Source organism: Amycolatopsis mediterranei (assembly GCF_026017845.1).
Taxonomy (GTDB): Bacteria; Actinomycetota; Actinomycetes; order Mycobacteriales; family Pseudonocardiaceae; genus Amycolatopsis; species Amycolatopsis mediterranei.
In genome coordinates this window covers 10,200,081-10,256,297 of the sequence record NZ_CP100416.1, presented here as the reverse complement: position 1 = coordinate 10,256,297, position 56,217 = coordinate 10,200,081, and the positions used below count along the sequence as shown (strand labels likewise).

Annotated in this window: 57 protein-coding genes and 1 pseudogene (1 of these 58 cut by a window edge); 26 read left to right on the top strand and 32 right to left on the bottom strand. The window is 70.9% G+C overall.

Annotation, left to right across the window (positions count from 1 at the left end; genetic code table 11):
* Window positions 1-294, top strand: partial view of an NADPH-dependent FMN reductase gene (locus tag ISP_RS46400; protein ID WP_013230767.1) — the 3' portion only. Its footprint begins 171 nt before the window's first position; 294 of the gene's 465 nt are visible here — the last part of the coding sequence; the start codon falls outside the window, past its left edge; its stop codon occupies window positions 292-294.
* Between the two features lie 86 nt (window positions 295-380).
* Complete coding sequence (locus ISP_RS46395) at window positions 381-1,064, top strand: DUF2334 domain-containing protein (RefSeq protein ID WP_013230766.1); 684 nt, start codon at window positions 381-383, stop codon at window positions 1,062-1,064.
* Here ISP_RS46395 and ISP_RS46390 read toward each other — a convergent pair.
* From ISP_RS46390 to ISP_RS46380, 3 genes are read right to left on the bottom strand one after another with little or no spacing between them, the layout of a single operon-like run.
* The gene (locus ISP_RS46390) at window positions 1,061-1,696 is read right to left on the bottom strand and encodes an MBL fold metallo-hydrolase (RefSeq protein WP_013230765.1); all 636 of its coding nucleotides are present in this window, start codon (window positions 1,694-1,696) and stop codon (window positions 1,061-1,063) included. The two genes, ISP_RS46395 and ISP_RS46390, sit on opposite strands and share 4 nt — an antisense overlap.
* A gap of 34 nt (window positions 1,697-1,730) precedes the next feature.
* Entirely contained in the window at window positions 1,731-2,501 is a 771-nt protein-coding gene (locus ISP_RS46385) for a tyrosine-protein phosphatase (protein ID WP_230468652.1), read from the bottom strand.
* Between the two features lie 3 nt (window positions 2,502-2,504).
* The gene (locus ISP_RS46380; protein WP_034284397.1) at window positions 2,505-3,437 is read right to left on the bottom strand and encodes a DUF5937 family protein; all 933 of its coding nucleotides are present in this window, start codon (window positions 3,435-3,437) and stop codon (window positions 2,505-2,507) included.
* Window positions 3,438-3,498: 61 nt separating this feature from the next.
* Between ISP_RS46380 and ISP_RS46375 the strand changes: the two genes are divergently transcribed.
* Both ISP_RS46375 and ISP_RS46370 read left to right on the top strand, forming a co-directional pair.
* Entirely contained in the window at window positions 3,499-4,638 is a 1,140-nt protein-coding gene (locus tag ISP_RS46375) for an MFS transporter (protein WP_013230762.1), read from the top strand.
* Between the two features lie 34 nt (window positions 4,639-4,672).
* The gene (locus ISP_RS46370) at window positions 4,673-6,169 is read left to right on the top strand and encodes an aldehyde dehydrogenase family protein (RefSeq protein WP_013230761.1); all 1,497 of its coding nucleotides are present in this window, start codon (window positions 4,673-4,675) and stop codon (window positions 6,167-6,169) included.
* Between the two features lie 250 nt (window positions 6,170-6,419).
* On the opposite strand, the gene ISP_RS46365 is transcribed toward ISP_RS46370, so the two are convergent.
* A complete protein-coding gene (locus ISP_RS46365) occupies window positions 6,420-7,994 on the bottom strand; it encodes a GMC family oxidoreductase (protein ID WP_013230760.1) in 1,575 nt (524 codons plus the stop codon).
* Between the two features lie 155 nt (window positions 7,995-8,149).
* On the opposite strand from ISP_RS46365, the gene purS reads away from it, so the two are divergent.
* Both purS and purQ read left to right on the top strand, forming a co-directional pair.
* A complete protein-coding gene (gene purS / locus ISP_RS46360) occupies window positions 8,150-8,389 on the top strand; it encodes a phosphoribosylformylglycinamidine synthase subunit PurS (protein WP_013230759.1) in 240 nt (79 codons plus the stop codon).
* Window positions 8,386-9,063: a phosphoribosylformylglycinamidine synthase subunit PurQ gene (gene purQ, locus ISP_RS46355; RefSeq protein ID WP_013230758.1), complete on the top strand. Its 678-nt coding sequence runs from the start codon at window positions 8,386-8,388 to the stop codon at window positions 9,061-9,063. The genes purS and purQ overlap by 4 nt, the downstream gene beginning before the upstream one ends.
* A gap of 214 nt (window positions 9,064-9,277) precedes the next feature.
* Here purQ and ISP_RS46350 read toward each other — a convergent pair whose 3' ends face one another.
* Complete coding sequence (locus ISP_RS46350; RefSeq protein WP_013230757.1) at window positions 9,278-11,023, bottom strand: ABC transporter ATP-binding protein; 1,746 nt, start codon at window positions 11,021-11,023, stop codon at window positions 9,278-9,280.
* Window positions 11,020-12,654, bottom strand: a complete 1,635-nt coding sequence (locus ISP_RS46345) for an ABC transporter ATP-binding protein (protein ID WP_013230756.1) — start codon at window positions 12,652-12,654, stop codon at window positions 11,020-11,022. The genes ISP_RS46350 and ISP_RS46345 overlap by 4 nt, the downstream gene beginning before the upstream one ends.
* Before the next feature lie 413 nt (window positions 12,655-13,067).
* Between ISP_RS46345 and purL the strand changes: the two genes are divergently transcribed.
* The gene (gene purL / locus ISP_RS46340; protein ID WP_014467856.1) at window positions 13,068-15,374 is read left to right on the top strand and encodes a phosphoribosylformylglycinamidine synthase subunit PurL; all 2,307 of its coding nucleotides are present in this window, start codon (window positions 13,068-13,070) and stop codon (window positions 15,372-15,374) included.
* 129 nt (window positions 15,375-15,503) lie between these two features.
* Here purL and ISP_RS46335 read toward each other — a convergent pair.
* The 6 genes and pseudogenes from ISP_RS46335 to ISP_RS46310 all read right to left on the bottom strand — a co-directional run bounded on the left by ISP_RS46335 (window position 15,504) and on the right by ISP_RS46310 (window position 21,524).
* Window positions 15,504-16,517: pseudogene (locus tag ISP_RS46335) on the bottom strand (IS30 family transposase).
* 106 nt (window positions 16,518-16,623) lie between these two features.
* Window positions 16,624-17,730 carry a pentapeptide repeat-containing protein gene (locus ISP_RS46330; protein WP_013230753.1) on the bottom strand — a complete coding sequence of 369 codons (1,107 nt, stop codon included), beginning with the start codon at window positions 17,728-17,730 and terminating at the stop codon, window positions 16,624-16,626.
* Between the two features lie 4 nt (window positions 17,731-17,734).
* Window positions 17,735-18,634 carry a hypothetical protein gene (locus tag ISP_RS46325; RefSeq protein WP_013230752.1) on the bottom strand — a complete coding sequence of 300 codons (900 nt, stop codon included), beginning with the start codon at window positions 18,632-18,634 and terminating at the stop codon, window positions 17,735-17,737.
* A gap of 218 nt (window positions 18,635-18,852) precedes the next feature.
* On the bottom strand, window positions 18,853-19,722 hold the full coding sequence (locus ISP_RS46320) for a lysozyme (RefSeq protein ID WP_013230751.1): 870 nt from the start codon (window positions 19,720-19,722) through the stop codon (window positions 18,853-18,855).
* A 192-nt stretch (window positions 19,723-19,914) separates the two neighbouring features.
* Entirely contained in the window at window positions 19,915-20,715 is an 801-nt protein-coding gene (locus tag ISP_RS46315) for a lysozyme (RefSeq protein ID WP_013230750.1), read from the bottom strand.
* Between the two features lie 104 nt (window positions 20,716-20,819).
* Entirely contained in the window at window positions 20,820-21,524 is a 705-nt protein-coding gene (locus ISP_RS46310) for a type VII secretion system-associated protein (RefSeq protein WP_265049932.1), read from the bottom strand.
* A 56-nt stretch (window positions 21,525-21,580) separates the two neighbouring features.
* Here ISP_RS46310 and ISP_RS46305 point away from each other — a divergent pair, with 56 nt between their 5' ends.
* Entirely contained in the window at window positions 21,581-21,961 is a 381-nt protein-coding gene (locus ISP_RS46305; protein WP_034284386.1) for a sterol carrier family protein, read from the top strand.
* A 13-nt stretch (window positions 21,962-21,974) separates the two neighbouring features.
* Here ISP_RS46305 and ISP_RS46300 read toward each other — a convergent pair whose 3' ends face one another.
* Window positions 21,975-22,772, bottom strand: coding sequence for an SAM-dependent methyltransferase (locus tag ISP_RS46300; RefSeq protein ID WP_014467855.1), 798 nt, complete (start codon window positions 22,770-22,772; stop codon window positions 21,975-21,977).
* Between the two features lie 200 nt (window positions 22,773-22,972).
* Between ISP_RS46300 and ISP_RS46295 the strand changes: the two genes are divergently transcribed.
* The 6 genes from ISP_RS46295 (at window position 22,973) to arfB (ending at window position 27,848) form a co-directional block, all read left to right on the top strand.
* Entirely contained in the window at window positions 22,973-23,851 is an 879-nt protein-coding gene (locus ISP_RS46295) for a helix-turn-helix domain-containing protein (protein ID WP_013230746.1), read from the top strand.
* A gap of 254 nt (window positions 23,852-24,105) precedes the next feature.
* Entirely contained in the window at window positions 24,106-24,345 is a 240-nt protein-coding gene (locus ISP_RS46290) for a DUF397 domain-containing protein (RefSeq protein ID WP_013230745.1), read from the top strand.
* Window positions 24,332-24,637, top strand: coding sequence for a hypothetical protein (locus ISP_RS46285; protein WP_013230744.1), 306 nt, complete (start codon window positions 24,332-24,334; stop codon window positions 24,635-24,637). The genes ISP_RS46290 and ISP_RS46285 overlap by 14 nt, the downstream gene beginning before the upstream one ends.
* 118 nt (window positions 24,638-24,755) lie before the next feature.
* The gene (purF, locus tag ISP_RS46280; RefSeq protein ID WP_013230743.1) at window positions 24,756-26,282 is read left to right on the top strand and encodes an amidophosphoribosyltransferase; all 1,527 of its coding nucleotides are present in this window, start codon (window positions 24,756-24,758) and stop codon (window positions 26,280-26,282) included.
* A 30-nt stretch (window positions 26,283-26,312) separates the two neighbouring features.
* The gene (purM, locus tag ISP_RS46275; RefSeq protein WP_013230742.1) at window positions 26,313-27,383 is read left to right on the top strand and encodes a phosphoribosylformylglycinamidine cyclo-ligase; all 1,071 of its coding nucleotides are present in this window, start codon (window positions 26,313-26,315) and stop codon (window positions 27,381-27,383) included.
* Window positions 27,384-27,431: 48 nt separating this feature from the next.
* Window positions 27,432-27,848 carry an alternative ribosome rescue aminoacyl-tRNA hydrolase ArfB gene (arfB, locus tag ISP_RS46270; RefSeq protein WP_013230741.1) on the top strand — a complete coding sequence of 139 codons (417 nt, stop codon included), beginning with the start codon at window positions 27,432-27,434 and terminating at the stop codon, window positions 27,846-27,848.
* Here arfB and ISP_RS46265 read toward each other — a convergent pair.
* The 3 genes from ISP_RS46265 to ISP_RS46255 all read right to left on the bottom strand — a co-directional run bounded on the left by ISP_RS46265 (window position 27,845) and on the right by ISP_RS46255 (window position 30,606).
* On the bottom strand, window positions 27,845-28,597 hold the full coding sequence (locus ISP_RS46265; protein ID WP_013230740.1) for a GNAT family N-acetyltransferase: 753 nt from the start codon (window positions 28,595-28,597) through the stop codon (window positions 27,845-27,847). The two genes, arfB and ISP_RS46265, sit on opposite strands and share 4 nt — an antisense overlap.
* 177 nt (window positions 28,598-28,774) lie before the next feature.
* On the bottom strand, window positions 28,775-29,431 hold the full coding sequence (locus ISP_RS46260) for a VanZ family protein (protein ID WP_013230739.1): 657 nt from the start codon (window positions 29,429-29,431) through the stop codon (window positions 28,775-28,777).
* Window positions 29,432-29,697: 266 nt separating this feature from the next.
* Window positions 29,698-30,606: a Gfo/Idh/MocA family protein gene (locus ISP_RS46255; RefSeq protein WP_013230738.1), complete on the bottom strand. Its 909-nt coding sequence runs from the start codon at window positions 30,604-30,606 to the stop codon at window positions 29,698-29,700.
* Between the two features lie 77 nt (window positions 30,607-30,683).
* On the opposite strand from ISP_RS46255, the gene ISP_RS46250 reads away from it, so the two are divergent.
* The 4 genes from ISP_RS46250 to ISP_RS46235 all read left to right on the top strand — a co-directional run bounded on the left by ISP_RS46250 (window position 30,684) and on the right by ISP_RS46235 (window position 35,246).
* Complete coding sequence (locus tag ISP_RS46250) at window positions 30,684-31,316, top strand: hypothetical protein (protein WP_013230737.1); 633 nt, start codon at window positions 30,684-30,686, stop codon at window positions 31,314-31,316.
* Window positions 31,306-32,373 (top strand): CbiQ family ECF transporter T component, encoded by a 1,068-nt coding sequence (locus ISP_RS46245; RefSeq protein WP_161790914.1) that lies wholly within the window; start codon window positions 31,306-31,308, stop codon window positions 32,371-32,373. Before ISP_RS46250 ends, ISP_RS46245 begins: the two co-directional genes overlap by 11 nt.
* Window positions 32,370-33,968, top strand: coding sequence for an ABC transporter ATP-binding protein (locus tag ISP_RS46240; RefSeq protein ID WP_013230735.1), 1,599 nt, complete (start codon window positions 32,370-32,372; stop codon window positions 33,966-33,968). Before ISP_RS46245 ends, ISP_RS46240 begins: the two co-directional genes overlap by 4 nt.
* Before the next feature lie 456 nt (window positions 33,969-34,424).
* Entirely contained in the window at window positions 34,425-35,246 is an 822-nt protein-coding gene (locus ISP_RS46235) for an ECF transporter S component family protein (protein ID WP_013230734.1), read from the top strand.
* On the opposite strand, the gene ISP_RS46230 is transcribed toward ISP_RS46235, so the two are convergent.
* A complete protein-coding gene (locus ISP_RS46230) occupies window positions 35,237-36,091 on the bottom strand; it encodes a 3-hydroxybutyryl-CoA dehydrogenase (protein WP_194295265.1) in 855 nt (284 codons plus the stop codon). The two genes, ISP_RS46235 and ISP_RS46230, sit on opposite strands and share 10 nt — an antisense overlap.
* A 150-nt stretch (window positions 36,092-36,241) precedes the next feature.
* Window positions 36,242-36,430, bottom strand: coding sequence for a DUF3073 domain-containing protein (locus tag ISP_RS46225; RefSeq protein ID WP_013230732.1), 189 nt, complete (start codon window positions 36,428-36,430; stop codon window positions 36,242-36,244).
* 207 nt (window positions 36,431-36,637) lie between these two features.
* Between ISP_RS46225 and ISP_RS46220 the strand changes: the two genes are divergently transcribed.
* Entirely contained in the window at window positions 36,638-37,534 is an 897-nt protein-coding gene (locus ISP_RS46220) for a hypothetical protein (protein ID WP_014467854.1), read from the top strand.
* Window positions 37,535-37,633: 99 nt separating this feature from the next.
* Here ISP_RS46220 and ISP_RS46215 read toward each other — a convergent pair whose 3' ends face one another.
* From ISP_RS46215 to ygfZ, 3 genes are read right to left on the bottom strand one after another with little or no spacing between them, the layout of a single operon-like run.
* On the bottom strand, window positions 37,634-38,566 hold the full coding sequence (locus ISP_RS46215) for an asparaginase (protein ID WP_013230730.1): 933 nt from the start codon (window positions 38,564-38,566) through the stop codon (window positions 37,634-37,636).
* Window positions 38,563-39,126: an RsiG family protein gene (locus ISP_RS46210; RefSeq protein WP_013230729.1), complete on the bottom strand. Its 564-nt coding sequence runs from the start codon at window positions 39,124-39,126 to the stop codon at window positions 38,563-38,565. Before ISP_RS46210 ends, ISP_RS46215 begins: the two co-directional genes overlap by 4 nt.
* A gap of 49 nt (window positions 39,127-39,175) precedes the next feature.
* A complete protein-coding gene (gene ygfZ, locus ISP_RS46205; protein WP_013230728.1) occupies window positions 39,176-40,306 on the bottom strand; it encodes a CAF17-like 4Fe-4S cluster assembly/insertion protein YgfZ in 1,131 nt (376 codons plus the stop codon).
* Window positions 40,307-40,440: 134 nt separating this feature from the next.
* Here ygfZ and ISP_RS46200 point away from each other — a divergent pair, with 134 nt between their 5' ends.
* Entirely contained in the window at window positions 40,441-41,289 is an 849-nt protein-coding gene (locus ISP_RS46200) for an aminodeoxychorismate lyase (protein WP_013230727.1), read from the top strand.
* Here ISP_RS46200 and ISP_RS46195 read toward each other — a convergent pair.
* The 9 genes from ISP_RS46195 to ISP_RS46155 all read right to left on the bottom strand — a co-directional run bounded on the left by ISP_RS46195 (window position 41,268) and on the right by ISP_RS46155 (window position 47,297).
* On the bottom strand, window positions 41,268-41,693 hold the full coding sequence (locus tag ISP_RS46195; RefSeq protein ID WP_176742205.1) for a hypothetical protein: 426 nt from the start codon (window positions 41,691-41,693) through the stop codon (window positions 41,268-41,270). The two genes, ISP_RS46200 and ISP_RS46195, sit on opposite strands and share 22 nt — an antisense overlap.
* A 98-nt stretch (window positions 41,694-41,791) precedes the next feature.
* The gene (locus ISP_RS46190; RefSeq protein ID WP_378251000.1) at window positions 41,792-42,637 is read right to left on the bottom strand and encodes a 5-oxoprolinase subunit C family protein; all 846 of its coding nucleotides are present in this window, start codon (window positions 42,635-42,637) and stop codon (window positions 41,792-41,794) included.
* Window positions 42,634-43,230, bottom strand: a complete 597-nt coding sequence (locus ISP_RS46185) for a 5-oxoprolinase subunit B family protein (RefSeq protein WP_013230724.1) — start codon at window positions 43,228-43,230, stop codon at window positions 42,634-42,636. The genes ISP_RS46190 and ISP_RS46185 overlap by 4 nt, the downstream gene beginning before the upstream one ends.
* 4 nt (window positions 43,231-43,234) lie before the next feature.
* Entirely contained in the window at window positions 43,235-43,849 is a 615-nt protein-coding gene (locus ISP_RS46180; protein WP_014467853.1) for a heme-binding beta-barrel domain-containing protein, read from the bottom strand.
* Window positions 43,850-44,083: 234 nt separating this feature from the next.
* Window positions 44,084-44,395: a DUF1416 domain-containing protein gene (locus ISP_RS46175; RefSeq protein ID WP_014467851.1), complete on the bottom strand. Its 312-nt coding sequence runs from the start codon at window positions 44,393-44,395 to the stop codon at window positions 44,084-44,086.
* Window positions 44,395-45,231 (bottom strand): sulfurtransferase, encoded by an 837-nt coding sequence (locus tag ISP_RS46170; protein ID WP_013230721.1) that lies wholly within the window; start codon window positions 45,229-45,231, stop codon window positions 44,395-44,397. The genes ISP_RS46175 and ISP_RS46170 overlap by 1 nt, the downstream gene beginning before the upstream one ends.
* 29 nt (window positions 45,232-45,260) lie before the next feature.
* On the bottom strand, window positions 45,261-45,695 hold the full coding sequence (locus tag ISP_RS46165; protein WP_013230720.1) for a DUF4395 domain-containing protein: 435 nt from the start codon (window positions 45,693-45,695) through the stop codon (window positions 45,261-45,263).
* Window positions 45,696-45,960: 265 nt separating this feature from the next.
* Window positions 45,961-46,386 carry a TlpA family protein disulfide reductase gene (locus ISP_RS46160; RefSeq protein ID WP_013230719.1) on the bottom strand — a complete coding sequence of 142 codons (426 nt, stop codon included), beginning with the start codon at window positions 46,384-46,386 and terminating at the stop codon, window positions 45,961-45,963.
* Window positions 46,387-46,397: 11 nt separating this feature from the next.
* Window positions 46,398-47,297: an LmeA family phospholipid-binding protein gene (locus tag ISP_RS46155; protein WP_013230718.1), complete on the bottom strand. Its 900-nt coding sequence runs from the start codon at window positions 47,295-47,297 to the stop codon at window positions 46,398-46,400.
* Between the two features lie 152 nt (window positions 47,298-47,449).
* Here ISP_RS46155 and ISP_RS46150 point away from each other — a divergent pair, with 152 nt between their 5' ends.
* The 6 genes from ISP_RS46150 (at window position 47,450) to pstB (ending at window position 53,417) form a co-directional block, all read left to right on the top strand.
* A complete protein-coding gene (locus tag ISP_RS46150; RefSeq protein ID WP_034284398.1) occupies window positions 47,450-48,229 on the top strand; it encodes a winged helix-turn-helix transcriptional regulator in 780 nt (259 codons plus the stop codon).
* 100 nt (window positions 48,230-48,329) lie between these two features.
* Window positions 48,330-49,235: a mycothiol synthase gene (gene mshD / locus ISP_RS46145; RefSeq protein ID WP_013230716.1), complete on the top strand. Its 906-nt coding sequence runs from the start codon at window positions 48,330-48,332 to the stop codon at window positions 49,233-49,235.
* Between the two features lie 225 nt (window positions 49,236-49,460).
* On the top strand, window positions 49,461-50,591 hold the full coding sequence (gene pstS, locus ISP_RS46140) for a phosphate ABC transporter substrate-binding protein PstS (protein WP_013230715.1): 1,131 nt from the start codon (window positions 49,461-49,463) through the stop codon (window positions 50,589-50,591).
* Between the two features lie 198 nt (window positions 50,592-50,789).
* Window positions 50,790-51,710, top strand: coding sequence for a phosphate ABC transporter permease subunit PstC (gene pstC / locus ISP_RS46135; RefSeq protein ID WP_013230714.1), 921 nt, complete (start codon window positions 50,790-50,792; stop codon window positions 51,708-51,710).
* Between the two features lie 2 nt (window positions 51,711-51,712).
* Complete coding sequence (gene pstA, locus ISP_RS46130) at window positions 51,713-52,630, top strand: phosphate ABC transporter permease PstA (RefSeq protein ID WP_013230713.1); 918 nt, start codon at window positions 51,713-51,715, stop codon at window positions 52,628-52,630.
* 10 nt (window positions 52,631-52,640) lie between these two features.
* Complete coding sequence (pstB, locus tag ISP_RS46125; RefSeq protein WP_013230712.1) at window positions 52,641-53,417, top strand: phosphate ABC transporter ATP-binding protein PstB; 777 nt, start codon at window positions 52,641-52,643, stop codon at window positions 53,415-53,417.
* A gap of 127 nt (window positions 53,418-53,544) precedes the next feature.
* Here the strand turns inward: pstB and phoU are convergent, their stop codons facing one another.
* Together phoU and ISP_RS46115 are read right to left on the bottom strand one after the other, a co-directional pair.
* Window positions 53,545-54,210, bottom strand: a complete 666-nt coding sequence (phoU, locus tag ISP_RS46120; protein ID WP_013230711.1) for a phosphate signaling complex protein PhoU — start codon at window positions 54,208-54,210, stop codon at window positions 53,545-53,547.
* An 83-nt stretch (window positions 54,211-54,293) separates the two neighbouring features.
* Window positions 54,294-55,721, bottom strand: coding sequence for an LCP family protein (locus ISP_RS46115; protein WP_013230710.1), 1,428 nt, complete (start codon window positions 55,719-55,721; stop codon window positions 54,294-54,296).
* Window positions 55,722-56,217: the final 496 nt, after the last annotated feature.

The window sequence follows — 56,217 nt, the reverse complement described above, 5'->3', positions numbered from 1 at the left end:
GGCGGGCTGCCGGGCTCGTTCAAGAACCTCCTCGACTGGACGGTCGGCGGCGGCGAGATGTACGGCAAGCCGGTGGCCTGGATCAACGCGTCCTCGATCGCGGCCCCGACCGGCGGCCGGGACGCGCACGACTCGCTGCGGAAGGTCTTCACGTACGCGGGCGCGAAGATCGTCGAAGAGGCCTGCGCGCGGATCCCGGTCGCGCGCGTGGACGTCGCCGACGGCCAGGTCGCCGACCCCGATCTGCGGGGCCGCATCGCGGTGGCGGTGCAGCGCCTGCGTGAAGGGGTCTGAGCCTTCCGGCAACGGTCGCCCGCCCGTTCTGCGCAGTTCACGGGAGTTTCAGACGCGTGCGTCCCAATGGGGACGTGGACGCTCGCTTGCTGGTTTCGCTGTCGGGAATCACCCCGCGCACGCTGCACCGGTGCGCCGACCTCGCGGCCGAGCTCGACCGCCGCAAGGTGCCGCTCTCGGTACTGTACGCCGCCCGCACCGGCGAAGGCCCGGTGACGGAGTGGGTGCGCACCCGCGCCCGCGGCGGTGATTCCGTGCTGCTGCACGGCTACGACCACGCCATCACGCCCACGCACCGCACGGTGTACCTGGGCAAGCGGGCGGAGTTCGCGACGCTTCCGGCACACGAGGCGCGCCTGCGGCTGATCGCCGCGAAGGCCGCGCTGGACAACGCCGGCTTGTCGGTCGACGGCTTCGCCCCGCCCCGCTGGATCGCCTCCCCGGGCACGCTGCAGGCGCTGGCCGAGCACGGTTTCCGGCTGTGCGCGGACCTCGGCGCGGTCCGCGACCTCGTCACCGGCGAGGTGCGCCGCGCGCGGGTGAGTGAGTTCACGAGCCAGTCGCACCGCACGGAGACGGTGCGCTGCTTCACCCTGGTGCTGGCGGCGGCCCGCTCGGCCCGCCGGGGCGGGCTGGTCCGGCTGGGGGTCGATGCCACGGACCTGACCCGCCCCGGCCTCCGCCAGGCGCTGCTCGACGCGGTGGACGTCGCCCTGGAGAACCGGGCGTTCGGCGCGACCTACGGCTCGCTGCGCGTGGTGGCGGCCTAGACCTTCGCGGGTTCGCCCCGGTCGAGCACCTTGACCTCGGTGCCTTCGGGCGCGAGGTTCCCGAAGAGGCCGTAGTGCATGGCGGGGTTGGCGAGCACGGCTTCGTGGATGGGCACGGCCACCCGCGGCGCGACGGCCCGCAGGTAGTCGACGGCCTCCCCGGCCTTGAGCCACGGTGCCCCGGTGGGCAGCCCCAGGACGTCGATCTGCTGTCCGGGCACGAAGAACGAGTCGCCGGGGTGGAAGAAAGCACCGTCGTCGAAGACGTACCCGATGTTCGGGATGACGGGGATGTCCGAGTGGATGACGGCGTGCTCCCCGCCGACGGCCTTGATGGCGGTGTCCCCGACGGCGAAGGCGTCCCCGACGTTCGCCACGTCGAACTCCAGGCCGAGTTTCTCGACCTCGGGAGCGGACCCGGGATCGACGATCAGCTTGGCACCGGGGTTGGCTTCGAGGACCCGGGGCAGCCGTTCGACGTCGAGGTGGTCGAAGTGCTGGTGCGTGACCAGCACGGCGGACAGCTCCCGCTCACCTTCGAAGCCGGTGGAGAAGACGCCGGGATCGATCAGGATCCGCTCGGAGCCGGTCTCCAGCAACAGGCAGGCGTGTCCGAAATGGACGATACGCATCGATGGTTCTCCTTCACGGGTGGTCGATCCCAGCCTAGTCCCGCCGCGTCAGCCGGTGCCGGATCTCGTCGAGGTCGCCGGCGGCAACATTGGCGTCGAGGAGGTACCGCTCGACGTCGAACCCGGCGAGCGTGTCCCGGACGGCTGCCGCGGTCGTGGTGCCCCGCTCCGCGAGGATCGTCGCGATGACCGGCCCCTGGTCATCGGTGCCCATCGCGGCGTACAGCGGTCTCACGGCTTCGGTGGACAGGGCGTAGTCCGCGGCGATGGCGTCGGGGCCGACGCCGGCCAGCGCCAGGAGCAGGAGCGCGACGAGACCGGTCCGGTCGCGCCCGGAACCGCAGTGGAACAGGACACCGCCGGGCGCGGACCGGGCGATCGCTTCGACGACGGCGGCGCAGCGCTCGGCCTTCCGGTCGAGGAAGGGGCGGTAGTAGAGCGGGCTGCCGTTCAGCCGCTCGCGGTTGACGTACCGCCAGAACTCGAGGTCGTCGATGTCGTCGAGGGGAACCTCGACGCGGTCGAGGTCCGCCGGAACGGCCGGACCGGTCGCGGCGGCGAACTGCGCGGAACCCGCCAGCGCCGTCGTGGCGTCCGCCGTCGGCCGGATCTCGTCGGGGTTGCGCAGGTCGATGACGGTCCGGACGCCGGCCTCCCGGGCTTGGTCCCACCCGGCGCCGGTCACGAACCTCAGGTCGGCCGCCCTGAAGAACGCGCCGCGGCGGGTCGTCTCGCCCGAGCGCGTCGGCAGGCCACCGAGATCCCTGGTGTTGTAGAAGCCTTCCCAGTCCACGGCTCTGTTCATCTGTCACAGTTTGCCCGTGAGCAGCGCGTCGCCGAGTTCCGTGCGCCGGTACAGCACGCGATGACCCCGGCGTTCCGCCGCCAGCAAGCCCGCTGCGCGCAACGCCGTCAGGTGGGCCGAAACCGTCGCCGGTGCCAGGTCGTGGCGCCGGGCCAGCTCGGTCGTCGCCGCCGGGCGGTCGAGCGTGGTCAGCAGCAGGGCCCGCGTCCGGCCGAGCACCTCCGCCAGCGGTGCCGGCGGCTCGGCGGCGGAAGTCCACAGCGAAGCCACGCCCCGGGCGGGGTACAGCAGCGAAATCTGCCACGGCGGCACCGTCACCACCCCGACGTTCGGCCACGCGAACACCGCCGGGATCAGCAGCAGCCCCCGCGCGTCGATCGGCAGGCGCTCCCGGGACCGGACGTCGACCAGCACCGACGTCCCCGACAGCCGGACGCGCGGGTGGAGCTCCGCCAGCATCGCCGCGAGCCCGCCCGACCCCAGCTGCCGCGTCCGGTGGGCGATGTCCGCCGCGAGCAGCTCGCGCAGGCGGGGCCACTCCGGGGCCAGCAGCGCGTCCCACACCGTCTCGAGCTGATCGGCCAGCAGGTCGCGCGCGGCCGTCGGGTCGGCCGGCAGCCCGGACAGGTCCGCGTCGACCATGCCGAGCTCCAGCGCCACCTGCGCGGGCGGCGTCGCACGCACCACCGCCAGCTGCGCTTCGGCGGTCGTCTCGGGACCGTCGGGCGGCGGGCTCAGGAACTCGGTGAGGTAGTGCCGCGCGCTCAGCACCGCCGTCAGCTCGGGCACGTCGGGCACCTCGGAGAGCCACGGCGGAGCCGCGGGGTGCCGCCGGATGCCGAGCAGCGTCTGGACCGCGCCCAGCACCTCCTCCAACGGCGAGATCGCGAACCGGACGCGTTGGCTCCCGGCCGCGGTCAGGACCAGCTCGATCACGACTGATTCGCTCTCACCCGAATCAGTGTGCCGCACGCGGATGAGCCGCAAGCGTACGAGCATGTCGTTGTTCATCCATCGCGCCTATTGGCGCTGGTCGGCGGGTGTCCAGTTCGCCCGGCTGCCGTCGACCATGGCGCCGCTCGCGTTCACCCTGCTGACCACCGCGACGACCGGCTCCTACCGGCTCGGCGGCGTGCTGATGTCGGTCTACGTCGCCGCCGAGATGGTGTGCGCGGTGCCGGTCGGGCGGTTGCTCGACCGCATCGGCCCTTCGCGGGGCCTGCCCGTGCTGCTTCTGCTGACCGCCGCCGGGTATGGCGTGCTGGCGCTGGCCGCCGGCGCTCCCGCACCCGTCTTGATCGCGCTCGTCCTGCTGCCCGGCATCGCGGGCGGCGCGTTGTCGGGCGGCTTCCGGACGCTGCTCGCGGACACCGTCGACGACGAGTTGCTGCCGCGGGCGATCTCCGTCGACGCGATGCTCCTCGAAGGGGTGCTCATCGGCGGTCCGGCGCTGGTCGCGCTGCTCGACCTGGCCGGCACGTTCGTCCCGCTCGCCGCGATGGCGGTCGTGTGCCTGGCGGCGGCGCTGCTCGTCCCGCGTGGCGTGGGTTCGCGCGATCGGGTGGAATCCGAAGCCGACGTCCCACCCGCGCGGCTCGCGACCTACCTGCCGTGGCTGGGGTGCGCGTTCACCGTCGGGCTGCTGCTGTCGACGATCGAGGTGGCGCCGCTCCCGCTGGTCCAGCGGCTCGGCGCGCCGGAAACCGCCGCGCCGGTCGTGATCGCCGTGCTGAGCGGGGCGAGCATCGCGGGGAGCGCGCTCTACGCGTGGCGCGGGAAGACCGGCGACCCGCGGCTGTTCCTCGCCGGGTTCGTCGCCGGCGGGCTCACCCTCGCGGGCGGCCTCGGCTGGGCCGGGCTCCTCGGTTCGGTCGCCTTGATCGGCGCCTGCACCGGTCCGCTGGTGGCCGCCACCTCGGTCAACCTCCAGCGCCTGCTGCCGAAGAATCGCAGGTCAGCGGGGTTCTCCTTGAGTTTCACGGTGCAGGCGGCCGGTTTCGGCCTCGGCTCGCTGGCGGTCGGCGTGCTGCCGTTGTGGCTCCCGCCGTTGTTCGGTGTCTTTGCCGCGGCGATCGCCGGTGCAATGCTGGTGCGGAAGCCCGCACGAGCTATTGGCACGATGTCAGTAACGTCGTAACCTGGGCTGACCCGCGACCTCCAGGGAGACGCCGATGACTGCCGTCCAGCCGAAGCCGACGACGGTCGGCGAGACCTTCGACTCGCTCAGCCCGGCGACCGACGAGGTGGTCGGAACCTACCCGATCCACACCGCGGAGGACGTCAAGGCGGCCGTCGAACGGGCGCGCGTCGCGGCGGAGTGGTGGGCGGGCCTCGGTTTCGCCGGGCGCGCCGAGCGGCTCAAGAGCTGGAAGGGCGTGCTGACCCGGCGGCTGCCGCAGCTGTGCCAGGTGGTCCGCGACGAGACCGGCAAGCCGATCGCCGACGCGCAGCTGGAGAGCGTCCTGGCCATCGAGCACATCGCGTGGGCGGGCAAGCACGCGAAGAAGATCCTCGGCAAGCAGAAGCGCTCGGCCGGCCTGCTGATGTCGAACCAGGCGGCGACCGTCGAGTACCAGCCGCTGGGCGTGGTCGGCGTGATCGGCCCGTGGAACTATCCGGTGTTCACCCCGCTCGGCTCGGTCGCGTACGCGCTCGCGGCGGGCAACGCCGTGGTGTTCAAGCCGAGTGAGTACACGCCGGGCGTGGGCAAGTGGCTGGTCGACGCGTTCGCCGAGATCGTCCCGGAGCAGCCGGTGCTGCAGCTGATCACGGGCTTCGGCGAAACGGGCGCGGCGCTGGTGACCGCGGGGGTCGACAAGATCGCGTTCACCGGCTCGACGGCGACGGGCAAGCGCATCATGGCCGCGGCCGCCGAGACCCTCACCCCGGTGGTGATCGAAGCGGGCGGCAAGGACCCGGTGCTCGTCGACGCGGACGCCGATCTGGATGCGGCGGCCGACGCAACGGTGTGGGGCGCGTTTTCCAACTCCGGCCAGACCTGCATCGGCGTCGAGCGGGTGTACGTCCACGAGAAGGTCCACGACGCGTTCGTGGCCAAGGTGGTCGAGAGGTCGAAGGACGTCCGCGCGGGCTCGGACGAGGCGGCCCAGTACGGCCCGGTGACGATGCCTTCCCAGCTGGGCGTGATCAAGCGCCACATCCACGACGCCCTGTCCCGCGGCGGCAAGGCGGTGCTGGGCGGAGAGGACGCGGTGGGCGACCGCTACGCCCAGCCGACGGTCCTGATCGACGTCCCCGAGGACTCCGAGGCGGTGACGGAGGAGACGTTCGGCCCGACGGTGACGATCGCGAAGGTCCGCGACATGGACGAAGCGATCGAGAAGGCGAACAACACGAAGTACGGTCTGGGTTCGACGGTGTTCTCGAAGTCCCGCGGCGTGGAGCTGGCGGAGAAGCTGCGCACAGGCATGACGGCGATCAACGCACCGCTTTCGTTCGCCGGCATCGCTTCCCTGCCCTTCGGCGGCGTGGGCGACTCGGGCTTCGGCCGCATTCACGGACCGGAGGGCTTGCGCGAGTTCGCCCGCACCAAGGCGATCGCCCGCCAGCGGTTCACGGCCCCGTTGACGCTGACCTCGTTCACCCGCAAGGAATCAACGGACGCCTTGGTGGCCAAGCTGGTGACGATCCTCCACGGCAAGCGCTGAGCCGGTCCGGGGTTGTGGACAATTCGGGTCCGCAACCCCGGAACAGCGCCGAAACTGTCGGTGCACGCCGGTAAACTGGATACCGGGGGCCGAGGGCCGCCCTTCGCCGCTCGCGCGAACCGAACGCGCGGCCGAGCCTCGCTGCGCAACCCGACCTTGCGGCCCGCAGCGAACTGCGCGAGCCCACCCAGCAGGAAAGCCGCCGCGCGCCGTCGGCGCCACAGCAAATCCCCAGAACAGCAAACCGCGGCTAAGCCGACCGTCCCCGGATCAAATCCGCCGCCTTCTCCGCCACCATGATCGTCGGCGCGTTGGTGTTCCCCCGCGGCACCACCGGCATCACGGAAGCATCGACCACCCGCAACCCCTCCACCCCCTGAACCCGCAACTCCGGGTCGACCACCGACCCGATCGCGCAAGTCCCCACCGGGTGATAGAGCGTCTGCGTGTTCTCCCGGATGTGTTCGGCCAGCTCGGAATCACTCAAGTCGTGCCGCACCGGCAGGAACGGCTTGTCCAAGAACCGCCGCAACGGCCCCACCTGCCCGATTTCGATCAGCGCCCGCAACCCGGCGATCATCGTCTCCATGTCCCGCGGCTCCGCGTAGTAAGCCGGGTCGATTTCCGGCTTCCACAGCGGATTCGCCGACTTCAGCCGCAGCCGTCCGCGGCTCGCGACGTCCACCAGCGTCGCCGCCGACGTGAACCCGGGAACCGTCGGTTCGCGCAACCCGTTGTCGTAGAACAACGTCGGCGCGACGTGGATCTGCATGTCCGGCGCCGGCAGGCCGTTCGTGGTCGGGTAGAACGCCCCCGCTTCGCCGATGTTCGACGCCAGCGGCCCGCGCTTCGTCAGCTGGTAGCGGATCAAGCCACGAGGAGTGGCCGCGTCCACCAGGTCGGTCGTGTCCTTTGTGGACCAGATGATCCCGCACGCCGGGTGGTCGTGCAGGTTTTCGCCGACGCCGGGCAGCGCGGTGACGACGTCGATGCCGTGCTCGCGCAGGTGTTCGGCCGGGCCGACACCCGAAACCATCAGCAGCTGCGGCGAGTTGACCGCGCCGCCCGAGAGAATGACCTCCGCCGAAGCGTGCACCGCGCGCTCCACGCCGTTGTCCAAATAGGACACGCCGACCGCACGCGTGCCCTCGAAGACGACGCGGGTGGCGGCCGCGAGGGTCTTCACCGTCAGGTTCGGCCGCGAAAGCGCCGGGCGCAGGTAGGCGTCCGCGGTGGACCACCGCCGCCCCTTCTTGCACGTCACCTGGTAGACGCCGGCGCCTTCCTGGCTCTCGCCGTTGAAGTCGTCGGTGCGCTTGAGGCCCCACGCGACGGCCGAGTCGACCCAGGCGTGCGACAGCTCGTGGGTGAACCGGCGGTCTTCGACGTGCAGCGGGCCGTCCGTTCCGTGCAGCGGCCCGCCGAGCCGCTGGTTGCCCTCGGCGCGCTTGAAGTACGGCAGGACGTCGTCCCAGCCCCAGCCCACGGCGCCGTGGGAATCGCGCCAGCCGTCGTAGTCGGCGCGGTTGCCGCGGATGTAGATCATCGCGTTGATCGACGAGCAGCCGCCAAGCATCTTGCCGCGCGGCCAGTACGACGTCTTGCCCGTGTGCTTCTGCTCGACGGTCTCGTAGTTCCAGTCCCACTTGGTCTTGAACAGCGAGGGGAACGCGGCGGGGATGTGGATTTCGTCCGCGGTGTCCTCCGCGCCCGCTTCGAGGAGCAGGACCTGGGCCGAAGGATCCTCGGTGAGGCGGTTGGCGAGGACGCACCCCGCGCTGCCGGCGCCGACGATGACGTAGTCGTAGGACTCCTGGACGGCCACGGTGCCTCCTGTTGGCGAGAAGTCAACGACTCATCATGGCGCAGCCCCGCGCCGTCGGCCAGTCTAGGCTTCCCGGTGGGCCCCGCCAGGTCGTCGAGCGGGTGAACTATGCTCGCGGGGTACCCACGACCTGCGTGAATAAGGAGCAGCCTGCCGTGGCCCGAGTCGTCGTCGACGTCATGCCGAAGCCCGAAATCCTCGACCCGCAGGGACAGGCCGCGCTCGGCGCCGCCGGCCGTCTCGGCTTCACCGGGATCACCGAGATCCGCCAGGGCAAGCACTTCGAGATCGAGGTCGACGACACGGTCGACGACGCGACGCTGGAGAAGATCGCCGAAGGCTTCCTCGCGAACCCGGTCATCGAGCAGTGGACCATCACGCGGGTGGACGCGTGAGCGCGCGCATCGGCGTCATCACCTTCCCGGGCACCCTGGACGACGGTGACGCGGCGCGCGCGGTCCGCTACGCCGGCGGCGAGGCCGTGTCGCTGTGGCACGCCGACGAGGACTTGCGCGACGTCGACGCCGTGGTCGTCCCGGGCGGTTTCTCCTACGGCGACTACCTGCGTGCGGGCGTGATCGCCCGGTTCGCGCCGGTCATGACGCCGGTGATCGAGGCGGCCCGCGCGGGCATGCCGGTGCTCGGCATCTGCAACGGGTTCCAGATCCTGTGCGAAGCCGGCCTGCTGCCGGGCGCGATGATCCGCAACCAGGGCTTGCACTTCATCTGCCGCGACCAGTGGCTGCGGGTGGAGAACACCGACACGGCGTGGACCACCCGGTACGAGACCGGAGCCGAGATCCTCATCCCGATGAAGAACATCGACGGCTGCTACATGGCCGAGCAGTCCACTTTGGACGAGCTGGAGGGCGAGGGCCGTGTGGTGTTCCGGTACGTCGGCGGGAACCCGAACGGCTCGCGCAACGACATCGCCGGCATCCGCAGCGAGAACGGCCGGGTCGTCGGGCTGATGCCGCACCCGGAGCACGCGATCGACGCGCTGACCGGGCCGTCGGACGACGGGCTCGGCATGTTCTTCAGCGCGGTGGACGCGCTCGTGAAGGCGTGAGGGCGGGCCGCGCCCCCCGGTAACCATTCTACCGGGGCACACCGACAGTTCCGGGGCTGTGGACGGCGGTGGACGTCAGTTATCCACAGCCCCGGACCCGGTCGGCTCTTGCTCCGGTCGTTCGACCGCCCGCTTTCCGCGGCGGTCATCACGGACGACGACACGTCACTCCCCAGGGTGATGGTCATCCACCCTGGGGAGCAACGTCTCCGGACTAACTGGCCGCCGCGACCAGGCGAGCGTATGAGCCGCCCGCGGAAAGCAGCTGGTCGTGCGGGCCCAGCTCGGTGATCCGGCCGCCCTCGACCACCGCCACCCGGTCGGCCGCCGCCGCCGTGTGCAGGCGGTGGGCGATCGCAATCACCGTCCGGCCCGCCAGCACGCTGTTCAGCGACCGCTCCAGGTCGCGGGCCGAGCCCGTGTCCAGCAGCGACGTCGCTTCGTCGAGCACCAGCGTGTGCGGGTCGGCCAGCACCACCCGGGCGAGCGCCAGCTGCTGCGCGATCGCCGCCGGCACCGGGTGCTCGCCCGGCCCCAGCTTCGTGTCCAGCCCGGACGGCAGCGTCGCCACCCAGTCCGTCGCCCCCGCCGACGCCAGGGCCGCCGTCAGCTCCTCGTCCGTCCAGTCGCCGCCCGCGCGGCGGGCCGGCAGGGCCAGGTTCTGCCGCAGCGTCCCGGAGAACACGTGGTGCTCCTGGGTCAGCAGCAGCACCTCGCCGCGCAGCACGTCGTCGGTCAGCGCCGAGACGTCCTGGCCGCCGATCCGCACCGAACCCGACGACGGCGCCGCGATGCCGGCCAGCAGCCTGCCGAGCGTCGACTTGCCCGCCCCCGACGGCCCGACGATCGCCAGCCGCTCGCCGCGCGGGACCCGCAGGTCGATTCCGTGCAGCACCTCGCGGTCGGTGGTGTAGCTGAACCGCACGCCGTGGACGTCGATGTCACGCCCGCGCGGCACCTCGTCCACCTTGTCCACGTCCTCGACCACGACCGTCCGGACGCCCAGGATCCGCCGGGCCGCGGCCGCCGCGACCTGCAGGTCTTCCAGCCAGAACAGCGCCTCGTTGAGCGGCGCCGCCATCGCCTGCATGTACAGCAGCATCGTGGTGATCTCGCCGAGCCCGGCCCAGCCGCGCGTGTACGCGAGCAGCCCGAGCGGCAGCATGACCGCCAGCGGCAGCACGTAGCTGATCTCCAGCGACGGCAGCCACCGCAGCTGCAGCGCCCGCATCCGGCGCTCGCCGAGGATGCTCTGGTCCAGCGCGTGGTACGCCGCGTCGACCCGCCGCTCGGTCAGCCCGAGCGCCTCGACCGTGCGCGCACCCTCCGCCGTTTCGTGGACGCTGGTGGTCAGATCCGCCCACCGGTCCAACATCCACTGCATCACCGACGGGATCCGCCGCTGGTACCAGACGTTCACCGGGACCAGCAGCGGCAGCGCGACCAGCAGGCCGAGCGCCAGCAGCGGGGACGTCAGCACCATCGCGACGACCGTGAACACCACGGTCACCACCGCGACCAGGATCTCCGGCGCCGCGAACCGCGCCGCGTGGTCGATCCGGCCGAGGTCGGTGGTGGCCCGGCTGAGCAGGTCGCCCGTCCCGGCCGCTTCGACCGTGCCGAGCGGCAGCTGCAGCGCCGTCCCGACGAACTCCTCGCGCGTCTCGGCCAGCACCAGCTCGCCGAACAGCGCGCCGCGCATCCGCGCGACCTTCCGCGCCAGCGCCTGCAGCACGAGGATGCCGACGAACACCCCCGCCAGCACGTCGACGTGGCCGGTCGTGGTGCCGGCCGCGACGTCGTCGACGAGCGCGCCGAGCAGCTGCGGCCCGGCGAGCCCGATCAGCGTGGCCACGGCCAGCGAGCCCAGCAGCAGGCCGAACTCGCGTTTGTGGCTCGCCGCCGTCTTCAGCGCCCAGCGCCGGACGTCCCGCCGGGACGCCGTGGGGAGCCGCTTCACACCGTCACCCCCTTCGCCGTGAAAACCTCGTCTGCCACATGTGTCCACAAGGGACTCTGGCTGAACACCACCGTCGTCTTGCCGTGTCGCAGCGCGGCGACGCGTTCGGTGATGCGTGCCTCCGTGTGCGCGTCGACCGCCGACGTCGGCTCGTCGAGCACCAGGACGTCGGCATCGGTCGCCAGCGCGCGGGCCAGGTTCAGCCGTTGCCGCTGGCCACCGGACACCTCGCGGCCGCGCTCGCCGATCACCTCGTCGACGCCGTTGGGCAGCGCCTCGACGATGTCGTCGGCATCGGCCGCGTACAGCGCTTCGGTGATGCTGACGCCGCCCGGCCGCGCCGGCGCCAGCTGCTCGCGCAGCACGCCGGAAAACCAGATGTCCTGGTTGTGCGCGTAGACGATCCGCTGCCGCAGTTCCGCGAGGGCGACGTGGTCCGCCCGGACCCCGCCGGCCAGCACCTCTTCGCCCTCGGCCGGATCCGCGAACCGGGCCAGCCGGTCGGCCACCGCTTCGCCGTCGGCGCCCAGGTCGACGACCGTCAGCCGGCCGGCCGGGACGCGGATCCCGGATTCGGTGTCCACCAGCTCCAACGGCCCTTCCGGCAACGGCACCGGCGTCTCCGGATCCGCCAGCTTCGGGCGGATCGCCAGCAGCGCGACGACCTTCCGCGCGGCGACCAGACCGGACGTGATCGAGCCGACCGCCTCCGTCGCCGCGGTGACCGGCCAGATCAGGAACGCCGAAACGCCGTAGAACGCCACCAGCTGCCCGAGGCCGATCTCGCCGGCCACCGCCAGCCGCGCGCCCAGCCAGGTGATCACCACGGTGACCAGGCCGGGCAGCGCGATCTCCGCGGCGGCCAGCCAGGCCTCGGCCCGGCCGACCTCGATGCCGGCCCGCCGCACCCGCTGGCTCGTCTCCCGGAAGCGGGCGAAGAACCGCCGCTCGCCGCCGATGCCGCGCAGGATCCGCAGGCCCGACACGATGTCCGCGCCGAGTGCGTTGACGTCTCCGCGCTGCTCGCGCTGCTGGGCCTTGCGCTTCTGCAGCGGCGCGAGCAGCGGCCCGATGCCGAGCACCGCGAGCGGCACGCCGACCAGCGCGACCACCCCGAGCAGCGGCGACGTCGAGATCAGCCACACCGCGACCACGACGAACGCCAGCAGCGAGCCGAACGTCCGCCCGGTCATCTCGACGGTGTTGCCGATGTGGTTGATGTCCGTCGTGCTGATCGCGACGAGGTTCCCGGTGGTCGTGTGCTCCCGCAGGGCGGCGCCGACGCGCGTGGTATGCGCCGACACGGTGCGTTGGGTGGAGCCCGCGCCGTGCAGCCACTGGCCGTAGTTCAGGAAGTGCAGCCAGGTCCCGGACAGCGTCTGCGCGACACCGAGCGCCGCCGCGACCAGCGCCCAGCGCCCCACGGCGGCGCCGTCGTGCGCACCGACGGCGCTGATGCCCTGGCCGATCACCAGCGGCATGAGCGCACCGGGCAGCGCCCAGACGACACCGATCGCGGCCGCGCTCAGCACCGTGCCGAGCCGGGCCCGGAACACGGCGAGCAGGAAGCGGCTCGCGGTCGGCCGCACGGGCAGCCGCAGCGGCGGAAAGGGGTACGTGGCGGAAAGCACGATTTCCGACGGTAAGCCGACACCCCGGGGAAGGCGACTGATTTTCCGGCTCCCCGGCCGCTCTCCGCGCTCCGGCAACTCTCCGGTCGTTCTCCGCGCCCGGTCGTTCTCCACTCTCCGACGGCTCGGAATCCCGGTCTCAACACCCCGGCCCGCTCGGGGGACCCCCGGTTTCAACGTTACTCGCGGGGACCGACAATTCCGGTCCGCGCACCCGAGCCGCACCCCGAGTTGTCCACAAGGCGCGCGCACCGCCCGAGTCTCAAGCGCCCGAAGGCGGCCTCGGGTGCGTCCAACGCACCGAAGGCGCTCCCGCCTCGCCGGATGTTGCCTCGGTCACACCGGCCGCAGGGTGCTCGGGTTCGGTGGCCCACCGTCCGGGGTGGCCGGGCCCGGCACGTATCCTGGCGGCCGTGGCGAACCCTGACACGGACACCGTGACCAGCACCGTTGACACCACCGAGCGTGCCGGGGCGACCCCGGACCACACCCAGCCCTACCGCGAGCTCGGGCTCGCCGACGACGAGTACGCCCGCATCCGGGAGATCCTCGGCCGCCGGCCCACCGACGCGGAGCTGGCGATGTACTCGGTCATGTGGAGCGAGCACTGCTCGTACAAGTCGTCGAAGAAGCACCTGCGGTACTTCGGGGACACCGCCACCGACGAGATGAAGGCCAAGATGCTGGCCGGCATCGGCGAGAACGCGGGGGTCGTCGACATCGGCGAGGGCTGGGCCGTCACCTTCAAGGTGGAGAGCCACAACCACCCGTCCTATGTGGAGCCTTACCAGGGCGCGGCGACCGGCGTCGGCGGCATCGTCCGCGACATCATGGCGATGGGCGCGCGGCCCCTCGCGGTCGCCGACGCGCTGCGCTTCGGGCCGGCCGACGCCCCCGACACCAAGCGCGTGCTGCCCGGCGTGGTCGCCGGCGTCGGCGGCTACGGCAACTGCCTCGGCCTGCCGAACATCGGCGGCGAGCTGGTCTTCGACCCGTCCTACTCGGGCAACCCGCTGGTGAACGCGCTGTGCGTCGGCGCGATGCGCGTCGAGGACCTGCACCTGGCGTTCGCCTCCGGCACCGGCAACAAGATCATCCTGTTCGGCGCGCGCACCGGTCTCGACGGCATCGGCGGCGTTTCCGTCCTGGCGAGTGACACCTTTTCGGGTGACGAGTCCTCGGGTGGCCGCAAGAAGCTGCCGAGCGTCCAGGTCGGCGACCCGTTCACCGAAAAGGTGCTCATCGAGTGCTGCCTCGAGCTGTTCGCGCAGAAGCTCGTCGTCGGCATCCAGGACCTCGGCGGCGCCGGGCTGTCCTGCGCGACGTCGGAGCTGGCCGCGGCCGGCGACGGCGGCATGCACATCTACCTCGACCGGGTTCCGTTGCGCGCCACCGGGATGACGCCGGCGGAGGTGCTCTCCAGCGAGTCGCAGGAGCGCATGTGCGCGGTCGTCTCGCCGGAGAACGTCGAGGCGTTCATGGCCGTCTGCCGCAAGTGGGACGTCATCGCGACCGACATCGGCGAGGTCACCGACGGCGAGCACCTGGTCATCACCTGGCACGAGGAGGTCGTCGTCGACGTTCCCGCGCACACGGTGGCCCACCAGGGCCCGGTGTACGACCGGCCGATCGAGCGTCCGTCCTTTCAGGACGCTTTGATCGCGGACACGTCGGCCTCGCTCCCGCGTCCGTCCACTCCGGACGAACTGCGCGCGGACGTGCTCCGGTTGATTTCGTCGCCGAACCAGGCGTCCAAGGAATGGGTGACGTCGCAGTACGACCGGTACGTGCGCGGCAATTCCGTGCTGGCGCAGCCGTCGGACTCGGGCATGATCCGGATCGACGAGTCGACCGGCCGCGGTGTTTCGGTGGCGACGGACTGCAACAGCAAGTTCGTCTACCTCGACCCGTACCGCGGCGCGCAGCTGGCGCTGGCCGAGGCGTACCGCAACGTGGCCACGGGCGGCGCGACGCCGGTCGCGGTGTCGGACTGCCTGAACTTCGGCGCCCCGACCGACCCGGGCGTGATGTGGCAGTTCGAGCAGGCGGTGCACGGCCTGGCGGACGGCTGCGTCGAGCTGGGCATCCCGGTGACGGGCGGCAACGTGAGCTTCTTCAACCAGACGGGCTCGACGGCAATCCTCCCGACGCCGGTGATCGGCGTCCTCGGCGTGATCGACGACGTGACCCGCCGCATCCCGACGGGCATCGGCGCGGAGGCGGGCGAAACGCTCCTGCTGCTGGGCGAGACGCACGACGAGCTGGACGGCTCGGCGTGGGCCCGCGAGCTGCACGGCCACCTCGGCGGCGTGCCCCCGCGTGTGGACCTGGCCCGCGAGAAGCTGCTGGGCGAGATCCTGGTGGCGGGTTCCCGCGACGGCATGATCTCGGCCGCCCACGACCTGTCGGACGGCGGCCTGATCCAGACGCTGGTCGAGACCGTCCTCATCGGACAGTGCGGCGTCCGCGTGTTCCTCGACGCGGACCAGGACCCGTTCGTGCAGCTGTTCTCGGAGTCGGCGGGCCGAGTGCTGGTGGCGGTCCCGCGAACGGAAGAACTCCGCTTCACGGAGATGTGCACGGCGCGCGGCCTCCCGTGGCGCAAGACCGGCGTGGTCGACCCGGAGTCGGGAACGCTGGAGCTGCAGGACATCACGGAGTTCACGCTCGACGAGCTGCGCGAGGCCTGGGAGCGCACGCTCCCGGCCCTGTTCGACTGACCGGACCCCGACCTGTCCACAACCCGCCCGGGTTGTGGACAGGTCGGGGGTTCGCGAGCGGTTCCGGGCTTTTCGTCGCACCCCGCCGATAGACTGGACTTGGGGACGCCCCCCTAGGGAGGGCGGTTTCTAGGAGTCGTTGCAACACTGCTGCTGGTGGTGGGTGGTGTTGAGTAACTGTGTCATGCGTTCGGCTGGGGTGTCCCAGTCGAGGGTCATGCGGGGCGGGTCGTTGAGTTCGATGGCGACGGTGTCGAGGTGTTCGGCGGTGTGGACCGCGAGGTCGGTGCCTTTGGGGAAGTACTGGCGGAGCAGGCCGTTGGTGTTCTCGTTGGAGCCGCCGACCGGTTGTGGGTGCCCATGATCAGGTCGCCTTCCAGCGCCCGGGTACCGCCCGGTCCGCGACCTCTGCTGGGCGGTCGCTGATCATCACCATCGGGGTGGCCATCCGCGGCCGCCGCTGATCCGGCCGCACGTGGGTCGGCGCTGGACGCGGCCACTGCGCAGCCACCCGGCGACCTCGCGGCGCAGGCCGCCTCGGGCCTGGACGTAGAGGGCTTGGTAGAGGGTTTCGCAGCTCACATGCCACTCCGGGTGGTCGGGATGGTCGCGGCGGAGCCGGCAGGTGATCTGCTGCGGGCTCCACCGCGCGTCCAGCCCATCCTGGATGATCGCCCGCAACGCCGGATCCGCGACCAGCTTGCTCACCTTGGGCCGGGCCCGCCGCGCGGCGGCCAGCCCGTGTGCGGCGTGGGGCTGGTAGGTACCGTCGGGTTGCTGGTTGCGGTCCAGCTCCCGGCTGATGGTCGAGACCGGCCGGCCCAGCTCGGCCGCGATCATCCGCAGCGAGGTCCCGGGCTGGCGGATCCGGTCGGCGATCCGGATCCGCTCGGCCAGGCTCAAGAACCGCGAGGACACCTCCGCCGGCGCCGCCAGAGGTGCCTCTGCGACCTGGGCCGCCTCGGCCCGCCGGCGTTTCGCGGTCCGGTAATTGACCCCGACCCGCCGGGCCGCCTCCCGAGCTCCTACACCTGCTTCCACCAGGCCAAAGTAGGCCGCACGCTCAGCGGTCAACGGCTTGCCACGCAGACCAGGACCGCCGGAGCGGCAGTGCGGGGCACGGTCACGATCCCTGCTGGACATGAGGCAACTCCTGAACACTCAGGTGTTGCCACCACCCCTAGAAACCGCCGAGGGCGGGGGGCCGCGGTGAGGTCGTGCCCGTGCCGCCCGGAGAAAGCCCAGCGGCTCAGCCCACCTTGGCGACCACCCGCACATCCCCATCACGCAGCTCCTCGAAGTCCCACTCCGCAGGCAGCTGCACGTCCTTCTCACCCCGAACCAGCGTGTTGTACAACGAAACCGACTCCGGCAGCGAAGCGAACCGCAGGTCGGTCTGGCCGGCGAACCTGGTCCGCCGCAAGTCCAGTGACTCCGTCGCGTGCGCCCCGGTGAACTCGACGTCGCCGCCGAACTCCGCGTCCTTGAACGTTGTGGGACCGGCGAACTTGGCGTTGCGGAAGTCGGCGCTCTCGCTGAAGCGGGTTCCGCTGAACCAAGCCACGCTCGCGAAAACCGCGTCACGGCAACGGAAGTAGCCCACCAGGCGGCCTTTTCCCGTGCCCGCACCGGTGAAGTACGCCTTGCCGACCACGAGGCAGCGGCTGAAGTGCGTGCTGCTGTGCAGGGATGCGTAACGCAGGAGGAGGTTGCCGATCTTGCGGTCGGTCAGGTCGAGGTACTCCAGCACCGCGCCGGTCAGATCCAGGTCGTAGGCCGGCGCCTCCGCGTCGGTCGCGGCCGGGAGCAGCTCCTTCACCAGCCGCTGCGCGGTGAGGCGGACCGTGAGCTCCTGCTCCTGCTCCTGCTCGCCGCGCACTGTCTCCCGCTTCTTCCGGTCCAGACCCTCGGCGTACCGCGGGTGCTCGAACGGCCGCCGCAGGTACGAACACAGCACGTCCAGCACCGTCTGCGTGTAGGCCGGCCGGCTCCGCGCCAGCCCCGCCAGCGCGTGCAACGCCCCGACGCGCACCTGGTCGGCCGCGTGCCCGAGCAGCTCGACCGCCTTCGCGAACCGCTCGTCGGCGACCCGCTCGCGGTCCTGTTCCGCGCGCTGCGCCTCGAGTTCGTGCCGCCGCCGCTCGATTTCCTGACGGCGCTCCTCGACCCGGCGCCGCCGGTCGTTGAGCCACAGCGCGTACAGCGCCACGATCGCGCCGCCGGCCAGGCCGCCCGTCTTCAGCGCGTCACTGCGGCTGGTGGCGGGGTCGGTCAGCAGCCAGCCGCCGACCCCGAGCAGCAGCAGCACCGAGGCGAGGAACGTCCACGCCAGCGGCGATCGCCAGAGCAGCTTCACCGGCTCAGGACACCAGCATCGTGCTGACGCAGAAGCCCTTTTTGTCGAAGTTCGTGGCGCTCAGCGTGCCCTTGACCGCCTTGCCGGCCGACGTCCCGGTGACCTCGCCCTCGACCAGGTACTTGTCGGTGGGCACGGTGCCGAGCTGCAGCTGCAGCGGCGGCTTGAGGAACGTGTCCAGCCACGAGCTGAGCAGCTCCTTCGAGTCGGCGCAGCCCAGGGCGACCGCACCGGCGTTGTCGCCCGCGTTCAGCTTGTCGATGAAGCCCTGCAGCACGACCTTGGCGTCCGAGTTGCCCCCGCCGCCACCATCGGGAGTGGCCGAGACCGTCGGCTTCTTGGCCGTCGGCTTCGACGTGGACGGCTTGGCCGACGTGCTCGACGACGGGGCCGCGGCCGTGTTGGAGTCGTCCTTCGAGAGGAAGAACCCGGGTGCGACGAAGCCCGTGACGCCGACCAGCGCGAGCACGACGACCACGGCGGCGCCGATGGCGATCCACATCCCGGTCTTGCTCTTCTTCGGCGGCGCCGGCGGCCCGCCGAAGCCCTGCGTGTAGCCGCCGGTCGCCGGGTCCCAGCCGGACACCTGGCCGCCCGCGTTCGGGTCCCAGGCCTGCTGGCCGTACTGCTGCGCGTTCGGGTCCGCCCACGCCGACTGCTGCTGCGCGTTGGGGTCCGCCCAGGCCTGCTGCGCGTACGGGTCGCCCCACGGCTGCTGCGGGTTGGCCGGGAAACCGCCCGAGGCAGGCGGGTAGCCCTGCGGGTTCTGCGGGTACTGCTGCGTCGGGTACGGCTGTTGCTGCTGGTTGGGGTCCCACCCACCCTGCTGCTGGAAGCCACCGGACTGCGGCTGGCCGTACGGGTCGGGCTGGCCGGGCTGGCCCGGCTGAGGCGGGTACGTCATCTTTCCATGCCTTCCGGGCGCTGGCTGTTCGTGCGCTTCCGACGTCCGGCGGGCACGTGCGGTTCCCCCCAGGACGTGGCTGCAGCATTCTGCAAGCTCGGACGGTACGGCATGAAACCGGCTCCCGGTCATGACGACGCGAAACTGCGTTCCGGGGGTTCCGGGTGGCGGAGCCCCGGTCGGCACAGCCGTCGTGATCCGGGAGCCGGGGGGGCGGGTCAGCCGTTGGCGAGGGCCTGGAGCCGGTCGTAGGCACCGTTGAAGGTGTCTTGGTCGAGCGGGCTCGAGGTGTACTGCCAAACGGTGTAGTAGCCCCAGTTGTAGGGCAGGGCACCGACCGAAGACGCGTACCGCGCGACCCACAGCGGGGCGGTGCTGGAGAAGTCACCGTTCACGCAGCCGTCCCACCAGCTCTGCGACGTGTAGATCGCCGGGTAGCGGCCGGTCAGGGAGTGGTAGGTGTCGTGGAAGTCGAGGATCCACGACGTCATCCCGGACTTGCTCAGCCCGTAGCAGGTCGCGCCGTACGGGTTGTACTCCATGTCCAGCGCCCCGGGCAGCGTCCGGCCGTCCTTGGACCAGCCGCCGCCGTGGGCGACGAAGTAGCGGGCCTGCGCCGCGCCGCTCGAGGTGTTCGGCGTGGCGAAGTGGTAGGCGCCGCGGATGAAGCCCTGGTTGTAGGAGCCGTTGTACTGCTGGGTGAAGTACGGGTTGGTGTAGTTGGTGCTCTCCGTGGCCTTGGTCCAGACGAACCGCTTGCCTTGGTTCCACCAGTTCGCCCAGTCGACGTTGCCTTGGTAGCTGGCGACGTCCATGCCGGCCACCGTCGCCAGCACCTGGCCGGGGATGGCCTGGCCGGGCTGCGGCTGCTGCGCCGATTTCTGGGTGTCCGGAGTCGACTTGTCGCCTTCGACGCGCCGGATCTGCGACCCCAGCTCGTGGTTGTGCTGCGCGATGTCCGCGTTGATCGCGGCCACGGGGTCGACTTCGGGGGAGAAGGTCGTCGCCTGCGCCGTGCTGCCGAGCAGGAGCAGCGTGGCCGGGACGACCAGGGCAGCGAACAGCCGCCCTCTTCGGGGAGTGGACATCGTTGAATCCCTTCACGGATACCCTCGCGATGAGCGGCTTACTGCAGGTAGCCGCCCGAGCACGATTGTTGAGGACGAAGTGGCGTTTGTCACTCAGTTCCGTGAAATTGGGTATACGTGTGGGTGATTTTCCCGGGAAGAAGATCGTTAATCGGTGACGGGTTAACACCTATTATTGGACGGTTGCGCCGTTCAGCCCAGCGCGAGGGCCAGCAGCCGGTCCGCTGAGCCGTTGAACCAGTTCTGGTCGCCGGGCAGCGTGCCGCGGTCGGCGAACTGCCAGATCGTGTGGATGCTCCAGCCGGACGGCAGTTCGCCGATGAAGCTGTTGTAGCGCGCGATCCAGAGCGGGTTGGCGCCGAAGCCGCCGTTGTTCGCGGTGCACCGCTTCCACCAGCTCGTCGACGTGTAGATCGTCGGGTACCGGCCGGTCGCCGCGCGGTAGGTGTCGGAGAAGGCGCGGATCCAGTCGGTCATGCCCGCGGCATCCTTGCCGTAACACGTTTCGCCGTAGGGGTTGTACTCCGCGTCGAGCGCGCCGGGAAGGGTCTTGCCGTCGGCCGACCAGCCGCCGCCGTGGGCGAGGAAGTACCGCGCCTGGGCCGCGCCGTCGGAGATGTCCGGCCGCGCGAAGTGGTAGGCGCCGCGGATCAGGCCGGCGTTGTAGGAGCCGTTGTACTGCTGCGCGAACTGCGGGTTCACGAACCCGGTGCCCTCGGTCGCCTTGACGTAGACGAACTTGGCGCCCGCCCCCGCCGCGCCGGGCCAGTCGACCGGCCCCTGGTGCCCGCTGACGTCGTGCCCGAGCTGCTGGTCGTCGCCCCCGTACAGCACGTCGGGGCCCTCGCCGACGCCTTCGACCTTGGCGATCTGCGAACCGGCGTAGTGGTCCTCGGCACCGGTGTAGCGGTCGACGGCCTTCGCCGGTGCCTGCCCGGCCACGAGCAGGACCGACGCGAGGACGGCGGCGAAGGGCAGCGAACGTCGTTTCACCCTCTTGCTCCCCACCGATCTCGTGACACTTCTTCAGCCTCACGATGCACCGGCGTCGCCGGATCGGCGAGTCGATGATCACTCGATGGGGTGGCCCCCGCAGGTCAGCGCCGCTCGTCGGCGACGGCCTTCAGCAGGTGCTCCGCCGGCACGACCGCGGTGATGAGGTCGTGCGGGTTGATCGCGACCGGGTGGCCGCCGAGCAGGTCGACGATGTCGCGGCCGAGCACGGCCCGCGCGTGCGGCCACTCGCGCGGCACCAGCGACTTGCGGGTGTAGGCGGGCACCATGACCCGGCCGTCGGTGTTGTGGAAGCCGATGACGGTCCGCTGCACCGGCGACATCGCGTAGACGAACAGCGTCGCGTCGAGGACGACCTTCGGCAGGTCCGACGCCGGGCGGTGTTCGGTCCGGACGAGCTGCAGCAGGTGCTCGAGGTCGTTCGCCGGTTCCGGGAAGCCGAGCGCCTTGGGCGAGGGCCGGTAGCGGTCGTTGGGGTGGAAGTCGGCGACGACGTCGCCGACGCCGTTCACCGGGTACGCGCCGACGACCGCCCACGACGGCACCGGGCCGTTCGGGTCGAAGGCCTCGTCGATGACGTACAGCCAGCTGTCGGGATTGGCGCGGGCGTTCGCGCGCATCTCCGCGGTGATCTCGGGCGTGCCGTGCTTGCCGGTGCGCCGCGCCTGCCGGCCTTCGCGCCGCGAGGCCCGGTTGTGCTTGCCGTGCCTCCCGGGGCGATCGGCTCCGCTTCCGGTGGGCTGCTGCGAAACCATCCGATCCGCCTCGTCCCGCTGCGCCATCGTCATCCCCACGTTCTCGGGTGTGCCTGCCACGTCTTGGTGCGCCACTCTACTGTTTGCCCATGGCCTCTTCGCGTTCGGTCGACCCCGGACAGTTACGTGCGGCGGTGCTGGCGATTTCCCCGTGGCTGCAGGGCGAAGCGCCCGCTCCGGCGCGCCCGGAACTGGCCGCGGCGGTGCGCCTGTCCCTGCGTGCGCTGGCGGCCGACGCGCCGGGCCGGACGGTCGAAGTCCGGGTGCCGCCGTTCGCCGCGGTGCAGTGCGTGGACGGGCCACGGCACACCCGCGGCACCCCGCCGAACGTGATCGAGACCGACCCGCGCACGTGGCTCGAACTGGCCACCGGGCAACTGGACTGGACCACGGCGGTGGCCGACGGCCGGGTGTCCGCGTCGGGCACCCGGGCCGACCTGTCCCACTGGCTCCCGCTGCTCCGCCTTTGAGGGGGTGGGAAGGCTAGGGCTTGCGGCCGATCCCGCCCGCGATGGTCCGCTGGGCCACGTTGAGCTCCTTGAGCCGCGGGCCGTCCGGCCACCAGTCGGCGCACCGGACCACGCCCGGGGGCACCATTTCGAGGCCGGGGAACAGGGCCTCGATCTCCTGCTGCCTCCGGAAAGTGCCCGAGCCCATCGGGCTGTGCAGGAAGAAGTCCTCCATCTTGCGGGCGGTCGCGGAGTCCTCGTCCTCGGGGTCGAAGAAGTGTGAGATCGCCACGAAGGAGCCCGACGGCAGGGCGTCGATGTACTCCTTCATGATCTCCGCCGGCCGTTCCGGGGTGCCGTTGAAGTGGTGCAGCGTGCCCATCTGGAGGAGGGCGACCGGCTCCGTGAAGTCGATGTGCTGCCGGACGACCTCGTTCTCGAGGATCCGCTGCGGCTCGAAGATGTCCTCGGCGACGAAGTGGGTGTTCTCGTTCTCTTCGAGCAGCGCGCGGCCGTGGGCGAGCACGACCGGGTCGTTGTCGACGTAGACGACCTGGATCTCCGGGTTGATCCGCTGGACGACCTGGTGGGTGTTCTCGGCGGTGGGCAGGCCGGAGCCGCAGTCGAGGAACTGGGTGATGCCGGTCTGGCTGGCCAGGAAGCGGCAGGCGCGGATCAGGAAGCCGCGGTTTTCGAACGCGAGGTCCTGCGCTTCCGGGGCGGCCTTCTGCACCTTGTGCAGGACCTCCCGGTCGATCTCGTAGTTGTCCTTCCCGAGCAGGAAGGCGTCGTAGACGCGCGCGATGCTCGCTCGGGTCGGGTCGACCCCCACGGGAACTCGTTCGGTCCGGGTCGCGGCGTCGGGCATCTTGAACCTCGCAAGTTCTGTGTCGAAAGTCTCGTACTCTACGTAGAGTAGGACTCCGCACGCATGCGGTAAACCGGGTCACCTCTTTGCGCAGGACGGCCCAACGTGTACTTTCGGTAGTCGGGCTAGGACCCCCTGGTGACGTGAGCGCGGAAGGGCCGGGAATGAACGCGGTGAACGCGTCCGCAGCTGAACAGAACATCGGCCCCACGGCCCGCCGCATGATCCTGGGCTCGCAGCTGCGCCGGCTCCGTGAAGAGGCCGGCATCACCCGTCAGCAGGCCGGTTACAACATCCGCGGGTCGGAGTCGAAGATCAGCCGGCTGGAGCTGGGCCGGGTCGGCTTCAAGGAACGCGACGTCACCGACCTGCTGACGATGTACGGCGTCGACGACCCGAACGAGCGCCGGGCGTTCCTCGACATGGTCAAGCAGTCGAACGAGCCCGGCTGGTGGCGGCGCTTCGGCGACACCATGCCGAACTGGTTCACCGACCTCGTCGGCCTCGAAGAAGCCGCGGCGCGAATCCAGATCTGGGAGCCGCTCTACGTGTCGGGCCTGCTCCAGATCGAGCCGTACGCGCGGGCGATCTTCAGCCACGGCCGGTCGGAAATGGCCGACGAGCGGGTCGACCAGCTGGTCGCGCTCCGGATGCGCAGGCAGAAGATGTTCAGCAGGCCGGACGCGCCGCGGGTCTGGATGGTGCTCGACGAATCGGTGCTCTACCGCCCGATCGGCGGGATGAAGGTCCTCAAGCAGCAGATCGAATACCTGCTGGAGATGAGCGCGCTGCCGCACGTGTCGATCCAGGTCCTGCCGTACACGCGCAGCGGCCTCTCCGCGGAGCACGCGTTTTCGCTGCTGCGGTTCGGCGAGCCGGAACTGCCGAACATCGCCTACGTCGAATACATGACCGGCGCGCACTACATCGAGAAGCGCGAAGAGATCGAGAAATACAGCCGTGCGCTGGACATGCTGGCGGTCGACGCGGAGACGCCCGAGCGGAGCCGGTCGATGCTCGGCAAGCGCCGCCAGGAGATCTAGCCACCGCTGTCCTCGCTTCGCCGACGGTTTTGGCCCCGGCGATCGGTAACCAACAGTAGCGATTACGCCGTTCGGGAACCTGTCTGCCACCCGATAGGTTAACGGCAGGCCGCCGATTCTTACCGTCGGCGAACTTTGCAAGAAATTCTGCACGTGCATTTAACTTTGCAGTCACACGTGCTAACCTCGAATACGCGGGCAGATGCACATGCATATGCATCGCCCTGGAGCTTTCCGCATCGAGAGGTGGGAACATGGCTGAGCGATTCGAGAACGGCATCCCGGCCGATCGGCTGTCCGGGGCCGAGTGGCGCAAGGCGAGCTACAGCGGTGCATACGGCAACTGCGTCGAGGTCGCGCCGCTGTCCAACGGGGAGATCGCGATGCGCAACTCGCGGTTCCCCACCGGCCCGGCGCTCGTGTACACGCGCGCCGAAATGGCGGCGTTCCTGGCGGGCGCGAAGGACGGTGAATTCGACGATGTCCTCGGCTGAGGCCGTCGCCCCCGTCTTCGACATCGAAACCGGACTGCAGGAGCTGGTGGCCCGCGGCTACCAGTTCGTCCACCCCGCCGACGAACGCGGTGAAGTCCTCGCCGTCGTCGGCGTGCGGGTGCACGACGACGTGGTGGACGTGGTCCGGCTCAACGCCGAGGACGACGTCGTGGCGACCAGGATGCCCGGCTCCGAAGAGAACATCTTCGAGCCGGAGCGGTGGCTGTGGCGCCGCCGCGGAGAGGGCGCGCAGGTGCTGTCGGAGATCCTTTCGCTGCCGGATGCGTGTTGACGGTACAGGCTTGCGGGCCCCGTCCGAAGTGGTCAGAACCACGCCGGGCGGGGCCTGACGCATGTCCGGACCGTCTACACTGAAAACGGCCTGACCACGTCTTCCCAGGAGCTCCTCGGTGGTTTCCGACCCGCAAGTCGTGTCCGACCAGCCCGACCCGGAACCTCGTGAGGAGTGTGGCGTCTTCGGCGTCTGGGCTCCCGGGGAAGAAGTCGCGAAGCTGACCTACTACGGCCTCTACGCCCTGCAGCACCGGGGCCAGGAGGCCGCCGGCATCTCCGTCTCCGACGGCTCGCAGATCGTGGTCTTCAAGGACCTCGGCCTGGTCAGCCAGGTGTTCGACGAGCAGATCCTGCAGTCGCTGCAGGGGCACATCGCCGTCGGGCACTGCCGGTACTCGACCACCGGCGCGACCATCTGGGAGAACGCCCAGCCGATCTTCCGCACCACCGCGACCGGCAGCGGCCTCTCCTTCGCGCACAACGGCAACCTCGTCAACACGGCCGAGCTGCGCGAACGCACCATCGAAGCGGGGCTCAAGCCGCACGCGGGCCTGACCGGCTCGTCCAGCGACTCCGACTTGATCTGCGGCCTGCTCGCCGCGAACGCCGCCGACAAGGGCATCGAGGCCGCGGCCATGGAGCTGCTGCCCACCCTGAAGGGCGCCTTCTGCCTGGTGTTCGCCGACGAGAACACGCTTTACGCGGCGCGTGACCCGCACGGCGTGCACCCGCTGGTGCTCGGCAGGCTCGAGCGCGGCTGGGTCGTCTCGAGCGAGACGGCGGGCCTCGACATCGTCGGCGCGTCCTTCGTCCGCGAGGTCGAGCCCGGTGAACTGATCGCCATCGACGCCGCGGGCCTGCGCTCGTCCCGGTTCGCGAACCCGGACCCCAAGGGCTGCGTCTTCGAGTACGTCTACCTCGCCCGCCCCGACACGACGATCGCCGGCCGCGGCGTGCACGCCACCCGCGTCGAGATCGGCCGCCGCCTCGCCTCCGAGCAGCCGGTCGAGGCCGACCTCGTGATGCCGGTGCCGGAGTCGGGCACCCCGGCCGCGATCGGCTACGCGCAGGGCTCCGGCATCCCCTACGGCACCGGCCTGGTGAAGAACGCCTACGTCGGGCGCACGTTCATCCAGCCGTCGCAGACCATCCGCCAGCTGGGCATCCGGCTCAAGCTGAACCCGCTGCGCGACGTCATCCGCGGCAAGCGCCTGGTCGTGGTGGACGACTCGATCGTCCGCGGCAACACCCAGCGCGCGCTGGTCCGGATGCTGCGGGAGGCCGGCGCGCTCGAGGTGCACGTCCGGATCGCGTCGCCGCCGGTGCGCTGGCCGTGCTTCTACGGCATCGACTTCGCCTCGCGGGCCGAGCTGGTCGCGAACGGCGTCGACCTCGACGGCATCCGCCGCTCGATCGGGGCCGACTCGCTGGGCTACATTTCGCTGGACGGCCTGGTCGCGGCCACGGAACAGCCGAAGTCGCGGCTGTGCACGGCGTGCTTCTCGGGCGAGTACCCGATCCCGCTGCCGGAGGACGCGTTGATCGGGAAACACCTGCTCGAAAGCCTCGACGCGGTCAATGGCGCGGCGACTCCCGTCAGCCCCGCCGGGTACGGTGCCGAAGACGCCGTCCGGCGTCCCTAGCAGTTCCTTCCAGTAGGGAGTCCTTCCACCGTGAGCGAGTCCACGAGCGCCACGTACGCCGCCGCCGGCGTCAGCATCGACGCCGGCGACAAAGCCGTCGAGCTGCTCAAGCCGCACGCCGAGCGGGCGACGCGGCCCGAGGTCATGGGTGGCGTCGGCGGTTTCGCCGGGCTCTTCTCCCTGAAGCTCGACAAGTGGAAGGAGCCGGTGCTCGCGTCGTCCACCGACGGCGTCGGCACGAAGATCGCGGTCGCGCAGGCGCTCGACAAGCACGACACCGTCGGCATCGACCTGGTCGCGATGGTGGTCGACGACCTGGTCGTGACCGGTGCCGAGCCGCTGTTCCTGCAGGACTACATCGCCGTCGGCAAGGTGCACCCGGAGAAGATCGCCGCGCTGGTCGGTGGCATCGCCGAGGGCTGCGTCCTGGCCGGCTGCGCGCTGCTCGGCGGCGAGACCGCGGAGCACCCGGGCCTGATGGGTGAGCACGACTACGACATGTCGGCCACCGGCGTCGGCGTCGTCGAGGCGTCGCAGCTGCTCTCGCCGGAGAAGGTCCGTCCGGGTGACGTCGTGCTGGCTCTCGGTTCGTCGGGCCTGCACTCGAACGGCTACTCGCTGGCCCGGCACGTGCTGCTGGACATCGCCCGGATGCCGCTCGGCGGGTACGTCGAGGAGTTCAGCCGCACCCTCGGCGAGGAGATGCTGGAGCCGACGCGGATCTACGCGAAGGACTGCCTCGCGCTCGCCGCGGAGACCGAGGTCCGGACGTTCGCGCACATCACCGGCGGCGGCCTGGAAGCCAACCTCGCCCGGGTCATGCCGCGCGGCCTGGTCGCCCGGCTCGACCGCGGCACCTGGACGCCGGCGCCGGTGTTCGCGGTGATCGGCCAGCGCGGCAAGGTCGAGCGCAGCGAGCTGGAGAAGACGTTCAACATGGGGGTCGGCATGGTCGCGATCGTCGGCGCCGAAGACGTCGACCGGGCGCTGGCCATGCTGACCGCGCGGCACGTCCCGGCGTGGGTGCTGGGCGACGTCCAGCCCGCCGAAGACGTCGACGGCCCGCGCGCGGTGCTCTCGGGTGATCACCCCCGCTTCTGAAACGTCCTTGCTCGCGGCTGTCACACTTGAGGTGTGGCAGCCGAAGACGTGGTGGTCGGCTCCCGGTTCACGATCCCGGGAGCCGAGTTGAGCGAGCGCTTTTCGCGCTCGTCCGGCCCGGGTGGGCAGGGCGTGAACACCACCGACTCGCGGGTGGAGCTGTCCTTCGACGTCGCTGCGTCGCCGTCCATCCCCGAGCACCTGCGTGACCGGGTGCTGACCGGGCTCGGCTCGCGGCTGGTCGACGGCGTCCTGACGATCGCCGCCAGCGAACACCGGTCGCAGCTGCAGAACCGCGAGGCAGCGCGCGGCCGGCTGGCGAACCTCCTGCTCGACGCGTCGGCGCCGCCGCCCGCCAAGCGGCGCCCCACGAAGCCGTCCCGCGGTTCTAAGGAGCGCCGCCTGGCGTCGAAGAAGCGCCGGAGCGACGTGAAACGAGGCCGCTCCGGCCGCTTCGAGGACTAACTCAGCGAGAGGTGCACGCACTCGCCCGCCGGCCGGCAGCCGACGCGGGCGTAGACGTTTCCGATCCCGAGGTCACCGGGGGTGAGGAACGCCGTGTGGGCGCCCGCCTCGTGCACCTCGCGGGTGAGGTGCGCGGTGAGCGCCGCGGCGATCCCGCGGCCGCGATAAGGGTCGACCACGGCAATCCCGGCGATTTCGGTGGTGCCTTCGACGATTTCGAGCGCGAGCCCGCCGCCGACCACCGTCTTCGTCGCGAGATCCTCCGCCAGGAGGTGCCGCACTCCGGCTTGCCGACCGGCTTTCAGGTGTTCGACCTCTTCGTCGCCGATTTCCGCGGGTTCGCCGAACGCCGTGTTCTGCGCCGACCGCATGCGCCGGAAGTCCTCGGCGGACTCCGGCACCCGCAGCCGGATCCCGGCCGGCACCGGCTTGTCGACCCGCGCGGCCGGCGCGCACGTCATCAGCGGTACCCGTCGTTCGAGCTCGTACCCCGCCTCGACCAGCAGTTTCTCCAGGTCGGGTGCGACGTCGGTGAAGTACTCCAGCCGCGGGAGCAGGTCCCGCCGCCGGTAGGCCGCGGTCAGCGCGTCGATCTCGGCCGCCGTCGGCTGCGCGCCGTCGTCCGGGATCGCATAGTTGAGCATCGGGTGGGGCGTGCCCGGCGAGTAGGTGGCGAGGAACGGGCCGACCTGCTCGGTCTCGCGGCCGCGCGGCGCCGTCGTGCGGACATAGGCCTGAATAGCGGACATGTGAGCCTTTCGAAAAGCACGTCAAGGAACCGCGGCCCTCGGAACGGGCACGCGGACTGGTCGCTGGGCGTCGGGCCTAGCGGGGGCCGACGCCGGAGACGGCGCCAGGCATAGGCAGTCATTCCTTGAAGTCGAAGTGGCTCTTCGAGGCCATGGTCGCACGGCCGGCAACCGGATTTACCGGCGTTCCGGGTGCGCGATGGCCGCATAGCGCGTGTCCCAGACCGATCTGGGCACCCGCAGCGTGCGCGTCGGAGCTTCGCAAATGGCGCGGCGCGGCTGCGGGATCGCCACCGGCACCGGCGGTGCCGCGTCCAGCGTGCGCCAGCCCCGGCGGCTCAGTGTCGCGCCGAGCGTCGCGCCCGCCGTGTTGAGCAGGATGTCGTCGGCCGACGTCACGCGGCCGGTGTGGATCAGATATTGCGTACCTTCCATCAGCACGGACGCGGCCAGCGCGGCCAGTGCGATCCGCAGCAGCGTGCGCAGGCGGCGGATCCGCAGCGGGAGCAGCGCGCCGAGCGGGCCGAGCAGCAGGACGTTGCCGACCACCTGCCAGAGTGATCCGTCGCTGCTGAGCGCGGCGGTGACGTCGGCGCCGGGCACGAGGTCCAGCGTGCTCTCGGCCGAGCCGCCGACGGGCATCGTGACCAGGCAAAACACCAGGAAAGCGACGAGGAAGACAGTACAGTCGACGGCGGCCGTCGCGCTCGCGCGGCGGCCGCTCATTCTCCGGCGGCGCCTCGCCGCGAGCAGTGGCCAGCCGAGCAGCGCGTACGGCAGCGCGATGGCCGAAATCGGAAGCATCCCCCAGAAGGCGCGCAGCAGAGCTCCCATGCGCCTCCCTTCTCGAACCCCTCAAGACCTTCGGTGCGCAGTACATCGACCCCTTGCAAGATCACCTTCGCATCACAAGATCGACTCGGCATTTCGAGCCGACCGCACTATTCGGTGATCTTTCCGGTGGCGCCGATTGTTCTGCCGTGGTTCGGTCAGGGGGCACACTGTCCACAGTGGAGCCTGTGGACAACCTGTGGATGAATTCGGCGGGGAAGCGTGAAGGCGTTGCGGCGCAACGGAAAGGCGTGAGGCTGCCCTGTGTACTACTTCGCGGCCAGTTCGCGCGCCTGCTCGAGCAGCCGCTGGAGGTGCAGACCGCGCCGGACGTCGCACGGGTGCGTCGTCGTGCCGCTCGCGATCATCGCCGCGAAGTCGTCCAGCAGTGCGGTGTAGGACTCCTGCGCGGAGCCCGGTTTGCGCCCGAGCGTCCGGTAACCGTGCTCTCCCCAGACCGCGACTTCGACGACCGTCGGCTGCACCGGCAGCCGCAGCGAGAGCGTGGCCGTGCTGACCACGCCGCCGTCGTGCGCCAGCATCAGGTGCCAGAGGTCGCCGGGGCTCCGCCGGGCCGCCACCACCTCGGTGATCGGGCCGAGCGCGGCGTCCAGCATGTCGAGGGCGTGCGGGCCGATGTCGGACAGCGCGCCGCCATCGTCCTGCCGCCATTCCGAGGCGGCGTACTGGCCGCCCAGCAGCGCGCCGGACAGCCAGCGCGCACCGCCGCCCGCCCAGCCGCCCGCCTGGGCGAGACCGGCGAGCCACTCCTGGGTCTGCGCCGAGTAACGCAAGGTCAGCATCACGAGCGCGGCCACGTCGGCGCCCGCGACCGCGTCGGCCAGCCGGCGCGCGCCGTCGAGATCGGCAGCGATCGGCTTCTCCAGGATCAGGTGCTTCCCGGCCTCGGCGGCGCGCACGCCCAGCTCGGCCTGGATCGACGGCGGAACGGCGAACGCGACCGCGTCCACCTGCTCGAACAGCTCTTCGACGCTGCCGGCGGCGGTCGCGCAGTGCGTCTCCGCAAGCGTTTGCGCCGCCTCCGGCCGCCGGGCCCAGACCGCGGTCAGCGCCGTGCCGGGGTGATCCGCCAATCCGGGCGCGTGGATCGTCGTCGCCCACGGGCCGGCACCGATCAGGCCGACGCGCAGCTGTCCGTCCGCGATGAGCTGTCCCACGGCCCGCAGTCTAGGTGTGTCCCGCGTCGCTTCGGAACCGCACCTGCGGCGGCGGCCGGCGTGGTTAAAGTGCCTGCATGGTCGCCTTCCGTCTCGCCGTTGCTTCCGCCGTGCTGCTCGCCGCCGGTCTGATCGGTGTCGCGCCCGCTTCGGCGACGGGCACCGAGGGGGCCTGCCCGGCGGGCGGCGGCGTGACGGTGGTCGTCGATTTCGGCGACCTGGGCCCCGGGTCACTGGTCCGCTGCGCCGCCGGGACGCCCGCGAACGGCATCGCGGCCCTGCAGGAGGCCGGGATCGACGTGGCAGGCTCGCAGAAGTACGGCCTCGCCGTGGCCTGCCGGATCAACGGCAAGCCCGGCCCCGACGTCGAGTCGTGCGCGGGGATGCCGTCGGCGACGGCGTACTGGAGCTACTGGCACGCCTCGGCCGGCGGCAGCTGGACGTCGAGCCACGAGGGCGCTCAGACGGCCAAACCGGCGCCCGACGGGTTCGAAGGGTGGGCGTTCGCGCGGCCGAAGTCCGCGAACGACCTCCCGGCGCCGCCGCGCGTGCCGCCGGTCCGGCAGGCCGGGACGGCTGTCCCGGACGTCTCGAAGGCCGGCGAAATCGACTTCCCGTGGGGCTTCGTGATCGGCGTCGCGGTGCTCCTGGTCCTCGGGGCCGCCGGAGTCTTCATCTCGTCGCGTCGCCGTCGCCGGCGTGAACCGTAGGGCCCTGCACCCCGGCGCCTGGTGGGCTTGGGCGCTCGCGCTGGCCGTGGCCGCGAGCCGGACGACGAACCCGCTGCTGCTCGGCCTGATCATCGCCGTCGCCGGGTTCGTCGTCGCGAACCGGCGGAGTGACGCGCCCTGGGCGCTGGCGTTCCGGCTGTACGTCTACGTCGGCGCGCTGATCGTCGCCTCGCGGGTGCTGTTCCGGATCCTGATCGGCGACGAAGACGGCGGGCACGTGCTGTTCACGCCGCCGCGGATCCCGCTCGCCGCCGGGTTGTCCCTGTTCGGGTCCGTGTCGGCGGAGGAGCTGCTCGGTGGTTTCTACGACGGTCTGCGGCTGGCGACGATGGTCGTCTGCGTCGGCGCGGCGAACGCCCTGGCCAACCCGAAACGCCTGCTCAAGGCGGTCCCGGGCGCGTTGTACGAGGTGGGCACGGCGGTGACGGTGGCGTTGACGGTCGCCCCGCAGCTCGTCGAGAGCGTCCAGCGCGTGCGGCGCGCCCGGCGGCTGCGGGCGGGCCGGACTCGCGGGCTGCGGGCGGTCAAGGGCATCGTGGTGCCGGTGCTGGAGGACGCGATGGACCGGTCCCTGCGGCTGGCGGCCGCGATGGATTCCCGGGGCTACGGCCGCCGGGCCTATCTCGGTGTGCGGCTGCGGGTGCTGATCGCGTCCTGCGTCTTGGCCGGGCTGGCCGGCGTGTGCGTCGGCGTCTACGGCGTGCTCGACGGGACGTCGTCCTGGCTCGGCGTGCCGTTGCTGGCGGCGGGGCTGGCCGTGGCCGTCGCCGGCTTCGTCCTCGGCGGCCGCCGGGTGCGGCGGACGGCGTACCGGCCGGACCGGTGGCGGTGGCCGGAGACGCTGGTCGTGGCGGCCGGCGTCGGGGCGTGCGCGCTGCTGTTCGCGACCGCGCGGATCGATCCGGGCCGGTTGTTCCCGTCGCTGAGCCCGCTGCGCTGGCCGGAGGTTTCCTGGGTGCACGTGGTGTCCGTGCTGGTCGCGGCGCTGCCGGCGGTCGTCGCACCGCCGCCGCCGTCGTTGGAGGTCGTCCGATGATCGAGTTTTCGCGGGTCACGGTGACCTACCCGGACGCCTCGCGGCCGGTGCTGTCGGACGTGTCGCTGCTGATCGAAGAGGGCGAGTTGTGCCTGGTCGCGGGGCCGACGGGGGCGGGCAAGTCGACGTTCCTCGGCACGCTCAACGGGCTCGTCCCGCACTTCACCGGCGGCCGGCTTTCCGGCCGGGTCGTCGTCGCCGGCTTCGACACGGCTCGGTACCCGCCCCGGGAGCTGGCTTCGGTCGTCGGCGTCGTCGGGCAGGACCCCCTCGCGGGGTTCGTGACGGACACCGTCGAGGAGGAACTCGCGTACGCGATGGAGCAGCTGGCGGTGCCGCCGGACGTCATGCGCAAGCGCGTCGAGGAGACGCTGGACCTGCTGGGCATCGCGGAGCTGCGCAACCGTCCACTTCGGACACTGTCGGGCGGTCAGCAGCAGCGCGTGGCGATCGGTTCGGTGCTGACGGCGCACCCGGCCGTCGTCGTGCTGGACGAGCCGACCTCGGCGCTGGACCCGACGGCGGCCGAGGACGTGCTGGCGGCGATCACTCGGCTGGTGCACGACCTGGGCACGACGGTGATCGTCGCGGAGCACCGGATGGAGCGGGTGGCGCAGTACGCCGACCGGCTGCTGTACCTGCCGGGCGACGGTTCGGTGCGCTCCGGACCGCCGGCCGAGATCTTGGCGACGTCGTCGATCGCACCTCCGATCGCCGAGCTGGGGCGGCTGGCGGGCTGGTCGCCGCTGCCGCTGTCGGTGCGGGACGCGCGGCGGGTCGCGGGGCCGCTGCGCGCTCGCCTTCAGAAATTGTCGGTGGTGGCTCGTAGTCTCTCGGTGACCGGTTCGGCACTGGATGTGAGAGGGGTGGTGGTCCGCTACGGAGATGTCCCGGCGGTGCGCGGGGTCGACCTGCGTGTCGGACCGGGCGAGGTGGTCGCGCTGATGGGACGCAACGGCTCCGGCAAGTCGTCGCTTCTCTGGGCGGTGCAGGGCAGCGGCCCGAGGTCGGCGGGGAAGGTCGACGTCGGTGGAGCGGACCCGGCAGCGCTCAAGCCACGAGTGGCCCGTCAGCGCGTGGGCCTGGTCCCGCAGACCCCGGCCGACCTGCTGTACCTCGATTCGGTGGACGCCGAGTGCGCACAGGCGGACACCGAGTCGGAGGTCCCGGCGGGAACGGCCCGGGCCCTGCTGGACAGGCTCGCCCCGGGAATCGCCGGTGAAGCGCACCCCGGCGACCTTTCGGAAGGGCAGCGACTGGCGTTGGTGCTGGCGATCCAGCTGGCGTCGGCCCCACCGCTGGTCCTGCTCGACGAGCCGACGCGCGGCCTGGACTACCACGCAAAACGGCGCTTCGCGGCAGCCCTGCGAGAGCTGGCCTCGCAGGGCCACGCGGTAGTGCTGGCAACGCACGACGTCGAGTTCGTGGCGACAGTGGCCGACCGCGTGGTGGTCATGGCCGAGGGCGAGGTGGTGGCCGACGGCCCGACGAAGGAGGTGATCGTCGCCTCGCCGGCCTTTGCCCCCCAGGTGGCGAAGATCCTGGCCCCGCAGCAGTGGCTGACGGTGGACGAGGTAGCGGAAGCGCTGGCATGAGCACGCGGAGGTTGGGGCGGGTGGGGAGGGGCGGGGGCGGGCGGGGGGCCGAAGCCCACGAGCGCATTCCGCCGCTGGTCTGCGGCCCGCGGTCGACGGTGCCCCGCTGGTGGGCCGTCGCTTGAGCGCTGGTCTGGGGGCTGCGGTTGGGCCAGCCGCGCAGCCGCGCGACCACTCCGGCGCCGACACTTGCCTCGCCGCTGTCGGCGCGCCGCAGGGGCCGGCGGACCCCGCTGCGCACTTCGACCTGCCGGGCCGGCTCCCGCGGAACAATCCCCCGCTGCTTAGCGTGGCGACCGAGGGGCTCGGGCCGCTCGGCGATGCCTCGCGGATTCCGGCGCCCACAGTCCGCCGCCAGCTCGCAGCCGCCGCACGACCGGCCGTTGCTCCGCGGATCTCGCCGGTCAGCCCAGGCCCATCCGCCGGCGCTCCCGAAGCGGCGGCGGTGACCCCGGCATGACCGACTTCCTCGGCCCACCGCCCCGCGCTGTCCGGCTGACTCCGCGGCCCGCGCTCATCCTCACCGTCGCGAGCCTCCTCGGGCTGGCCATGTTCTGCTGGCCTCTGCTCGCCCACCCCCAGCCGACCGCGGCCGCGCACTCCGCCGATGCCCCGTTCGTCTTCATGGCGACCCTGCCGGTGCTCATCCTGGTCGTGCTCGCCGAGCTCTCCCGGGGCGGCATCGATGCCAAGGCGCTCGCCCTTCTCGGCGTGCTCTCGGCCGTCAACGCCGGGCTTCGGCCTCTCGGCGCCGGTACCGGGGGTATCGAGCTGGTCTTCTTCCTGCTCGTGCTCGCCGGGCGGGTCTTCGGGCCCGGGTTCGGGTTCGTGCTCGGCTCGACGTCGCTGTTCACCAGTGCGCTGCTCACCGCCGGTGTCGGGCCGTGGCTGCCGTTCCAGATGCTGGCGTCGTCGCTGATCGGGCTCGGTGCCGGGCTGCTTCCGCGGAAACTGCGCGGCAAAGGCGAAATTGCCCTGCTCGTCGGCTACGGCGTCCTCGCCGCCTACTTCTTCGGGCTGCTGATGAGCCTGTGGTCGTGGCCGTTCCTCGCCGGGGACAGCACTCAACTCGGCTTCGTGCCCGGTGCGCCGCTGGCCGACAACCTGCACCGGTTCGCCGTCTACACCGTCGTGACGTCGACCCTCGGCTGGGACACCGGCCGCGCGATCACCAACGCGGTCGCGATCGTGCTGCTCGGGCCGGCCGTCCTGGCCGTGCTGCGGCGCGCCGCCAGGCGGGCCGCCTTCGATGCGCCCGTGACGTTCGGTCAGCCGTAGGAGTAGAAGCCTCGGCCGGTCTTCTTGCCGAGGAGGCCCGCGTCCACCATGCGCAGCAGCAGCGGCGGCGACGAGTACAGCGGCTCCTTGAACTCCGCGTACATCGAGTCCGCGATGGCCTTGATCGTGTCCAGCCCGATCAGGTCGGACAGCCGCAGCGGGCCCATCGGGTGGGCGGTGCCCAGCTCCATGCCGCGGTCGATGTCCTCGGCCGAGGCGAAGCCCGACTCGATCATCCGGATCGCCGAGAGCAGGTACGGCACCAGCAGCGAGTTCACGATGAACCCGGCGCGGTCCTGCGAGCGGATCACGGTCTTGCCCAGCGCCGTCGTCGCGTGCTCCTCCGCGCGGCGGGCGGTCTCCTCGCTGGTCAGCAGCGAGGGCACCAGCTCCACCAGCGGCAGCACCGGCACCGGGTTGAAGAAGTGGATGCCGACCACCTGCTGCGGCCGGCTCGTCGCCATGCCCAGCTTCATGATCGGGATCGACGACGTGTTGGACGCGAACAGCGCGTCCTCGGCCTCGACGATCTTGTCGAGCTGGCGGAAGACGTCGACCTTCGCCTGCTCCTGCTCGAGGATCGCCTCGATGATCAGGTCGCGGTCGGCGAACTCGGCGATGTCCGTGGTGAACCGGAGCCTGGCGAGCGCCGCGTCGGCGTCCTCGGTGGTCAGCTTGCCGCTCTTGACGCCGCGTTGCAGCGACTTCTCGATGCGCGCCCGGCCTGCGTCGAGCGCCGGCTGGTTCACCTCGGTGATCACGACGTCCAACCCGGACCGTGCGTGCACCTCGGCGATGCCGGACCCCATGAGGCCCGCCCCGACGACTCCAACCCGACTTACCACCGGCTCACTCCTTCATCGCTTCGCAGCCCGCGCGCCTCTTCCGGACACACTCGTCCGGAAGACACTGTGGACGCGATTGTGGGCAGCACGCGACGCGCGAGGGCGGTTGCCGGACGTGGCCCGGCTGCGCCCTCGCGCGGTTACGCGTGCTCAACGGCGGTACTCGTCGTACCCGTCGTCGTACGGGTCTGGATCCTCGCTGTCGGACTCCTCGTAATGACTACCCGAGGAATTACTCGACAGCTCGCGCTGCAAAGCATCGAAGTCGGTCTCGTGCGAGCTGTACTTGAGCTCACGCGCCACCTTCGTCTGCTTGGCCTTAGCCCGGCCGCGCCCCATGGCTCGACCCCCTCGCACAGGGGCGGGGCGGCCGGGGGAATCGGCGGCCCCGCATCGTCTCGACAATTCTTTCCTGGTCACACCGTACCGTGTCCGGGGGGTTCGATGCGACGTGGCACGGTGTGCCGGTCGCGACAGTGTTCGCCGGACACCGGTTACCGGCCGGTCGGTGGCGATCGGTGCAGGTAGACGTGCCACGATCTACCCGTGCTTCGTCCCTTCGTGGCTTACCTGCGGGTGTACGAACCGCTGCTCGCCCTTGCCGATCCGCCGGACGAGCGGCTGCGTGCGGCCGTCGCCGCGGCCAAGCTGCGGCGGACGGACGCGGGCGCGCGTGAGCAGGCCATGTGGCTCAGGTCACAGGTGGCCGCGCCGCGGCGGCTGCTGCCCGCCGAGCTCGCCGACGGCCGACCGGCGCCGAGCCTGCTGACCGACGTCCTGGTGCTCGATCCCGCGGACGTGCCCGGCGGCAAGGCCGGGCACGGCCCGCTCGTCTGCCCGCTTGAGCTGCGGGCCCGCTCGGCGGCCGCGCTGGTCACCTTCCTCGGCGACGCGCACCCGGCGCTGAAGAACGTCGTCCTCGACGAAGGCGGCTTCACCCAGGAGACGATCCGCGCGCGGACGAAGTCGGCGATGGTGGACCTGAGCACGTCGGCGGCGCACACGTTGTCGACGACCTGGACCGTCCCGCTGCCGTGGTTCGTGCTGATCGAGCCGGAAGAGCGGCGCCTGGTGCTCGGGAACGGCCGCGCCGACCCCCAGCGCGAGCTGTCCTGGCGGGCGACCCTCGCCGACGCGCAGCACCGCGCCCGCGAGGCCGGCGAACTGCTGGAGCAGACCTTCGGCGACTCCGGACCGGGCCGCGTGCTGTTCGAGACGCGCCGGTGGCTGGACAACTTCCACGCGGACTCGGTGGTCGAGCTCGACTACGGCGGCTTGGTGCAGCTGTTCACGGACCCGGTCCTGGAAGCCGACAACACGGCCGACGAGGTCCACGACATCCTGGACGCCCTGCGCTCGGGCAACGTCGAGGAGCTGGCCGAACTGTTCTCGGACCTGCGGGAGTTCTGGGGCGACGTGGCCGCCCGCGAACGCGCCAACTAGGGGACAACCGGACGGCCCGGTGGCTTTCCGCCCCGGAACTGTCGGTGCCTCCCGGTAGCGTGGAAAACGGGGGCTGCTCAGCAAGGCCACCGCCGTCCGTCAGCGCAGCTGCGGCACCCGGATCTCGCTTACCGCACGCCCGCCACCGGACACGATCGGCCGGCCCAGTTCCGCCAGCCCCGACACGTCGGCCCCGAGGTACCGCAGCGCCTCCACCGCCAGCGGCGCGCAAGCCCGCTTCGCGCCGTCGTCCATCTTCATCGCCACCGCGAACCCGTCCGGCAGCGCGAACGCCTGGACGCCCTCCGCGCCGGCCTTGGCGACCAGACCCTCCACACCGGACATCAGCGCCGTGTCCTCGCGTCCCGTCCCCGCCACCAGCCACGGGTGCGCCCGCATCGCCGAAGCCACTTCCGCCGAAGGGCCCTCGGAAGCACCGGCGATCCGGCCGAAAGCCCGAGCCAACCCCGTCAGGGAGAACGCGAACAGCGGCGCGCCACAGCCGTCGACACCCGTGTGGGCGATCGGCTCGCCGGTCAGCTCCGCAACGCACGACGCGATCGCCTGCTGCAGGGGATGGTCCGGCGCGGAGTACCCAGCCACCGGCCAGCCGGCCCGGACGCACGTCGTCAGCATCGCCGTGTGCTTGCCCGAGCAGTTCATCAGCACCCGGCGCGGCTCGGCCGCGTCGCGCATGCTCGGCACGTGGAGGGGGAAGTCCGGCGGGCACGCCAGGTCGTCTTCGCGCAGGCCGGCCGCCTCGAGCAGCTCCAGCACCCGCTTCACGTGGCCGGGCTCGCCCGAGTGGGACGCGCACGCCAGCGCCAGATCTTCGCCCGTGAAGTCCAGGCCTGCGCGCAGCATGCCGACCGCCTGCAGCGGCTTGTTCGACGACCGCGGGTACACCGGCGAGACCACGTCTCCCAGGGCCAGCCGAACCGAACCTTCCGGGCCGGTGACCACGAGCGCGCCTCTGTGGACGCTTTCGACGAAGCCGGAACGGACGACTTCGGCGAGCACGGGGTTGGTCACTCGGCGCGGCCACCCTCGTTCTCCAGCAGCTCGTCCACTGTGGCCGATCCCTGCTGGTAGCGCCGGGCGATCTCCGCGTTCAGCGTGTCCATCACGCCTTGGACCTCGCGGCGGAAGGACGACACCGACAGCTCTTCGCGCGCGTAGGTGTCCAAAGCGGAAGCGAGCTTCTCGTCCGACAGGGTCTCGACGTCGGTCAGGTCCGTGTCGCCGATCAGGGCCTCCGCGTGGCGGCGGTGCTCGCCGGCGCGGGAGGGCTCCAGCTGCTGGTGCCGTCCGGATCCCGCCGCGGGGCCCAGCGCGTTGTCGGCCAGGATCGTCGCCAGCTGGTCGACGATGCTCGCTTCGCCGCCGGAACTGCGCCGCGCCTGTTCCGCGCGCACGATGTCGATCCGGGCGTGCAGGAGCCGCCGCAGGTAGGAGAGGTCGGTCTCTTCCTGTGCGGCTTCGTCGCGCCGCTCGCGCAGCACCTTCAGCGGCAGTTCACCCAGGCCGCTGAGGTACCCCGGGCCGAGCACGCGGTCGATCCGCCGCCTGCCGCCGGGCCGCACTTCGATCACAGCGCAGTTTATCCCGGTTGAGCGTGATCTCGCTGTCAGGGGCTTTCGATCAGCCACGAAGTTGCGCCGCTGCCGCACGGCCCGGCGCGGGCTGTTCCGACGGCACGGAGTCGGGGTCGATCGCCGCCTGGACGAGGTTGTCCTCCGACCCCGCCAGCAGCTCCGCGCCCACCGGCGTCGAGCGCTTGACCAGCGCCAACGCGATCGGGCCGAGCTCGTGGTGCTGGATCACCGTGCCGATCCGGCCGACCGTGCGGCCGTCCAGCAGCACCGGGTCACCGGGTTCCGGGGTGACCTCGGGCGAGCCGTCGAGGTGCAGCAGGAGCAGGTTCCGCGGCGGCCGTCCCACATTGTGGACCTTCGACACCGTTTCCTGGCCGCGGTAGCAGCCCTTCGCGACGTGCGCGGCCGAGCCGACCCAGCCGACCTCGTGCGGGATCGTGCGGTCGTCGGTGTCGACGCCCAGCCGCGGCCGCAGCGACTCGACGCGCAACGCGTCGAACACCCAACTGCCCGCCGCCCGCGCGCCCGCGTCGGTGAGCCGCTTCCACCAGTCCACGAGCGCCTCGCGCGGCACCGCCAGGTCGACGCTCGAGCGGCCGGGCCACGGCATCCGCCGCGCGAACCCGCCACCCGGCAGCGCCGCCACCGCGTACGGCTCCGGGCCCACCTCGGCGCCGACCGCGCTCAGCACGCGCTCGGCGTCCGGGCCGAGCACGGTGAGCAGCGCGAGCTCGCCGGTCGCGTCCCGGATGTCCACCTTGGACCAGAACTTCATCGCCTCGAGGTACTCGCGCAGCGTCTGCGGGCCGCCCTTGGGCAGCGCGCTCGTCACACTCGGGCCGGGGTCGGTGTCGAGGTACACCGTGCCGTCGAGGTGCGCCAGGACCATGTGCGTCTCGACACGGCCCTGGCTGTCGAGGACCAGCGCCTCGGTGCCGGAGCCCTCGGCCAGCCCGGTCACGTGCTGCGAGATCACCAGGTGCAGCCACGACAGCCGGTCTTCGCCGGTCACGGCGAGGAACTCGCGGTGCGACCGGTCGATCACGACCACGCTGCGCGAGGCCGTGCGCTGCTCCGCGAAGGGGTCTCCCCAATGCCAGGGGACGCCGGCTTCGGGGTGGTCGTCAGGTGAAGGGATCGATCGGGGCACGTCCAGCAGCGGCGAGCGGTACGGCATACCACCCAGCCTAGGTGAGTACCGATCCGGCCAAAAGAAGGCCGACCCCCTGCACGGAACGCAACCGTTGTTGCCAAGTCATTCGGCCGTGGCTGTGGTCGGATTGGTCCCGGTGGGCACAGTACCGTGTGCGCATGCGCGTGCTCGTCTTCCTGGACGGAACCCCGGCCGACCCCGACCTCGCCCAGATCAAGGTCGACGACCTCGGGCTGATGCGCGGTGACGGCGTCTTCGAGACGATCCTCGTCGTCGACGGCCGGCCCCGCGAACTGCGGCCGCACCTCGAGCGGCTGGCCCGTTCGGCCGCCATGCTCGACCTGCCCGAGCCCGACCTCGCGGCCTGGGAGCGGGTCGTTTCGCTGGTGCTCGAAAAGTGGGCAGGCGGGCCGGAAATGGTGCTGAAACTGGTGTACACGAGGGGATCCGACGGCGACCCGGCCGCGGTGCCGACCGGCTTCGCGCTCGGTTCGGAGATCGCGCCGTCGATCATCAAGGCGCGCGCCGAAGGCGTCGCCGCGATCACCCTCGAACGCGGTTTCCCGCCGGATCTCGCCGAGCGCGCGCCGTGGCTGCTGCTCGGGGCGAAGCCGCTGTCGTACGCGGTGAACATGGCCGCGGTGCGGGAGGCCCGCCGCCGCGGTGCCGAAGATGTGATTTTCACCGCGGCCGACGGTTCGGTGTTCGAAGGGCCGACGTCGACCGTCGTGCTCGCGAAGGGGCGCACGCTCTACACGCCGCCGTCGAGCATCGGGATCCTGCCGGGCACCACCCAGGCCGCGGTGTTCCGCGGCGCCGAGAAGGCAGGCTGGGCGGTCAAGGTGGAGCCGCTGACCGTGCGCGACCTGGTCGAGGGCGACGGCGTGTTCATGGCCTCCAGCGTCCGCAAGCTGACTCGCGTGCACACGCTCGACGGCGAGCGGCTGCCCGACTCCGAAGCGGCGTACGCCGAACTGGTCGCGGCTTACGAAGGCGAGTACGCCTGACCCTGGGTGATCCGGACGACGGCGGGGGCGACCTCCTCGGCGCGGTAGGCGGCGATCTTGTGGTGGCCGTCGATGATCAGCTCGTTTTCGCCGCCGGCCAGGACCACCGCGACCGGCCGGTGCCCGGTGCGGATGGCTGTCCGGTAGTAGCCGACGCGGGCCTCGTCCGACGGCGGCCAGGCGTCGGTCGGCGTGAGCTCCTGGTCCGCCGGCAGCCGTTCCGGGCCGCTGACCCGGTAGTCGCCGTCGACGAGCAGGTCGAGGACCGGGCCGAGCGTGGTGGCCAGCGGACGGCGCAGCTGCCCGGTGGCCAGCGCGATCCGCAGCGACTGCGGCAGCTCCGCCCGCGCTCGCGCGTTCACGTCGAGGAAACCCGTGCCACCGCTGATCGTCACCTGTTCCACGCTTATGAGGACGGGCGACGGCGCGCCAAGGTTCCAGCCCCTACCCGGACGGGTGCACGGGGTGAGCCGGGTCTCACCCGCGCGGCGGTACGCCTTGCTCAGGAAGGCCGGAACCGGATTCGGGTACCCGGCCGAGCCTGTGCGAGGGCGCTCAACGCGGCCGTCTTGACGACGGCGGCGACCGGGTAGCCGCCGGTGGTCGGGTGGTCGGCGAGGAACACCACCGGCAGCCCGCTCGGCGGTACCTGGATCGCGCCGGTCACGACGCCCTCGCTGGGCAGCTCGCCGTCGACGGCCCGGCGCAGCGGCGTCCCGTCCAGGCGCAGGCCGACGCGGTTCGACTCGGCCGTGACCGTCCACCCCGCCGAGAGGCCGCCGGCCGGGTCGTCGATCCAGTCGTCGCGGGGGCCGAGCGTCACGGGCACCACAAGCTCACCCGGCGCCCGCACGGACACCATGACGTCCGCGCCCGTGGGGATCCCGGGCTCGCCGAGCGGGAGGACGTCTCCGGCGCGCAACGGCGGCGGCCCGATGCCGGACAGGACGTCCCGGGACCGGCTGCCCAGCACCGGCTCCACCGCGATGCCGCCGGAGACCGCCAGGTAGCAGCGCAGGCCCGTCGACGGCGTGCCCAGCGCCAGTGTCTGGCCCGCGCGAACCGCCAGTGGCGCGTGGGAGCCGGCGGGACGGCCGTCGACCCGGACGTCGACCGCCGGGCCGGTGACCGCGGCCGTCACCGCGGACGTGAACCGCACGGAGAGGCCGCCGAGCAGGGCTTCGACGCCGGCGGCGTCCTCGGGGTTGCCGGCGAGCCGGTTCGCCAGCCGCAGCGACGCGGCGTCGAGGGCGCCCGAAGGCGCGACCCCCAGGTGGGCGTAGCCGGGCCGGCCCAGGTCCTCGACCAGCGCGTACCGCCCGGGATCGAGCACCTCCAGGCTCCTCACCGGACGCTCCGGAAGCGGACGCGGTCCCCCGGCGCGAACAACGCGGGCGGGTCCGCGTGGGGGTCGAACAGCGTCGCCGACGTGTGCCCGAGCAGCCGCCAGCCGCCGGGCGACTCGCGCGGGTAGACGCCGGTGAACTCGCCGGCGAGCCCCACCGACCCGGCTGGGACGCGAGTCCGCGGCGACTCCAGGCGAGGCTGCCGAAGCGGCCGGGGAAGCCCGGTCAGGTAGCCGAAACCGGGGGCGAACCCGGTGAACGCGACGGTGTAGCCGGCTTCGGTGTGCATCGAGACGACGGCGTCGGGCGAAACTCCGGCGTCGGCCGCGATCAGGGCCAGGTCCTCGCCGTCGTAGCGGACGTCGAGGGTCACTTCCCGCGGCTCGTCCGCGGGCGGGTGCGCGAGATCGGCGTCTTCGAGCAGGGCCCGCACGGCCGCGACACCGCCGACGACGAGCAGGCTGCGCGCGCCCGGCACGAGGTCGACGACGCCGGGCGGGCGTGCGGCCAGCACGGTGGCGTGGGCGGCCCGCATCTGCTCCAGCGAGTCGCAGTCGAGCAGGGCGGCGTCTTCGCCACACCGCCGCCAGCGCACGGCGTCAGCCGGCGACGCGGTGCAGCAGCGCCGAGGTGTGCGGCTGCATCTCCTGGCCCGCCATCGCCCGCTCCTCGACGTAACCGAGGGAGCCTTCGATCAGGCCGTACAGGCGCTGGGCCGCGGTGACGTCCTTGGCCGTGGCCGTGCGGATCACCGCGTCGGTGCCGAGCTCCCAGGACGTCTGGTTGCGCGGCTTGCCGTAGTACAGCTCGACGATGCCGGTGTTGTGCGTGAGCAGCAGCTCGATCGTGTCGTCCGGCTGCGGCCGCCAGAACCCGGACTCGCGGGCGGCGGGGCGGATGACGTTGCCGTCGTCGTCCAGCAGCCACGCGCGGGATTCGTGGATCAGGAAGGGGCGGCCGTCGTGGGAGATCGTCAGCTGCTGCGCGAACTTGCGGGGGCCGTCGATGGTCGGGTAGCCGACCTCGCCTTCACCGCGCCAGACGCCGACGAGCGGCAGCAGCGCGAGGCAGGCGTCGTTGAGGTTCGGTCCCTCGCGCAGGTTCGCGGTGTCGTTCGGGATGGGCAGGTCGTCCCACAGCGGGAGGTTGCGGGCGCGAGTGCTCTCCGCGCGCCTCTCCGCTGCCACGATGGCTTCGTCGCCGCTGGCGGTCATGGGTCAGCGCTGGTCCGCGTACAGCCGGTAGACGACGTACACGGCGAACCAGGTGATCGCGATGCCGGCGAGGACCAGCAGAGTCGTAAAGAAGGCTTCCACGCCCCGCAGAATAGTCCGCCGGGTCCCGGGCGGCCCGGCGCAGGGTCGCCGCGGTGAGCACAGTCACCCGGCCGGAACGCCGCGAAGGCCTCCCTGCCGGAGCAGGAAGGCCTTCGCGGGTTGAACCAGGACTCAGGCGACCGAGATGGCCAGCTGGTGCACGCCCGGGCCCTCGGCGGTGACCGAGGCTTCGCCGTTGCCGGAGCGGTGCAGCGCGCGCACCGTCCACTCGCCCGGTGCCGCGTAGAAGCGGAAGTCGCCGTCGGCCGACGAGACGACCTCGCCGGTGAAGTCACCGCCGCCGTCGAGGAGCCGGACGAACGCGCCGCCGACCGGCCCGTTCGCGCCCGTCACCTTGCCGGCCAGCACGACCTGGCCGCGCGTGTCGTAGTCCGCCGGCGTGGCCTCCTGGACCGGTGCGCCGCAGCTGTCGTCAACCGCCATCACTTGGCTCCCAACTCGACCGGCACGCCGACGAGCGAGCCGTATTCCGTCCATGAACCGTCGTAGTTCTTCACGTCCTCGTAGCCCAGCAGCTCGTGGAGCGCGAACCAGGCGATGGAGGAGCGCTCACCGATGCGGCAGTAGGCGATGGTGCCCTTGCCCTCGTCGATGCCCTCGTCCTTGTAGAGCTCCTTGATCTCTTCCTCGGTCTTGAAGGTGCCGTCCTCGTTGGCGACCTTCGCCCACGGCACGTTCAGCGCGCCGGGGATGTGACCGGGAACCTGGGACTGCTCCTGCGGCAGGTGCGCCGGGGCGAGCAGCTTGCCGGAGAACTCGTCCGGGGAGCGCACGTCGACGAAGTTCTTCGACCCGATCGACTGGACGACCTCGTCGCGGAACGCGCGCAGCGAAAGGTCCTGGTCCTGCGCCTGGTACTCGGTCGCGGCGCGCTTGACCTCGTCGGAGTTCAGCTCACGGCCGTCGAGCTCCCACTTCTTGCGGCCGCCGTCGAGCAGCTTGACCTTCTCGTGGCCGTACAGCTTGAAGTACCAGTACGCGTACGCGGCGAACCAGTTGTTGTTGCCGCCGTAAAGGATCACGAGGTCGTCGTTGGAGATGCCCTTCTCCGAGAGGAGCTTCTCGAAGCCCTCCTTGGAGACGAAGTCGCGGCGCACCCCGTCCTGCAGGTCTTTCCGCCAGTCGAACTTCACCGCGCCCCGGATGTGGCCGGCGTCGTAGGCGGTGGTGTCCTCGTCGACCTCGGCGAACACGACGCCGGGGGTGTCCAGGTTCTCCTCGGCCCACTGGGTGGTGACCAGGACGTCTTCACGGCTCATGGGACAGAACTCTCTTCCTTGGTTGTTCATCAGGACGACGCGCGGGCGGGGCTGAAGCGTTTGATCAGCAAGTACATTTCGCAGCCGAGGCAGAAGTCGAAGGCCGCGTTGAGGAAGGCCGCGAACAGCGCGAACGCCGTCGCGACGATGCCGAGGGGGGTGATCCCCAAGGCGAAGCCGACCGTGCCGACCAGGGCGAACACGAACCCGACGGCCTGGGCGAACCGCAGCGGCGCCGCGTCCTCCCGCTCGTCGGCCGGGCCGAGGCGCGGAGCCACCAGCGCGCGGTAGACGATCGAGTAGGGCGCCTGCTTCAGCCCGATGAAGGCGCCGATCGCGAAGACGACGGTCTGGACCGCGAGCAGCAGCCACCACTCGGTGACCAGCACGACCGCGAGCACGATCGTGGTCAGGATGGCGGCGAACCGCGGGCCTCGCGGGTCGACGGCCGGTCCGGCGGACATGGATCCTCCAGCTGGGCGGAGAGGGTGCGTGCGAACGGCACGCGTCAGCGGCATCAGGGCTGGTGGGGACCGGATCGAAAGGTTCAGCGCCGGTCGGGCTGAACACGACACAGGCTGCTGCGGACGCGGCAGAGGTCGACTGCGCGTCGCTGCGTCAAGAAGGTGGTCAGCCCGGTCACGGGTGCGAGGGTACCCAGAGCTCCCTCAGAGTGGGAACCACGTTCATACCTTGGGACGATTCCCGTTTTCTGGGACAACGCCCTGGTCAGGGCGTCCGAGAAGTGAGATACGGCCGGAGAGCGGCGAGCAGTTCCGGGCCCTTGGGGACGCCGCCGACGCGCAGGAGCTCCCGGCCGTCCGGGGTGAGCGCGATCGTGGTCGGCGTCCGCAGCACGGCCAGCGACTGCGCGACCTCCGGCTGGTTCGTCACGTCGAGTTCGACGTGGTGGAGGCCGTCGGTTCGCTCCGCCAGCGGCCCGAGCACGGCCTTCGCGTGCCGGCAGGGCGCGCAGAAGGTGGTGGAGATCTGGACCAGCGTCACCGCGGACGCCGGGTCGAGCGCGGCGGTGACGGGGGCGGGCAGCTCGCGCGCGGGTTTGGCGTCGCGCACCCGGCCGTTGCGGGCCTTGAGCAGCGCGCCGACGGCCGCGGCGGCCACCAGCGTCGCCACGAGCACCCACAGCCCCGTCACTGCACCGCTCCCTACTTGCTCAGGTCCGCGAAGGACACGTTCGCCGCCTTGCCCTTGATCGTCACCGATCCGCTCTGCACCCGCACGCCGGTCGGGGTGACCGACAGCGGCAGGTCCTTCGTGCTGATCGAGGCGTTGAAGTTCGGCATCAGCGCCTTCTGCACCGCCGCGGGGACCACGGTGGTCTCCTGGTCGTTCCCGAACTGCAGCCGCTTGGGGAGGAAGTTGATCGCGCCCTTGGCGGCGTCGGCCTCGATCATCGCGAAGCAGAAGATTTCCAGATCCTTGCCCGCGAACTGAAGGTGTCCCGAAATGCGGACACCGGTGCTCGACTCGTCCTGGTCGGCCTGGCCCTCGGTGGTCTTCGTCGTGGTCGGCGCCGGCTCGCTCTGCCCGCTGTCGCCGTTCTGGACGTACTCGCTGGTCGACGGCTCGATCCGCAGGTCCTTGATCTTGTTCAGCGGGGACAGGCGGGCCAGGTCGGCGGCCTTGATGGTGACCGAACCGGTCAGCCTGCCGATGGTGATCGCCTTCGTGTTGCCGTTCGTGATGTCGGACAGCGGCGCCTTGACGTCCTCGAGTTCGGCGTTCACCGCGACGTCCTGCAGCTTGTTCGCGACCGGGAGACCGGCGGCGGACACGCTGATGTGACTGTAGTCACCGCCGAGCGCCTGGGTGAGGAACGGGAAACCGTGGATCGTCACCGACGGGTCGTCGTTCAGCTGCAGCTGGGTGCGGGCCTTCTGCGAAATCATGTGCTCGGCGAACGCGGCGGCCCCGAAATCGGCGCCGACCAGCAGCAAGACCAGCACCACGATGGCGATCACCCAGCGCCGGGCGCGGCGGCCGCGGCGTCGTGCGTCGGGCCTCGGTGCGGGTCGGTCGTCCCGGGTCACGGGCCTGCTCACCATCGCGTCCGTACTCCTGTTCTTCGGGGACACCCGGATTCCCCCAGGTGTGATCGATCCAGCAAGGGTTAGGTGCCCGGCCGTTCTGCCGCTATTCTCACTTAGCACCGACCAACGCCGCTGTGCGGCGACGACACGAGAAGGCGGTGCGGCTGATGAGCCTGGACCTTCTGGTACTGACTGCAGAGGCCGACGCCACCGCGGTGCTGCCCGCACTGGACCTGCTGCCGCACACCGTACGCGTCCGTGCTCCCGAGGTGACGGCCCTGCTCGACGCGGGCCACCGTGACGTGATCCTCCTCGACGCCCGCAGTGACCTGGCCTCGGCGAAGAGCCTCTGCCGCCTGCTCAAGGGCACCGGCGAGGACGAGGCGGCCACGCCGATCATCGCGGTCGTCGGCGAAGGCGGCCTGGTGGCGGTCAGCGCCGAGTGGCGCACCGACGACATCCTGCTCCCGACCGCCGGCCCGGCCGAGGTCGACGCCCGGCTGCGGCTGGTCACGACCCGCGACGGCGGTTCCGCGCAGGTCGACGCCGAGCTGCGGGTGGGTGAGCTGGTGATCGACGAAGCGACCTACACCGCGCGCCTGCGCAAGCGCACCCTCGAGCTCACCTACAAGGAGTTCGAGCTGCTCAAGTACCTCGCGCAGCACGCGGGCCGGGTGTTCACCCGCGCCCAGCTGCTGCAGGAGGTCTGGGGCTACGACTTCTTCGGTGGCACCCGCACGGTCGACGTGCACGTCCGGCGGCTGCGCGCCAAGCTCGGCCCCGAGCACGAGCAGATGATCGGCACGGTCCGCAACGTCGGCTACAAGTTCGAGCGGCCGGCCAAGAGCGGCGGCCCGCGTCCGGGCGTGCCCGTGCAGGCGACCGCCGAGGCCCCGGCCGACACGGTACTGATCAGTACCAATCCGACCACCGTCACGGCCGAATGACTGCGTAGTACTCCCGGACTCGCCCACCGATCCCCCTTCCGCGCACGGAAGACGTCTCGCACAGCCGTCGCGTTGCGTCCGTCGCGGGTACGGTCGCAGGGTGAGCGGAGACGGCGAGTGGCGCCAGGAACTGGACGAACAGCAACTCGAGGACGTGCGCCGGCTGCTGCTGGCCGTACGCGAAGCCGACGGGCGGCCCGAAGTCGAGCCGGCGGGCGCACTGCCCGGCGAGTTCGACGGCGGTGAGCACCTCGTCGCCTGCGTCGAGGGCGAAGTCGTCGGCTACGCGCACCTGAACACCACGGGCAACTCGTTCGGCCACCAGGTCGCCGAGTTGTTCGTGCACCCCGCCCACCGCAACCGCGGCTACGGCGCGAAGCTGCTTCAGGCGCTCGACGAGCGGGCCGCGGTGGGCTTCCGGGTCTGGGCGCACGGCGACCACCCGGCCGCGCGGAAACTGGCGCTGAAGACCGGCCTGGAGCGCAAGCGCGAGCTGCTGATCCTGCACGTCGACGTCGAAGGCGCGGACTGGCCGGAGCCGATCCTGCGTGACGGCGTCTCACTGCGGACGTTCGTGCCGGGGCAGGACGAGGACGCCGTCGTCCGGGTCAACGCGCGGGCCTTCGACTGGCACCCCGAGCAGGGCGCCCTGACGGTCGAAGACGTGCGGGCTGACGAGCGCCGGGCGTGGTTCGACGAGGACGGCTTCTTCCTCGCCGAAGAAAGGGGCGAGGTCATCGGCTTCCACTGGACGAAGGTGCACGAACCGACGCCCGGCCGGTTCGGCGGCGAGCGCGTCGGCGAGGTGTACGTCGTCGGCGTCGACCCGGCCGCGCAGGGTGGCGGGCTGGGGCGGGCGCTCACGCTCGCCGGGCTGCGGTACCTCGCGAGCCGCGGGCTGCGGCAGATCATCCTGTACGTCGAGGGCGACAACGCGGCGGCGCTGGCGGTCTACACCAAGCTGGGGTTCACCCGTCACGAAACCGACGTCCAGTACGGTCGGTGACCACGATGGACACCGCGAGAACACCTCGTCACGGTGCGCGAACGCGCAGGTCACGGCCGGGACACGGCGCACTTTCAGACTAGTAGCACTGCTCACATCGGCGGCCTTGTTCACTTTGCGTTCACCTGGACAGGGGCGACCGTCCACCGGGGCTGCCTAATGTCCGGATCCGGCGCGGCAGCACGCCGCGACGACCCGGTCAAGCTCCTGATGGAGGAAACAGCAGTGAAGATCATGCGGCCCCTGAGCGCGGTGGGCATCGTCGCGAGCGCCGCCCTCGTGCTCGCCGCCTGTGGTTCCGACCCCGCGGCGACCAACAGCAGCAGCTCGAACTCGGCTTCGGCGCCCGCTGCGACCGGCACCGCCGACGTCGAGTGCGGTGGCAAGAGCCCGCTCTCCGCGGAAGGTTCGTCGGCCCAGAAGAACGCCATCGACATCTTCACGCAGCAGTACAGCAAGAAGTGCGCCGGCCAGCAGGTCAACTACAACCCGAGCGGTTCCGGCGCGGGCGTCAAGCAGTTCAACGCCAACCAGATCGACTTCGGCGGCTCGGACTCGCCGATCAAGGACGCCGACGCCGCGGCCGCCAAGGCCCGCTGCGCCAGCGACGCCTGGAACATCCCGCTCGTCGTCGGCCCGATCGCGGTCGCCTACAAGCTGTCCGGTGTGGACAAGCTGACGCTGACCCCGTCGGTGACCGCGAAGATCTTCAGCGGTGGCATCACCAAGTGGAACGACCCGGCCATCAAGGCGGTCAAGGGCAACGAGAGCCTGAACCTGCCGGACAAGCCCATCCAGGTCGTCTCCCGCGCCGACGAATCGGGCACCACCGACAACTTCCAGAAGTACCTGGGCGCGGCCGCGAAGGCCGACTGGACCAAGGGTGCCGGCAAGAAGTTCAACGGCGGTGTCGGCAACGGTGCGCAGGGCTCCAATGGCGTCGCGACCGCGGTGAAGGCCTCCGACGGCGGCATCACCTACGTCGAGGGCGCGTTCGCCAAGGACGGCCTGACCCCCGCCCTGATCGACAGCGGCTCCGGCGGCGTCGAGCTCAACGCGGCGAACGTGGCGAAGTCCCTCGACGCGGCGAAGTTCCTCAACGAGGGCTCCAACGACCTCGCGCTCGACCTCAACGGCATCTACGCCAGCAACACCCCGGGCGCCTACCCACTGCTGCTGACGACCTACGAGATCGTCTGCTCGAAGTACGCGAACGCGGACGTCGCGAAGGCCGTCAAGGCGTTCCTGACGGTGGCCGCCACCGACGGCCAGCAGCCGCTGTCCGCCAAGGGCTACGTTCCGATCCCGCAGTCGCTGCAGACCAAGGTCCTGACCGCGGTCAAGGCCATCTCCTGACCTGGCATTGCGACTGACATCCGAGTGATACAGGCTGGACAGAAGTAGTCGATGAGCGAGTCAAGCTCGACGCGAACGCCCACCGGCGACCCCGGTGGGCGTTCGTCGTCCGCCACAACGCCCCCGGAGGATCCGATTTCGGAGCAAACAGCCTCGACGGCGGCGCCGGAGCCGCCCGCGAGCGAGAAACCGAAGAAGGTGCGGCCCGGTGACCGCATCTTCCAGAACCTGACCACCGGGGCGGGTGTCTTCGTCGTCGCCCTGATCGGCCTGATCGGGCTCTTCCTGCTCATCCAGGCGATCCCGGCGCTGCAGGCCAACAAGGGCAGCTTCCTCACCAACCACGGCTGGTCGACCAACGACCCCGCGAACATGTCGTTCGGCATCCTCGACCTGCTCGAGGTGACCGTGGCGACGTCGCTCGTGGCGCTGATCATCGCGATGCCGGTCTCGCTGGGCATCGCGCTGTTCCTCACCCAGTACGCGCCGAAACGGCTCGCGCGGCCGTTCGGCTACGTCGTCGACCTGCTCGCCGCGGTGCCGTCGATCATCTTCGGCCTCTGGGGCATCCTCGTGTTCGCCCCGGCGATCGAGCCGTTCTCGCAGTGGATCAACGACACGTTCTCGTGGTTCCCGCTGCTGGCCCCCGGCAACGTCGCGCCGAGCGTGCGCGGCACGATCTTCACCGCCGGCATCGTGCTGGCCGTGATGATCCTGCCGATCATCACGTCGCTCTCGCGCGAGGTCTTCGAGCGCACGCCGACCCCGCACATGGAGGGCGCGCTCGCGCTCGGCGCCACCCGCTGGGAGGTCATCCGCACCACGGTGCTGCCGTTCGGCAAGGCCGGTTACGTCGGCGCGTCCATGCTCGGCCTCGGCCGGGCATTGGGTGAGACGATCGCGCTGGCCGTCATCCTGCTGATCCCGCAGGGCAAGAACTTCGACTGGAGCCTCTTCGACGGCGGCGCCACGTTCGCTTCGAAGATCGCCGCCAACTACAGCGAGTTCAACAACCAGATCTCGGCGGGCGCGTACATCGCGGCCGGCCTGGTGCTGTTCGTGCTCACCTTCCTGGTGAACTTCGCGGCCCGGTCCGTCATCGGCAAGAAGGGAGACTGAGCATGTCCGCCACCACGCTCGAAGCCCCTGCCACGACACCGGCGTTCCAGCAGGTCAGCATGGCCCGCAAGGTCAAGAACGGCCTCGCGACCACGCTGGTCTGGCTGTCGTTCCTGATCGCCGTCGTCCCGCTGGTGTGGGTGCTCTACACGGTCGTCGCGAACGGCATCAGGCGCATCCCCTACTCCAACTGGTGGTCGCAGGACCTGGGCAACTACCTGTCCGACGAGGTCGGCGGCGGCGTGCTGCACGCCATCATCGGCAGCCTGCTGCAGGGCCTGGTCTGCGCGATCATCGCGGTGCCGATCGGCATGCTCGTGGCGATCTACCTCGTCGAGTACGGCCGCGGCAAGCTCGCGAAGGCCACGACGTTCATGGTCGACATCCTCTCCGGTGTCCCCTCGATCGTCGCCGCGCTGTTCATCTACGCGCTCTGGATCACCACGTTCGGCCTGCCGCGCAGCGGTTTCGCCGTGTCGCTGGCCCTGGTGCTGCTGATGATCCCGGTGGTCGTCCGCTCGTCGGAGGAGATGCTGCGGATCGTCCCGGACGACCTGCGCGAGGCGTCGTACGCGCTGGGTGTGCCGAAGTGGAAGACGATCATGAAGATCGTCCTGCCGACGGCGATGTCCGGCATCATCGGCGGCATCATGATGGCGCTGGCCCGGGTGATGGGCGAGACCGCGCCGCTGCTGGTCCTGGTCGGCTACTCCGCCTACACGAACTGGGACATCTTCAGCGGCGAGCAGGCGGCACTGCCGTTGCTGATGAACAACGAGCGCGTCACCAACTCGATGGATCCCGGCTCGGTCGGCTTCGACCGGATCTGGGGCGCGGCACTGACCCTGGTGCTCATCATCGCGATCATCAACCTCCTCGCCACCGTGTTCGCGCGCCTCGTCGCCCCGAAGAAGAAGTGAGCTGTTCCTGATGGCCAAACGACTCGATGTCAAGGACGTCGACATCTACTACGGCAAGTTCCACGCCGTGGACGGTGTCACCCTTTCCGTGCCGCCGCGCAACGTCACCGCGTTCATCGGCCCGTCGGGCTGTGGCAAGTCGACGGTGCTGCGCACGCTGAACCGCATGCACGAGGTCATCCCCGGCGCCCGCGTCGAGGGCGACGTCCTGCTGGACGGCGAGAACATCTACGCGTCGGCGGTCGACCCGGTGCAGGTGCGCCGCACGATCGGCATGGTGTTCCAGCGTCCCAACCCGTTCCCGACGATGTCCATCAAGGACAACGTCGTCGCCGGGCTGAAGCTGGGTGGCACCAAGGGCAAGAAGACCCTCGACGACATCGCCGAGCGCGCCCTGCGCGGCGCGAACCTGTGGAACGAGGTCAAGGACCGCCTCAACAAGCCGGGCGGCGGCCTGTCGGGCGGTCAGCAGCAGCGGCTGTGCATCGCCCGCGCGATCGCGGTGCAGCCGGACGTGCTGCTGATGGACGAGCCGTGCTCGGCCCTCGACCCGATCTCCACGCTGGCGATCGAGGACCTGATCGGGGAGCTGAAGAAGGACTACACGATCGTCATCGTGACGCACAACATGCAGCAGGCGGCCCGGGTTTCCGACCAGACGGCGTTCTTCAACCTCGCCGGCGTCGGGCAGCCGGGCCGGCTGGTGGAGCTGAACGACACGGAGAAGATCTTCTCCAACCCGGACGAGAAGGCCACGGAAGACTACATTTCCGGTCGCTTCGGCTGAGTAGCCGTTGCTGCGGAAGGCCTTTCTCGCCGGCGCTCGGGGCCGGCGAGAAAGGCCTTCTTTTTGTCCTAAGTGGAGCAAAAGAAAGCCCCCGGCCGCGGCCGGGGGCTTTCTTCGTTGGTACGGCTCAGACGTCCTCGTTGGAACCGTAGCCCGGCATCTTGCCGGTGACCACGAAGATCATCCGCTTCGCGACCGACACCGCGTGGTCGGCGTAGCGCTCGTAGAAGCGGCCCAGCAGCGTCACGTCGACCGCCGCGGCCACGCCGTGCGGCCATTCGCGGTCCATCAGCACCGTGAACAGGTGGCGGTGGATGTCGTCCACCTCGTCGTCGTCGGACTCGAGCGTTTTCGCCGCTTCGACGTCCTTCGTCTTGATGACCTGCTCGGTCTGGCGGGCCAGCTTGACCGCGATCTCGCCCATCTCGGCGAAGTACGGCCGCACCGCGTCCGGCAGCACCGGTTCGGGGTGACGGCGGCGCGCGGCCTTCGCCACGTGCAGGGCCAGGTCGCCCATCCGCTCCAGGCTTTCGGCGGCGTGGATCGCCGCGAGCACCGTGCGCAGGTCGGTCGCCACCGGCGCCTGCAGGGCCAGCAGCGCGTACGCCTGCTCCTCGCACTGGGCGCGGGCGTCGTCGACCTTGGCGTCGTCGCTGATCACCTGCTCGGCGAGGCCCAGGTCGGCCTCCAGCAGTGACCGCGTGGCCCGCTCCATCGCTTCGGCGACCTGGACCGACATCGCGGCCAGGTTGTCGGCGAGCTGTTCGAGTTCGACATGGTAAGCCTCACGCATGGCCCAACCCTACGGCCAACCATGGCCAAACACCGAATCGTCGAGTGAACCGCACGTGAACCCGGACTAACGATCCTCGCGGGTCAGCCCGTGGTGGTGCTCTTGCGGGTGGTGGTCGACTTCGAAGTGCCGCTGCTCTTCGGCTTCGACGTACTGGTCGACGGCGGGGCCTGCTCGCTCACCGGGACCGCCGCCTTCGGGTCGGGCAGCGCGGTGTTGTTGCGCAGCGCGTCGAAGAGGGCCTTCGTCTTGCTGACGACGAGGACCTCGTTGCCGCGGGTGTTGGCCATGCCGACCGTCGGGACGGTGAGGAACGTGATCTTCGACTGGTCGAGGCCCTTCATCGACTGCGCCAGCGTCATCATCTGCTTGACGCCGAGGTTGTCGCCGAAGGTGGCCTTCGCGAAGGCGTTGATGAAGTCGCCGAGCTTGCCGGGGTCGAGCACGACGTCCGAGGACATGACCTTCTTCAGCAGCGCGCCGATGAACTCCTGCTGCCGCTTGATCCGGCCGTAGTCCGACGTCGGGTCGCCCTTGACGTGCCGCGCGCGGACGAAGTTCAGCGCCTGGTCGCCGGAGATCGTCACCTCGCCGGTCTGCAGCAGCACCTTGCCGAGGATGCTGTCGTCGATCGGGATCTCGTTGTTGATGGTGACGCCGTGCACCGCGTCGACCATCTCCTTGAAGCCGTTGAAGTCGATGCCGACGAAGTGGTTGATCCGCAGCCCGGTGATCTGCTGGATCACCTTGGTCACGCACGCCGGGCCGCCAACCGCGTAGGCGGTGTTCAGCTTGGCGAACTTCGCGCCCTTGTAGATCTCGGCGGTCGTCTTGTTCTGGGCCGGGTCCCACTTCTGGCAGTCCGGGCGGTTGATCTCGAGGTCGCGCGGGAACGACGTGACGACGACCCGCTTCCGGTCGGCCGGGATGTGCGCGACCATCACGGTGTCGCTCCGGGCGCCCGGAGTGCTGTCGGCGGTGCCGACGCCTTCCTCGGCGGACGCACCGTCGCGCGTGTCGGAGCCGACCATCAGGAAGTTCTCGTCGTTGGCCTGCGCCTCGGCGTCCTGGATGTCGGCGGAGTTCTCGTCGAGCGCGGAGACCTGGGTGAACTTGGCGTCGAAGTAGGTCTGCGCCCCCCAGGCACCCCCGATCCCGAGGAAGACGAGCCCGGCCACGACGGCGGCGGCGATCCGCCCGAACCGGGCCGACCGGTCGAGCTTCCGCTGCTTCTTTTCCTGCAACCGGGTCTGTTCGGCGTCGACCTGGGCCTCTTCGGGTGCCGTGGTGACGACGCGATGCAGGGCGGTGCGGGTGCTCTCGAGCAAGGAGGTGGGCGAGAGCCGTTCACGGCGTTCACGCCGCTTGGCCTCTTCGGCTTCCATCTCGTCGTGGGCGGCGGAGAACCGGGCGAGGGTGTGGTCGATCTTGCGGCGGTACTGGGTCGCCTCGTCGATCGCTTCCATCTCATCGGTCATGGTCAGCGGATCGAGTTCGCCCCGCGGCGGCACGGCGGACGGCTGCTGGGGTGCGGAACCGGCCTCGGCGGTCGCGCGCTGGGGTGCGGCGGAGTCGGCCGAGGCGGGGCGACGGCCTGCGGGGCCCTCGCCGGTGGCGCGCTGGGGGGCAGCAGCCGAGTCGGCCGAGGCGGCTGTGCGGCGGCCTGCGGGACCGTCGGCGGTGGCGCGCTGAGGGGTGACTCCTTCGGCGTTGGCCGAAGCGGCGGTGCGGCGGCCTGCCGGGCCTTCGCCGGTGGCGCGCTGAGAGGCGAGCCCTTCGGCGTTCGCCGTCCGGCGGGGGGCCGGGCTGTCGGGCGTGGAGCGCTGGGGTGCGGCCGCGTCGGCGTCGGTCGGGGCCGGGCGCCGGAATGCGGCGCTCGCGGGGCCATCCGGTGCAGGGCGGCGGCTTGCGGGGCCGTCGGCGGCGGCGCGCTGGGTCGCAGCCGCGTCGGCCGGGGCTGCCGGGCGCCGGGACGCGGGGCCGTCCGGCGCGGTGCGGCGGCCTGCG

Coding starts and splice junctions, on each gene's coding strand:
- ISP_RS46165 (WP_013230720.1), bottom strand. CDS start 45,695: ATGTCCGCCGGACCGGCCGTCGACCCGCGAGGCCCGCGGTTCGCCGCC.
- ISP_RS46260 (WP_013230739.1), bottom strand. CDS start 29,431: ATGGGAGCTCTGCTGCGCGCCTTCTGGGGGATGCTTCCGATTTCGGCC.
- ISP_RS46235 (WP_013230734.1), top strand. CDS start 34,425: ATGACCGACTTCCTCGGCCCACCGCCCCGCGCTGTCCGGCTGACTCCG.
- ISP_RS46310 (WP_265049932.1), bottom strand. CDS start 21,524: ATGACGATGGCGCAGCGGGACGAGGCGGATCGGATGGTTTCGCAGCAG.
- ISP_RS46175 (WP_014467851.1), bottom strand. CDS start 44,395: ATGGCGGTTGACGACAGCTGCGGCGCACCGGTCCAGGAGGCCACGCCG.
- ISP_RS46320 (WP_013230751.1), bottom strand. CDS start 19,722: ATGTCCACTCCCCGAAGAGGGCGGCTGTTCGCTGCCCTGGTCGTCCCG.
- ISP_RS46250 (WP_013230737.1), top strand. CDS start 30,684: ATGGTCGCCTTCCGTCTCGCCGTTGCTTCCGCCGTGCTGCTCGCCGCC.
- ISP_RS46290 (WP_013230745.1), top strand. CDS start 24,106: ATGGCTGAGCGATTCGAGAACGGCATCCCGGCCGATCGGCTGTCCGGG.
- ISP_RS46180 (WP_014467853.1), bottom strand. CDS start 43,849: ATGACCGCCAGCGGCGACGAAGCCATCGTGGCAGCGGAGAGGCGCGCG.
- ISP_RS46385 (WP_230468652.1), bottom strand. CDS start 2,501: ATGAACAGAGCCGTGGACTGGGAAGGCTTCTACAACACCAGGGATCTC.
- ISP_RS46295 (WP_013230746.1), top strand. CDS start 22,973: ATGAACGCGGTGAACGCGTCCGCAGCTGAACAGAACATCGGCCCCACG.
- ISP_RS46390 (WP_013230765.1), bottom strand. CDS start 1,696: ATGCGTATCGTCCATTTCGGACACGCCTGCCTGTTGCTGGAGACCGGC.
- ISP_RS46200 (WP_013230727.1), top strand. CDS start 40,441: ATGCGCGTGCTCGTCTTCCTGGACGGAACCCCGGCCGACCCCGACCTC.
- ygfZ (WP_013230728.1), bottom strand. CDS start 40,306: ATGCCGTACCGCTCGCCGCTGCTGGACGTGCCCCGATCGATCCCTTCA.
- ISP_RS46285 (WP_013230744.1), top strand. CDS start 24,332: ATGTCCTCGGCTGAGGCCGTCGCCCCCGTCTTCGACATCGAAACCGGA.
- ISP_RS46155 (WP_013230718.1), bottom strand. CDS start 47,297: ATGGTGAGCAGGCCCGTGACCCGGGACGACCGACCCGCACCGAGGCCC.
- phoU (WP_013230711.1), bottom strand. CDS start 54,210: ATGCGTGAGGCTTACCATGTCGAACTCGAACAGCTCGCCGACAACCTG.
- ISP_RS46225 (WP_013230732.1), bottom strand. CDS start 36,430: ATGGGGCGCGGCCGGGCTAAGGCCAAGCAGACGAAGGTGGCGCGTGAG.
- ISP_RS46170 (WP_013230721.1), bottom strand. CDS start 45,231: ATGAGCCGTGAAGACGTCCTGGTCACCACCCAGTGGGCCGAGGAGAAC.
- ISP_RS46265 (WP_013230740.1), bottom strand. CDS start 28,597: ATGTCCGCTATTCAGGCCTATGTCCGCACGACGGCGCCGCGCGGCCGC.
- pstA (WP_013230713.1), top strand. CDS start 51,713: ATGTCCGCCACCACGCTCGAAGCCCCTGCCACGACACCGGCGTTCCAG.
- ISP_RS46370 (WP_013230761.1), top strand. CDS start 4,673: ATGACTGCCGTCCAGCCGAAGCCGACGACGGTCGGCGAGACCTTCGAC.
- ISP_RS46305 (WP_034284386.1), top strand. CDS start 21,581: ATGGCCTCTTCGCGTTCGGTCGACCCCGGACAGTTACGTGCGGCGGTG.
- ISP_RS46150 (WP_034284398.1), top strand. CDS start 47,450: ATGAGCCTGGACCTTCTGGTACTGACTGCAGAGGCCGACGCCACCGCG.
- pstB (WP_013230712.1), top strand. CDS start 52,641: ATGGCCAAACGACTCGATGTCAAGGACGTCGACATCTACTACGGCAAG.
- ISP_RS46240 (WP_013230735.1), top strand. CDS start 32,370: ATGATCGAGTTTTCGCGGGTCACGGTGACCTACCCGGACGCCTCGCGG.
- ISP_RS46325 (WP_013230752.1), bottom strand. CDS start 18,634: ATGACGTACCCGCCTCAGCCGGGCCAGCCCGGCCAGCCCGACCCGTAC.
- ISP_RS46375 (WP_013230762.1), top strand. CDS start 3,499: ATGTCGTTGTTCATCCATCGCGCCTATTGGCGCTGGTCGGCGGGTGTC.